General features: G+C 68.6%; 52 protein-coding genes, 2 pseudogenes and 1 riboswitch (2 of these 55 only partly in view). Of the genes and pseudogenes, 26 read left to right on the top strand and 28 right to left on the bottom strand.

Annotated elements, in window-relative coordinates:
• Positions 1-1,223, top strand: the 3' portion of a protein-coding gene (locus ASE28_RS13065; RefSeq protein WP_057266898.1) for a homoserine dehydrogenase. It extends 172 nt beyond the left edge of the window; the window shows 1,223 of its 1,395 coding nt (coding positions 173-1,395); its start codon lies beyond the left edge, outside the window; its stop codon occupies positions 1,221-1,223.
• Here ASE28_RS13065 and ASE28_RS13060 read toward each other — a convergent pair whose 3' ends face one another.
• A complete protein-coding gene (locus tag ASE28_RS13060) occupies positions 1,224-1,862 on the bottom strand; it encodes an FMN-binding negative transcriptional regulator (protein ID WP_057266897.1) in 639 nt (212 codons plus the stop codon). It lies immediately after the preceding gene.
• A 3-nt stretch (positions 1,863-1,865) separates the two neighbouring features.
• Complete coding sequence (locus tag ASE28_RS13055) at positions 1,866-2,348, bottom strand: OsmC family protein (protein WP_057266896.1); 483 nt, start codon at positions 2,346-2,348, stop codon at positions 1,866-1,868.
• Between the two features lie 81 nt (positions 2,349-2,429).
• On the opposite strand from ASE28_RS13055, the gene ASE28_RS13050 reads away from it, so the two are divergent.
• A complete protein-coding gene (locus ASE28_RS13050; RefSeq protein ID WP_057266895.1) occupies positions 2,430-3,884 on the top strand; it encodes a PLP-dependent aminotransferase family protein in 1,455 nt (484 codons plus the stop codon).
• Positions 3,885-3,889: 5 nt separating this feature from the next.
• On the opposite strand, the gene ASE28_RS13045 is transcribed toward ASE28_RS13050, so the two are convergent.
• Positions 3,890-4,975: an MBL fold metallo-hydrolase gene (locus ASE28_RS13045; RefSeq protein WP_157421959.1), complete on the bottom strand. Its 1,086-nt coding sequence runs from the start codon at positions 4,973-4,975 to the stop codon at positions 3,890-3,892.
• Positions 4,976-5,059: 84 nt separating this feature from the next.
• Here ASE28_RS13045 and ASE28_RS13040 point away from each other — a divergent pair, with 84 nt between their 5' ends.
• From ASE28_RS13040 to ASE28_RS13025, 4 genes are all read left to right on the top strand, one after another.
• Positions 5,060-5,704 carry a TetR/AcrR family transcriptional regulator gene (locus ASE28_RS13040; protein ID WP_057266894.1) on the top strand — a complete coding sequence of 215 codons (645 nt, stop codon included), beginning with the start codon at positions 5,060-5,062 and terminating at the stop codon, positions 5,702-5,704.
• A gap of 33 nt (positions 5,705-5,737) precedes the next feature.
• Positions 5,738-6,361, top strand: a complete 624-nt coding sequence (locus tag ASE28_RS13035) for an alpha/beta fold hydrolase (protein WP_057266893.1) — start codon at positions 5,738-5,740, stop codon at positions 6,359-6,361.
• 50 nt (positions 6,362-6,411) lie between these two features.
• Entirely contained in the window at positions 6,412-6,981 is a 570-nt protein-coding gene (locus tag ASE28_RS13030; protein ID WP_057200465.1) for a gamma carbonic anhydrase family protein, read from the top strand.
• 100 nt (positions 6,982-7,081) lie between these two features.
• Entirely contained in the window at positions 7,082-8,995 is a 1,914-nt protein-coding gene (locus tag ASE28_RS13025; RefSeq protein ID WP_200963941.1) for a radical SAM protein, read from the top strand.
• A 146-nt stretch (positions 8,996-9,141) separates the two neighbouring features.
• Here ASE28_RS13025 and ASE28_RS13020 read toward each other — a convergent pair whose 3' ends face one another.
• Positions 9,142-10,224: an ankyrin repeat domain-containing protein gene (locus tag ASE28_RS13020; protein ID WP_057266891.1), complete on the bottom strand. Its 1,083-nt coding sequence runs from the start codon at positions 10,222-10,224 to the stop codon at positions 9,142-9,144.
• 43 nt (positions 10,225-10,267) lie between these two features.
• Between ASE28_RS13020 and ASE28_RS13015 the strand changes: the two genes are divergently transcribed.
• Entirely contained in the window at positions 10,268-10,960 is a 693-nt protein-coding gene (locus tag ASE28_RS13015) for an HAD family phosphatase (RefSeq protein ID WP_057266890.1), read from the top strand.
• Between the two features lie 3 nt (positions 10,961-10,963).
• Here the strand turns inward: ASE28_RS13015 and ASE28_RS13010 are convergent, their stop codons facing one another.
• The 5 genes from ASE28_RS13010 to ASE28_RS12990 all read right to left on the bottom strand — a co-directional run bounded on the left by ASE28_RS13010 (position 10,964) and on the right by ASE28_RS12990 (position 14,077).
• Positions 10,964-11,326, bottom strand: a complete 363-nt coding sequence (locus ASE28_RS13010) for a hypothetical protein (RefSeq protein ID WP_057200462.1) — start codon at positions 11,324-11,326, stop codon at positions 10,964-10,966.
• 37 nt (positions 11,327-11,363) lie between these two features.
• Complete coding sequence (locus tag ASE28_RS13005; RefSeq protein ID WP_057266889.1) at positions 11,364-11,831, bottom strand: roadblock/LC7 domain-containing protein; 468 nt, start codon at positions 11,829-11,831, stop codon at positions 11,364-11,366.
• The gene (locus tag ASE28_RS13000) at positions 11,824-12,402 is read right to left on the bottom strand and encodes an ATP/GTP-binding protein (protein WP_057267294.1); all 579 of its coding nucleotides are present in this window, start codon (positions 12,400-12,402) and stop codon (positions 11,824-11,826) included. The genes ASE28_RS13005 and ASE28_RS13000 overlap by 8 nt, the downstream gene beginning before the upstream one ends.
• Entirely contained in the window at positions 12,402-13,376 is a 975-nt protein-coding gene (locus ASE28_RS12995; RefSeq protein WP_057266888.1) for a hypothetical protein, read from the bottom strand. The genes ASE28_RS13000 and ASE28_RS12995 overlap by 1 nt, the downstream gene beginning before the upstream one ends.
• 196 nt (positions 13,377-13,572) lie before the next feature.
• Positions 13,573-13,673: riboswitch (cyclic di-GMP riboswitch) on the bottom strand.
• A gap of 131 nt (positions 13,674-13,804) precedes the next feature.
• Positions 13,805-14,077, bottom strand: coding sequence for a hypothetical protein (locus ASE28_RS12990; protein WP_057200458.1), 273 nt, complete (start codon positions 14,075-14,077; stop codon positions 13,805-13,807).
• Positions 14,078-14,235: 158 nt separating this feature from the next.
• Here ASE28_RS12990 and dinG point away from each other — a divergent pair, with 158 nt between their 5' ends.
• From dinG to ASE28_RS12940, 10 genes are all read left to right on the top strand, one after another.
• Positions 14,236-16,398, top strand: a complete 2,163-nt coding sequence (gene dinG, locus ASE28_RS12985; RefSeq protein WP_057266886.1) for an ATP-dependent DNA helicase DinG — start codon at positions 14,236-14,238, stop codon at positions 16,396-16,398.
• Between the two features lie 64 nt (positions 16,399-16,462).
• Positions 16,463-16,822, top strand: coding sequence for a zinc ribbon domain-containing protein YjdM (locus ASE28_RS12980; protein WP_057266885.1), 360 nt, complete (start codon positions 16,463-16,465; stop codon positions 16,820-16,822).
• Between the two features lie 143 nt (positions 16,823-16,965).
• Positions 16,966-17,469: a pyridoxamine 5'-phosphate oxidase family protein gene (locus ASE28_RS12975; RefSeq protein WP_057266884.1), complete on the top strand. Its 504-nt coding sequence runs from the start codon at positions 16,966-16,968 to the stop codon at positions 17,467-17,469.
• A gap of 74 nt (positions 17,470-17,543) precedes the next feature.
• Complete coding sequence (locus ASE28_RS12970) at positions 17,544-17,780, top strand: hypothetical protein (protein WP_057266883.1); 237 nt, start codon at positions 17,544-17,546, stop codon at positions 17,778-17,780.
• Positions 17,781-17,910: 130 nt separating this feature from the next.
• Positions 17,911-18,339: a hypothetical protein gene (locus tag ASE28_RS12965; RefSeq protein WP_057266882.1), complete on the top strand. Its 429-nt coding sequence runs from the start codon at positions 17,911-17,913 to the stop codon at positions 18,337-18,339.
• A gap of 182 nt (positions 18,340-18,521) precedes the next feature.
• A complete protein-coding gene (locus ASE28_RS12960) occupies positions 18,522-19,757 on the top strand; it encodes a PHB depolymerase family esterase (RefSeq protein ID WP_057266881.1) in 1,236 nt (411 codons plus the stop codon).
• Positions 19,758-19,853: 96 nt separating this feature from the next.
• Positions 19,854-20,624, top strand: coding sequence for a hypothetical protein (locus ASE28_RS12955; protein ID WP_057266880.1), 771 nt, complete (start codon positions 19,854-19,856; stop codon positions 20,622-20,624).
• Between the two features lie 71 nt (positions 20,625-20,695).
• Positions 20,696-21,325, top strand: coding sequence for a PolC-type DNA polymerase III (locus ASE28_RS12950; protein ID WP_057200449.1), 630 nt, complete (start codon positions 20,696-20,698; stop codon positions 21,323-21,325).
• Between the two features lie 101 nt (positions 21,326-21,426).
• Complete coding sequence (locus ASE28_RS12945; protein WP_057200448.1) at positions 21,427-21,684, top strand: DUF3297 family protein; 258 nt, start codon at positions 21,427-21,429, stop codon at positions 21,682-21,684.
• Between the two features lie 19 nt (positions 21,685-21,703).
• The gene (locus tag ASE28_RS12940; protein ID WP_057266879.1) at positions 21,704-22,195 is read left to right on the top strand and encodes a ribonuclease HI family protein; all 492 of its coding nucleotides are present in this window, start codon (positions 21,704-21,706) and stop codon (positions 22,193-22,195) included.
• A gap of 13 nt (positions 22,196-22,208) precedes the next feature.
• Here the strand turns inward: ASE28_RS12940 and ASE28_RS12935 are convergent, their stop codons facing one another.
• The 6 genes from ASE28_RS12935 to ASE28_RS12910 all read right to left on the bottom strand — a co-directional run bounded on the left by ASE28_RS12935 (position 22,209) and on the right by ASE28_RS12910 (position 27,089).
• The gene (locus ASE28_RS12935) at positions 22,209-22,739 is read right to left on the bottom strand and encodes a GFA family protein (protein ID WP_057200806.1); all 531 of its coding nucleotides are present in this window, start codon (positions 22,737-22,739) and stop codon (positions 22,209-22,211) included.
• 63 nt (positions 22,740-22,802) lie between these two features.
• Positions 22,803-24,095 carry an RNA polymerase sigma factor gene (locus ASE28_RS12930; RefSeq protein WP_057266878.1) on the bottom strand — a complete coding sequence of 431 codons (1,293 nt, stop codon included), beginning with the start codon at positions 24,093-24,095 and terminating at the stop codon, positions 22,803-22,805.
• Positions 24,096-24,097: 2 nt separating this feature from the next.
• Positions 24,098-24,508: a VOC family protein gene (locus ASE28_RS12925; protein WP_057266877.1), complete on the bottom strand. Its 411-nt coding sequence runs from the start codon at positions 24,506-24,508 to the stop codon at positions 24,098-24,100.
• 77 nt (positions 24,509-24,585) lie between these two features.
• A complete protein-coding gene (locus ASE28_RS12920) occupies positions 24,586-25,116 on the bottom strand; it encodes an SRPBCC family protein (protein WP_057266876.1) in 531 nt (176 codons plus the stop codon).
• A 33-nt stretch (positions 25,117-25,149) separates the two neighbouring features.
• Positions 25,150-25,566 carry a YciI family protein gene (locus ASE28_RS12915; RefSeq protein ID WP_057266875.1) on the bottom strand — a complete coding sequence of 139 codons (417 nt, stop codon included), beginning with the start codon at positions 25,564-25,566 and terminating at the stop codon, positions 25,150-25,152.
• 197 nt (positions 25,567-25,763) lie between these two features.
• Positions 25,764-27,089: a M20 family metallopeptidase gene (locus ASE28_RS12910; RefSeq protein ID WP_057266874.1), complete on the bottom strand. Its 1,326-nt coding sequence runs from the start codon at positions 27,087-27,089 to the stop codon at positions 25,764-25,766.
• Positions 27,090-27,206: 117 nt separating this feature from the next.
• Here ASE28_RS12910 and ASE28_RS12905 point away from each other — a divergent pair, with 117 nt between their 5' ends.
• Together ASE28_RS12905 and ASE28_RS12900 are read left to right on the top strand one after the other, a co-directional pair.
• Positions 27,207-28,094 carry a LysR family transcriptional regulator gene (locus tag ASE28_RS12905; RefSeq protein WP_057266873.1) on the top strand — a complete coding sequence of 296 codons (888 nt, stop codon included), beginning with the start codon at positions 27,207-27,209 and terminating at the stop codon, positions 28,092-28,094.
• Positions 28,095-28,232: 138 nt separating this feature from the next.
• Positions 28,233-32,147, top strand: coding sequence for a WG repeat-containing protein (locus tag ASE28_RS12900; protein WP_057266872.1), 3,915 nt, complete (start codon positions 28,233-28,235; stop codon positions 32,145-32,147).
• A gap of 163 nt (positions 32,148-32,310) precedes the next feature.
• Here ASE28_RS12900 and ASE28_RS12895 read toward each other — a convergent pair whose 3' ends face one another.
• Complete coding sequence (locus ASE28_RS12895) at positions 32,311-32,676, bottom strand: YciI family protein (RefSeq protein WP_057266871.1); 366 nt, start codon at positions 32,674-32,676, stop codon at positions 32,311-32,313.
• A gap of 51 nt (positions 32,677-32,727) precedes the next feature.
• On the bottom strand, positions 32,728-34,038 hold the full coding sequence (locus ASE28_RS12890; RefSeq protein WP_057266870.1) for an aminotransferase class I/II-fold pyridoxal phosphate-dependent enzyme: 1,311 nt from the start codon (positions 34,036-34,038) through the stop codon (positions 32,728-32,730).
• A gap of 40 nt (positions 34,039-34,078) precedes the next feature.
• Here ASE28_RS12890 and ASE28_RS12885 point away from each other — a divergent pair, with 40 nt between their 5' ends.
• The 4 genes from ASE28_RS12885 to ASE28_RS12870 all read left to right on the top strand — a co-directional run bounded on the left by ASE28_RS12885 (position 34,079) and on the right by ASE28_RS12870 (position 38,066).
• The gene (locus ASE28_RS12885) at positions 34,079-34,795 is read left to right on the top strand and encodes a glutamine amidotransferase (protein WP_057266869.1); all 717 of its coding nucleotides are present in this window, start codon (positions 34,079-34,081) and stop codon (positions 34,793-34,795) included.
• The gene (locus ASE28_RS12880) at positions 34,792-35,487 is read left to right on the top strand and encodes an MOSC domain-containing protein (RefSeq protein ID WP_057266868.1); all 696 of its coding nucleotides are present in this window, start codon (positions 34,792-34,794) and stop codon (positions 35,485-35,487) included. Before ASE28_RS12885 ends, ASE28_RS12880 begins: the two co-directional genes overlap by 4 nt.
• 295 nt (positions 35,488-35,782) lie before the next feature.
• A complete protein-coding gene (gene leuA / locus ASE28_RS12875; protein ID WP_057266867.1) occupies positions 35,783-37,465 on the top strand; it encodes a 2-isopropylmalate synthase in 1,683 nt (560 codons plus the stop codon).
• 97 nt (positions 37,466-37,562) lie between these two features.
• Positions 37,563-38,066 carry a C40 family peptidase gene (locus ASE28_RS12870; RefSeq protein WP_057200436.1) on the top strand — a complete coding sequence of 168 codons (504 nt, stop codon included), beginning with the start codon at positions 37,563-37,565 and terminating at the stop codon, positions 38,064-38,066.
• Here the strand turns inward: ASE28_RS12870 and ASE28_RS12865 are convergent, their stop codons facing one another.
• Entirely contained in the window at positions 38,067-38,426 is a 360-nt protein-coding gene (locus ASE28_RS12865; protein WP_057266866.1) for a VOC family protein, read from the bottom strand.
• Between the two features lie 118 nt (positions 38,427-38,544).
• Here ASE28_RS12865 and ASE28_RS12860 point away from each other — a divergent pair, with 118 nt between their 5' ends.
• A complete protein-coding gene (locus ASE28_RS12860; RefSeq protein WP_057267293.1) occupies positions 38,545-39,657 on the top strand; it encodes a 3-deoxy-7-phosphoheptulonate synthase in 1,113 nt (370 codons plus the stop codon).
• Between the two features lies 1 nt (position 39,658).
• Here the strand turns inward: ASE28_RS12860 and ASE28_RS12855 are convergent, their stop codons facing one another.
• Together ASE28_RS12855 and ASE28_RS12850 are read right to left on the bottom strand one after the other, a co-directional pair.
• Complete coding sequence (locus ASE28_RS12855; protein WP_057200434.1) at positions 39,659-40,123, bottom strand: PaaI family thioesterase; 465 nt, start codon at positions 40,121-40,123, stop codon at positions 39,659-39,661.
• The gene (locus ASE28_RS12850) at positions 40,120-40,575 is read right to left on the bottom strand and encodes a MerR family transcriptional regulator (RefSeq protein ID WP_057266865.1); all 456 of its coding nucleotides are present in this window, start codon (positions 40,573-40,575) and stop codon (positions 40,120-40,122) included. Before ASE28_RS12850 ends, ASE28_RS12855 begins: the two co-directional genes overlap by 4 nt.
• A 331-nt stretch (positions 40,576-40,906) precedes the next feature.
• Here ASE28_RS12850 and ASE28_RS12845 point away from each other — a divergent pair, with 331 nt between their 5' ends.
• Entirely contained in the window at positions 40,907-45,784 is a 4,878-nt protein-coding gene (locus ASE28_RS12845; protein ID WP_057266864.1) for an EAL domain-containing protein, read from the top strand.
• A gap of 1,026 nt (positions 45,785-46,810) precedes the next feature.
• On the opposite strand, the gene ASE28_RS12840 is transcribed toward ASE28_RS12845, so the two are convergent.
• Entirely contained in the window at positions 46,811-47,407 is a 597-nt protein-coding gene (locus tag ASE28_RS12840; RefSeq protein ID WP_057266863.1) for an acyloxyacyl hydrolase, read from the bottom strand.
• Positions 47,408-47,588: 181 nt separating this feature from the next.
• A complete protein-coding gene (locus ASE28_RS12835) occupies positions 47,589-48,137 on the bottom strand; it encodes a Spy/CpxP family protein refolding chaperone (RefSeq protein WP_057266862.1) in 549 nt (182 codons plus the stop codon).
• A 312-nt stretch (positions 48,138-48,449) separates the two neighbouring features.
• On the opposite strand from ASE28_RS12835, the gene ASE28_RS12830 reads away from it, so the two are divergent.
• Positions 48,450-49,508 (top strand): recombination-associated protein RdgC, encoded by a 1,059-nt coding sequence (locus tag ASE28_RS12830; protein WP_057200429.1) that lies wholly within the window; start codon positions 48,450-48,452, stop codon positions 49,506-49,508.
• A gap of 42 nt (positions 49,509-49,550) precedes the next feature.
• Here the strand turns inward: ASE28_RS12830 and ASE28_RS12825 are convergent.
• The 6 genes and pseudogenes from ASE28_RS12825 to ASE28_RS12800 all read right to left on the bottom strand — a co-directional run.
• Positions 49,551-50,300 (bottom strand): annotated as a pseudogene (locus ASE28_RS12825) (acetyl-CoA C-acyltransferase); the annotation flags it as partial.
• A 269-nt stretch (positions 50,301-50,569) separates the two neighbouring features.
• A pseudogene (locus ASE28_RS12820) lies at positions 50,570-51,004 on the bottom strand (beta-ketoacyl synthase N-terminal-like domain-containing protein); the annotation flags it as partial.
• Positions 51,005-51,037: 33 nt separating this feature from the next.
• A complete protein-coding gene (locus tag ASE28_RS12815) occupies positions 51,038-51,835 on the bottom strand; it encodes an enoyl-CoA hydratase/isomerase family protein (RefSeq protein WP_057266861.1) in 798 nt (265 codons plus the stop codon).
• 9 nt (positions 51,836-51,844) lie between these two features.
• Complete coding sequence (locus tag ASE28_RS12810) at positions 51,845-53,644, bottom strand: long-chain fatty acid--CoA ligase (RefSeq protein ID WP_200963940.1); 1,800 nt, start codon at positions 53,642-53,644, stop codon at positions 51,845-51,847.
• Positions 53,641-54,462, bottom strand: a complete 822-nt coding sequence (locus ASE28_RS12805) for an ABC transporter ATP-binding protein (protein ID WP_057267292.1) — start codon at positions 54,460-54,462, stop codon at positions 53,641-53,643. The genes ASE28_RS12810 and ASE28_RS12805 overlap by 4 nt, the downstream gene beginning before the upstream one ends.
• 11 nt (positions 54,463-54,473) lie before the next feature.
• Positions 54,474-54,663, bottom strand: partial view of an ABC transporter substrate-binding protein gene (locus tag ASE28_RS12800; protein ID WP_057267291.1) — the end only. 1,001 nt of this gene lie beyond the right edge of the window; 190 of the gene's 1,191 nt are visible here — the last part of the coding sequence; its start codon lies off the right edge, out of view; its stop codon occupies positions 54,474-54,476.

Below are 54,663 nucleotides of genomic sequence, written 5' to 3'. Positions count from 1 at the left end.
CGGGGCGTGGCATCGAGGTGGTGGTGGTGGCGGCGCGCAACCTGGCGCGCGCGGCCGGCGTGGTGGGCACGGGCGTGGCACTGACCAACGACCCGATGCAGGTCGCCACCCACCCCGATGTGGACGTGGTGGTGGAGGCCGCGGGCGGCACCGGCCCGGCGCGCGAATGGCTGCTGGCGGCCATGGCGGCGGGCAAGCACGTGGTGACGGCCAACAAGGCGCTGCTGGCGGTGCATGGCAACGAGCTGTTTGCCGCCGCGCGCCAGCATGGCGTAGCGCTGGCCTATGAGGGGGCGGTGGCCGTGAGCATCCCCATCATCAAGGCGCTGCGCGAGGGCCTCACGGCCAACCGCATCGAGTGGGTGGCAGGCATCATCAACGGCACCACCAATTTCATCCTGAGCAAGATGCGCGACGAGGGCCTGGGCTTTGCGCAGGCGCTGGAGCAGGCACAGGCCCTGGGCTATGCCGAGGCGGACCCCGCCTTCGACATCGAGGGCGTGGACGCGGCGCACAAGATCACGCTGCTGGCGGCCAACGCCTTCGGCATGCCGGTGCGCTTTGCCGACGCGCAGGTGGAGGGCATCACCGCGCTGCAGGGGCTGGACGTGGCGTGCGCCGAGCAGTTGGGCTACCGCATCAAGCTGCTGGGTGTGGCGCGAAAGCGCAGCGACGGCGTGGAGCTGCGCGTGCAGCCCGCGCTGGTGCCGGCCACGCACCTGCTGGCACATGTGAACGGTTCGATGAACGGCATCATGGTCAAGGGCGATGCGGCCGGGGTGACGATGTACTACGGCGCGGGCGCCGGATCGGAGCAGACCGCATCAGCCGTGATTGCCGACCTGGTGGACGTGGCGCGGCTCGACGGCACGAACGCGGCGCAGCGCGTGCCGCACCTGGGCTTTCACGCCCATGCGGTGGACGAGCACCTGGCCGTGCTGCCAGGCGCCGCCGTGCACACGCGCCACTACCTGCGCGTGCCCGTGCACCTGGCGCAGGACATCGGGGCCGTGGGCGCCTGGCTGGCGGCGCAGCAGGTGCCGGTGGCGCAAGTGGTGCTGGCGGCAGACAAGGCCCTGCCCCCGGGCAGCGGCGCCCAGGTGCTGGTGCTGACCGACGCGGTGGCCCAGGCCACGGTGGACCTGGCCGTGCATGCGCTGGCAGCGCACCCGGCGGTGGCCGGGCCGGTGATCTCGCTGCGGGTGGAGATGCTCGACGCTTGATCAGGCTGATGCGCCCTGCCGCACCAGCGCGGCCATGGCCAGCGCCGCAGGCGTTCCCTCCGCCGTGAGGCCAGCCACCACGCCGGCGCGGTCGGCGTCGGTGCGGTTCTGGCTGACCTTCCACACGCCCTCCCACCGCTCCACCGCGAGCTCGATGCCAACGATGGCGCGCATCATCTGCTCGATGTAGGCGGGCGGTGCGTCGTCCAGGCGCCAGGGCTCGGGGCGGTGCGCTTCGTGCGCCTCGCTCAGGGTGTGCAATATGGCGCGCAGCGTGGCCGGGTCGTCCTTCAGGGCGGTGAGCTGGCCGTGGGCGTGCACCGTGGCGTAGTTCCAGGTAGGTACCTGCTTGCCGTCGATGGCCTTGGAAGGGTACCAGGTGGGCGAGATGTAGGCCTGCGGCCCGTGGAAGATGGCCACGGAGGTCTGCGGCAGCAGCGGCCATACGCTGTTGGCGCGCGCCACGTGACCGACCAGCGTGCCGTGCTCGCCGCGCGTGGGATCGAGGTACAGCGGCACATGGTTGGCGTGCAGCGCGCCTTCGCGCGTGATGACCAGCGTGGCCAGCGGCTGGGCACGCACCAGGGACTGCAGCACGGCGGCGTCGGCCACGCGGAACTGGCGGTTGGCATTGGCCATGGTTCAGCCCCCTTCGCTCAGTTGCAGCACGGGCGCGCAGTCGATCTGCGTCTTGACCGAGTTGGCCAGGAAGCACGAGGTGTGGGCCTTGTGGTGCAGGTCGTCGAGTTGCTCGGCGCTGGGTGCGTGGGCCGCATCGAAGCGGGTGACCGGCTTGAGCTGCACGTGGGTGACGACGAGCTGGCCGGCATCGTTCTTGGCCATGGTGCCCACGGCCGCATCGCTGTAGCTGTCCAGCCGGTAGCCCGCGCGGCTGGCGAAGTCCATGAACCACAGCATGTGGCAGCTCGACAGCGAGGCGACGTAGGCCTCCTCGGGGTCGACCGCCGCCGCATCGGAGTAGGGCAGGGGCACGACATGCGGCGAGGACGATGCGGCCACGGTGGCGCCGCCGTCGAACTGCCAGGTGTGGGCGCGGTGGTAGCGCTTGTCGAGGAAATCGTCGCTGCCGCGTTGCCAGGTGATGGTGGCGAAGTGCTCTGCCATGGTGGGAATGCTTTCGTGGGGGTGGTGCCTACAATGGTTCTTCAGTTTATGGCGATAGAGAGCCATTGAAGGGGCCAATTCGTGCCAACCGCCAGAGCCAATCCCACCGTGGCCACCGCCACGCTGCGCCAGCAGGTCTACGAGCGCCTGCGCGGCGCCATCGAGCAGGGCAGCCTGCGCGCGGGCACGCGGCTGCCGCCTTCGCGCGAGCATGCTGCGGCGCTGGGCGTGTCGCGCAACACGGTGCTGTGGGCCGTGCATCGCCTGCAGGCCGAGGGCTATGTGGAGGCGCGTGTGGGCGATGGCACCTATGTCTCGCAGGCGGCCGGGGGCGCCACCACCCGCACCCAGCAGCAGTTGGTGGCGCCGCCCAGGGGCCTGTCGCGCCGGGGCCAACTGATTGCCGACACAGCGGCGCGCTGGAACCCGCCGGTGGCAGTGGCGCGGGCCTTTCGCATGGGGGCGCCCGAGGTGGACACCTTTCCCTACGCCGTGTGGGACCGCCTGGCGCGCCAGGCCGGCCCCGGCCAGCGCGCGGCGCGCGCGCAGTACCTGGACCCGGCCGGCGACCCGCAGCTGCGCGAGGCGGTGGCGCAGTGGCTGTGGGCCTCGCGCGGCATCCGCTGCGATGCGGGCCAGGTGGTGGTGTGCTCGGGCTCGCAGCAGGCCATCGACCTGATCGCGCGGCTGCTGCTGGACGTGGGCGACGAAGTGCTGGTGGAAGACCCCGGCTACCCCGGCATACGCGCTGCGCTGCTGGGCCACGGCGTGCGGGCCCGGCCCATGGCCATGGACGGCGAGGGCGCCTGCATTGCCGAGGCCACGCAGCGCTGGCCCGGCGCGCACATGGCGGTGGTGACGCCCACGCACCAGTACCCCACGGGCGGGCGCATGGGCCTGGCGCGGCGCCAGGCGCTGCTGCAGTGGGCGCGCACGCACGATGCCTGGGTGGTGGAGGACGACTACGACGGCGAGTTCCAGTACGGCGCGCAGCGCGTGCCGGCGCTGTGCAGCCTGCCGGGGTCGGAGCGGGTGCTGTACGTGGGCACCTTTTCCAAGACGCTGCACCCGGGCCTGCGGCTGGGCTTCATCGTGGCGCCGCCGGCGCTGGTGCAGCCCTTTGCCATGGCCCGCGCCATCACCGACCGGCATGCGCCCGGCGATGCGCAGGCGGTGCTGGCGCAGTTCATTGCCGAGGGCCACCTGCTGCGCCACCTGCGCCAGATGCGCGAGCTGTACCAGGCACGCCAGCAGGCGCTGCGCGATGCGCTGGCCGATGCCAGCGACGGCGCGTTGCAACTGGCCGCCAGCGACCGGGGCATGCATCTGCTGCTGGAGCACGCGCCGGGCAGCGACGACGAGGCTCTGTGCCGCCAGGCCCAGGCGGCGGGGGTGATGCTGGCGCCGCTGTCGCGCTATGCGATGGAGTCCGAGCGGCGCGGCTGGCTGTTCGGCTACGCGGGCTTCGGCGTGGTCGAGATCACGGCTGCGGCGCGGATTGTGGGCCAATTGGCCAGGCGCCTGCCGGACGGCTGATCAGCTCACTGCACGCTGCGCCACCAGCTTTGCGACAGCGAGGGGTTGCGGATGTCCAGCCGCTCGCCCATCACCGGCGCCACCAGGGGCACCTGGCTCGCAGCGGCCAGCGTGGTGATGCGCTCGAAGGGCTCGTGCCAGGGGTGCAGGGCCAGGTCGAAGGTGCCGTTGTGGATGGGCATCATGTGGCGGCCCTTCACGTCGCGGTGGGCCTGCAGGCTTTCTTCGGGCTGCATGTGCACGTCGGGCCACTGGGCGTCGTAGGCCCCGGTCTCGACCATGGTCAGGTCGAACGGGCCATAGCGCTCGCCGATGGCCTTGAAGCCGTCGAAATAGCCGGTGTCGCCGCTGAAGAAGATGCGCGTGTCGCCGGCCATGATGACCCACGAGGCCCACAGCGTGCGGTTGCCGTCCGACAGGGTGCGGCCCGAGAAGTGCTGGGCCGGGGTGGCGACGAACTTCACGCCGCCCACGCTGGTGCCCTGCCACCAGTCGAACTGCTGCACCTTGGCGGCCGGCACGCCCCAGGCGATGAGGCGGTCGCCCACGCCCAGCGGGGTGAGGAAATGCTCGACCTTGGGCGCCAGCTTCTGGATGGCGTCGAAATCGAGGTGGTCGTAGTGGTCATGCGAGAGCACCACGCCGGTAATGGGCGGCAGCTCGTCGATGGTGAGCGGCGGCGCGTGGAAGCGCTTGGGCCCGAGGAGCTGAAAGGGCGAGGCGCGCTCGGAGAACACCGGGTCGGTGAGCCAGAACTTGCCGTCAAGCTTGAGCAGCATGGTCGAATGGCCCAGGCGCCACAGGCTCTGGTCGGGCGCTGCCAGCACGTCGGCCTGGGTGAGCGGCTTGACCTCGATGGGCTTGGCGGGCACGGTGTTGGCCGGCTTGTCGGTGGCAAAGCGCCAGAAGATGGCCACCGTCTTGAAGAAGCCGGGCGCCTGGCGCGGAGCAACGTTGCGGAACTTGCCGTCCACGTACTGGGGCGACTGCTCGTACGAGGCAGAGGGCAGGTTGGCACAGGAGAGGATGCTGTAGGCCATGGCGGTGATTGCGGTGAGGATGAGGAGGATGCGGGGCACGCGGCGGAACATGGGGGACTGCCTTTTCTGAAAAGTGCACTGCACAGTGTAGTGTTGTTTCTGAAAAAGTAAACTCCCCGGTGTAAAATTTCGGCTATGAGCCCCATAGCCCCGCCCACGACTCCTGCCACCCGCCTGACCGACCGCAAGCGCGAGGCCATCGTGCAGGCTGCCATTGCGGAGTTCCGCGAGCATGGCTTTGCCGGCACCAGCATGGACCGGGTGGCTGCGGCGGCCGATGTCTCCAAGCGCACGGTGTACAACCACTTTCCGAGCAAGGACGAGCTGTTCGAGGCCATCCTGGGCAAGCTGTGGGAGCGCGGCCATGCGCTGCACGAGATCCGCTACGACACCGCGCAGCCCCTGCGCGCACAGTTGCTGGCGCTGCTGGAGCAAAAGATGCAGTTGCTCAATGACGCAAGCTTCATCGACCTCTCGCGCGTGGCCATGGCCGAGCTGATGCACACGCCCGAGCGCGCCCGCGCCCTGGTGGAACGCCTGTCCGAAAAGGAGGAAGGCCTGCCGCAGTGGATGCGCGCCGCCCAGCAGGACGGCCGCCTGCGCACCGGGGTCGACGCCCACTACGCGGCCCACCAGCTGCATGGCATGGTCAAGTCCTTCGCCTTCTGGCCCCAGCTGGCCATGGGCCAGCCGCCGCTGGCGCCCGCCGTGCAGCAGCAGGTGCTGGCAGATGCGGTGGACATGTTCCTGGGCTTCTACGCGGTGGCCGCACCGGGCTGATCAATTGGCGCGCGCGGCGTATGCTGCCGGACCATGGAAGCGCAGCAACAACCCTCCCAGATCCTCTTCCTCCCGGGCGTCGGTGGCGACCCGCAGTTCTGGCAACCTGTGTCCAGCTTGCTGGACCACCCGGCCACCCGCCGGCTGATGGGCTGGCCGGGCTTCGGCCCGGTGCCGGCCGACCCCCGTGTGCGCGGGATGGAAGACCTGGTGGCGCGGGTGGTGGACGCCATCGACCGGCCCACGGCGCTGGTCGCGCAGTCCATGGGCGGCATCGTGGCCATCCAGGCGGCCCTCCAACGTCCTGACCAGGTCACGCACCTGGTGCTGGCGGCCACCTCGGGCGGCGTGGACATGGCCGCCCACGGCGCACAGGACTGGCGGCCGGCCTTCGCCCAGGCCCACCCCACGGTGCCGACCTGGTTCGCCGACTACCGCGAGGACCTGAGCGCCGCCCTGGCCACCTTGGCGCCGCCCACGCTGCTGCTGTGGGGCGATGCCGACGCCATCAGCCCCGTGGGCGTGGGCCGGCGCCTGCAGGCGCTGCTGCCGCACAGCTGGCTGCAGGTGGTGCCCGGTGGCGCACACGACCTGGCGAACCGGCATGCGGCGCAGGTGGCGCCCCTGATCGCAGTGCATCTGCGCGGCGGTCACTGACTTTGCACTACGCTCGGAGCATTGCTTTCAGCGTCGCACCAACAAACAACATGCCCATTGCTCCCTACCTCGATACCGCGCCCGTGCTCGGCACCGGCGTCTTCCTCCACGACTCGGCCCAGGTGATCGGCGACGTCACCCTTGGCAAAGACGCGTCCGTGTGGTGCAACGCCGTGCTACGCGGCGACGTGAACCGCATCGTGGTGGGCGAGGCCACGAACGTGCAGGACCTGACCATGGGCCATGTCTCACACCGCAATGCCGCCAAGCCCGAGGGCTCGCCGCTCATCATCGGCAGCCATGTCACCATCGGCCATGCGGTGATCCTGCACGGCTGCCGCATCGGCGACGAGTGTTTGATCGGCATGGGCTCGATCGTCATGGACGATGCCGTGATCGGCGATCGCGTGATGCTCGGCGCGGGCAGCCTGGTGTCGCCCGGCAAGGTGCTGGAGAGCGGCTACCTGTATATCGGCCGGCCCGCCGTGCGCCAGCGTGCGCTGACGGACCAGGAGATCGCCTACCTGCGTTATTCGGCCGAGCACTATGTGCGCGTGAAGAACAACTACCTGGCGGGCACGCCGGATGCAGCGGTGGAACCGCCGCCCCAGCCCCTGTAAGTCGCACGCCCCCGCTGGGTAAGGGTCACGCGGGATAATCGGGCACTTCTTCCACGATTCCCCACGAGGCGGCACTGCATCGCCCTGACCGCCCCCACCCATGTCTGCCCCACCGCTTCGCGTCCTGTCCGTCATCCCGCCGATGACGCAACTGAACACGCCCTACCCGTCGACGGCCTACCTCACGGGCTTTCTGCGCTCGCGCGAGATCACGGCGGTGCAGGAAGACCTGGCGCTAGCCCTGGTGCTGCAGCTGCTGTCGCCCGATGGCCTGCGCGCCGTGGCGGCCAAGGTGGCTGCGCTGCCGGCCAAGAAGCACAGCCCTGCCGTGCAGGCCTTTGCGGCGCAGCGCGACCGCTACCTGGCGACCATTGCGCCGACCATCGCCTTTTTGCAGGGGCGCGACACCACGTTGGCGCACCGCATCGTGGGGCGCAACTTCCTGCCCGAGGGGCCGCGCTTCGCCACGCTCGACGTGTACGTGGACGACGAGGGTGGCGACCCGCTGGGCTGGGCCTTCGGCGCCCTGGGCCTGCATGACCGCGCCAAGCACCTGGCCACCCTGTATTTGAACGACCTGGCCGACGTGCTGCGCGATGCGGTGGATCCGCGCTTCGAGTTCGTGCGCTATGCCGAGTCGCTGGCGGGCAGCCAGCCCACCTTCGAGCCGCTGGCTGCCGCCCTGGCCGGGCCGCTGAACCTGGTGGACGAGACCCTGCGCACGCTGGCCCTGGCCGCAGTGGAGCGCCATGCACCCACGGTGGTGCTGCTGTCGGTGCCGTTCCCTGGCGCGGTGTACGCGGCGTTTCGCATTGCGCAGGCGATCAAGGCGACGCACCCGCACATCGTCACCGTGCTGGGCGGCGGCTTCGTGAACACCGAGCTGCGCGACCTGACCGAGCCGCGCGTGTTCGACTACTTCGACTACGTGTCGCTGGACGCGGGTGAGCGCCCGCTGCTGGCGCTGCTGGAGCATGTGCAAGGCCAGCGCGGGCGCCAGCGCCTGGTGCGCACCTTCGTGCGCGATGCGGACACGCAGGCCGTGCGTTACATCAACATGCAAGAGGCGGACATCGCCTTTGCCGAGGTGGGTACGCCCACCTGGGACGGGCTGCCGCTGGACAAGTATTTGTCGCTCTTGGACATGCTCAACCCCATGCACCGCCTGTGGAGCGACGGGCGCTGGAACAAGCTCACCGTGGCGCACGGCTGCTACTGGAAGAAGTGCAGCTTCTGCGACGTGAGCCTCGATTACATCAGCCGCTACGAGGGTGCCTCGGCCAGCGTGCTGGCAGACCGCATCGAGGCCATCGTGCGCGAAACAGGGCAGACGGGTTTTCACTTCGTGGACGAGGCGGCGCCGCCCAAGGCGCTCAAGACCCTGGCCACCGAGCTGATCGAGCGCAACGCGGGCATCTCGTGGTGGGGCAACATCCGCTTCGAGAAAACCTTCACGCCCGAACTGGCAGAGCTGCTGGCCGACAGCGGCTGCATCGCCGTCTCGGGCGGGCTCGAAGTGGCGTCGGACCGGCTGCTGGACCTGATGAAGAAGGGCGTCTCGGTGGACCAGGTGGCGCGCGTGACGCGGGCCTTCACCGACGCGGGCATCCTCGTGCACGCCTACCTGATGTACGGCTTTCCCACGCAGACCGCGCAGGACACGGTGGACGCGCTCGAGTACGTGCGCCAGCTGTTCGCCAACGGCTGCATCCAGAGCGGCTTCTTCCACCGCTTTGCCTGCACCGTGCACTCGCCCGTGGGCAAGGCGCCCGAAGAGTACGGCGTGACGCTGGAGCCCCTGCCGCCGGTGAGCTTTGCCAAGAACGACATCGGCTTTCACGACCCCACGGGCGTGGACCACGATGCCCTGGGCGGTGCGCTCAAGAAAGCGATCTACAACTACATGCACGGCATCGGCCTCGAAGAGGACGTGCGCAGCTGGTTCCCCTTCAAGGTGCCCAAGACCACGGTGCAGCGCAACCGCATCGAGAAAGCGCTGCAGCAGCGGGGTTGATGCCCCGGGGGATATTTCAGTGATCCATTGCGCCATGCACCGCCCACGGTGCATGAAACTGGCGCGGCCAAGGCCAGTGCCCCCGCGCAAGGGCCGCCCCGCCGCGCTGGGGGCGTCCCCCTTCCAGGGGGAAGGCGTGAAGCGACTCAGGGGGTAGCCATAAACGCGAGGATGTCGTTGAAGTCCTTGCGGTCCTTGGGCGTCTGGTACTTGTACGCAGCGAACGACTCCTGGAGCATGCCGGTCAGCCGGTCGCGGTTCTCCCGCAGTTCAGCCTTCCAGGCCGGGTCCCGCACCAGCAGCTTGAAGATGGCGAGCTTGCCGTCCAGGTTCTCGTGCATGGCGTCGAACGAGGTGACCGTGAACTCCAGCAGATTGGCCAGTTTAGGCAGACCGCGGGTGCTCGCACCCTTGTCCAGCAGCGATTGCACGATCTTGGCCTGGTGGTAGTAGATGGCGATCTCGATGGGGTAGCTGGTCTTCGAAGATCCCTTCTCGCGCACGTCAGGATCGGCACCGTGCTGTAGCAGCAGGTCCACGATCTTGGGCGCCGAGAACCGGCAAGCCTCGTACAGGTTCGGGTAACCCTTGTGCGGCAGGTTGGGGTCGGCGCCATGTTCCAGCATGAGCTGCACGACCTTCACGCGCTTGTCGGTGATGGCCTTGTTCAAGCAGGAATAGCCGGAGGAGAACTTGCTGTTCGGGTCAGCCCCTTTCTCCAGCAGGGCCTGCACGGTGGCCTGGTTCTTGGAGAAGCCGATGGCGCGGATGAAGGCATAGGTCGGGTCGTTCTGCTCGCGCTCGGCGGCTTCGATGGCCCTGCCCACGCGGCCCAGCTGGGCGGTCGGGGCCAGGGTCTTCATCAGCGCCACCACGTCGGCGGGCGGCTTCTTTTTGCCGTCGATGAAGCCGTATTCGAGCTTGCGCGCCACTTCGTCATCGACCAGTTCCGCATGCAGGGTGTGGCAGACCTTGGACAGGGGGCCGATGAAGTCCCCGACATCGGTGGAGCCTGAGGTGAAGGCTGCATCGATCACCCGGCCCGAGCGCTCGCAGTGGTCGAAGCCCAAGTGGTCCGTGGGGTGGATGGTGATCTTGCGGGCGGCGCAGAAGGCCTTGATGGCGGCTTCGAGCGCGGCGCCATCGGGCGTGGTGCTGAAGACGGCGTGCAGGGCATCGGCATCGGTGTCGTTCTTGCAGACCAGCGTGAATCGTGTCGTGTATTCCATAGACCTTGAAGGTGGCGCGGTGTTCTGAAGGCATCATATTTCGATGCAGACACCTCACCCGCCTTTCACCGCCGCCATCTTCGACATGGATGGCCTGCTCATCGATTCCGAGCGCGCCACCCTGCGCGCCTGGACCGCGGCGGCCCTCGCCCAGGGAGTGGTGCTGCGGGAAAGCGACTACCTGCAGGTGGTGGGCAAGGCGGCGCAGGATTCGCACGCCATCCTGCAGGCGCACCTGGGCGGGGTGGTGCCATTCGAGCAGGCCATGGTGGCGGTGCGGGCTGCGCTGGAGGAAGGGGAGAGCGAAGAACTGCGGTTCCCGCTCAAACCCGGCGCGGCGGCGCTGCTGGCGCGCCTGCAGGCTGCGGGCATACCGTGCGCGGTGGCCTCGTCGTCGCGCACCGACGAAATCGCGCACCGCCTCGCGCGCGTGGGCGTGCTGCAGCACTTCGCGGCCGTAGCCGGTGGCAATGAGGTGCTGCGCGGCAAGCCCGACCCGGCCCTGTATGCACTGGCTGCCGCGCGCCTGGGCGTGGAGCCGGCGCAGTGCCTGGCCTTCGAGGACAGCCACAACGGTGCCTGTGCAGCCCTGGCTGCGGGCATGGGGCTGGTGGTGGTGCCGGACCTGCTGCAGCCAGCGCCCGAGGTGGCGCAGGCCTGCGTGGCCGTGCTGGGTTCGCTGGAAGAAGCCCTGCCGCTGTTGCCGCGCTGGTTCGCGCCTGGCGCCAGCAGCTGACCGTCAGATGTTGGTCTGCGCCTCGGCTTCGAGCACCTTGCGGCGGGCCATGGCCAGGTTGGCGCGGCTGCGGTCGAGCACGTAGTAGATGAACAGGCCGTCGTGCTTTTCCACCGGGCGGATGATGTGGTACTGCTGGGTCAGCGTGATCAGGATGTCCTCGATGCTGCCCGCCAGACCCAGCGACTTCATGGTCTTCATCTTGGCGCGCACGACCTCGGTGTTGCCGGCGGCGGCCAGCTCCAGGTCGAGGCCCGTGCCCACGGATTCGAGCAGCATGCCGCTGTTGTAGTCCACCAGCGCGGCGCACATGGCGCCCTCGGTCTGCATGAGCTGGTTCAGGAGTTCTTTGGGGGTGAATGCCATGGCGTGGTCTCCGGTGTTAGTGGAACAGGGAACGGAACTACAAAGACGGGGCGCTGCCCGGTTGCGGCGTGGCAACGCAAGCGGCAACCACCTGGTCCGCCGTGTTGCGGCAGCTCCAAAGCAGCTTGCCCAGCAGCGACGATTCGTTGGTGACCACGGTGAGCACCAGGTCGCCCGAGGGCACGGGCACATTCATCGAGACGATGTGGCCACTGCCCGATTCAAGGATCAGCCGCTCGGGCGCACTGTGCCCGGCCTCGCGCGTCATGGCGCCGGCCAGCGCACTGAGCGAGCCGGACATGGCCGAGAGCCGGTCGGCGTCCTGGCTGTCAGAGAGGGTGGAGGCCACCGTGAAGCCGTCGGCACTGGCCAGGGTGGCGCTCAGGATGCCGGGCGTGCCGCGCTGCAGTTCGCCCAACAGTTCGGCCAGCTGGGCAATGGTGACCAGGCGCAGCGCCGTGCCGGCAGACGAAAAGCCCGGGGTGCTGCCAATGCTGCTACTCATGTTCGATCTCCGCCATGCTCACCAGGACCGACAGCAAGAGGCGCACGTCGGCATCGCGCCGCACGTCCACCTCGAGCACGGGGGGGTTGTATCCGAGGGCGCCCAGCTGCTCGCAGTAGTCCACGATGCCGGGCGAGGGGTGCGTGTCGAGCCGGCCCACGCCGACCACGGTGCGCCGCGCCGGCACGTGGGGGGCGAAGGCCTTGAGGTAGCGCGCCACCTCGCCCACCGGGTCGGGCTGCGAGTTGTCGGCCAGCACGATCAGGCCAAAGGCGCCCGCGCCCAGGATGTCCCACATGAAGCGAAAGCGCTCCTGCCCGGGCGTGCCGAAGAGCTTGAGCACCCACTGGTCGCCCAGGCGGCATTCGCCGTAGTCGAGCCCTACGGTGGTCATGGTCTTGCCGGGCATGGAGAGCTCGGCGCCGCCGGTGATGGGTACGTCGGTGGAGAGAACCTCGCCATCGCTGATGGCGCGGATCGCGGTGGTCTTGCCGGCGCCCATGGGCCCCGTGAAGACGATCTTGAGATCGCGGGAGGTGCCTGCGGACACAGCAGGTGCAGGGGAGGGCATCACCATAGCTTGAGCCGTTCACGCAGGTTGCCGAGCCAGCCCGGTGGGCCGGCTGCGGTCGGTGGATTGGGAGGCTTCGCGGCGCCTACGGCGGCTGGCGCCGCCGCGGACTGGGTGGGGGCAGATGCGGCCCCGGCGCTGCCTTCGTCCACCGCCAGCCCCAGCGCCAGGCAGGCTTCGAGGAACCAGCGCACGGTGGCTTCGGGCACGCCGCTCTTGGCGCAGGCCTGCTCGTAGCTCAGCGCCTGGCTGGTCAGCAGCGCCGCCAGGCGGGGATGGCCTGCGGCGGTGAGGCCCACTGCATCGGGCCAGCGCGAAAGCCGGTAGTGGCCGGTGCGCTCGGGGGCGCTGGCACCCGTCTGCGCCAACCGCATGGCCAGGCCCCACAGCAGGTGGCGCAGGCTGTGGGCGGGCACGGATCGGATGAGCTCTTCCTCCACCGGGCTGACGCGGTGCGGCTCGCCCAGCGCATAGGCGCCCGATAGCAGCACGTCCATGGGCATGGAGGTATGCACCAGCTGCTGCACGAAGTCGAACACGATCTGCTGGCCGGCGCTCATGGGCACCACGGCGCGGCGGCGCTCGGCCATGCGGGTGCGCTCGCCCAGCAGCTCGAACAGGGCGCGCTGGCCCTTGACCGGATCAAACTGCGATGCGCCATGCACGCGCTGGGTGGCCGACTGCAGGACGGCGATGACATTGGTCATGCGCAAGGGAGTGGCCACCGTGAGATCGGCTGTGGCTTCCAGCGCCGCCCCCACGTCCTCGGGGTCCATCACGCGCACGGTGATACACGGGGCATGGAAGCGGTAGGGCCAGTGGCCGGGAACGAAGACCACGTTGCACTCGGCAAGTTGCTCACTGAACCGCGCCCGGATGTTCACCCCGCCTTCGAGCAGCCGAACCAGTGCGCGCAACACCAGCTGGTCCTTCTGCGCAATGTCCTGGGTACCGATGACAAGCCCCTCGCCCATACCAGTCAAGCCCCCTGTGCAGGATGGCGCCCGTGAAGGCGGCCATGGATGGCCAGGCCCGCGCTCGAAGCAGGAAGATCAGGAGCAGAAACGGCGAGTGCGGGACCTGGGCGGTGTTGCATCGCTGGGGCGGCCTCTCGGTTGTTGTATGCGGCGGCAACTGAGACGGCAGCTCCCCTGAGCAACCTGGATCCAACGTGGCAGTTCCGCTGTCGTGAGCCCCGGAACAGGTTCCATGGGCCGGTAGACCGGTGACTTTGCGGACCCGTCTTTCGCACGGGGGTGCCGTTTCAGTATTTTTTCAGTATAGGGGAATGGGTTGCGCTGGCAAACCATTGATTGCCACACCGCAACGCTCGCTCGTGGCGGGCGATTCGCAGGTGTTGCGCCGATGCACCGCTTGGCGGCACCGCTGGCGCAATGCCTGGCTACTTCTGCTTCTGGTAGGCCTTGTCGGCTGGGGGGCCGCGGTCCGTGTCCTGCAGGCCACGCTGCACGTCGCGGTAGGCCTGCTGCACCTGTGCGTCGGGCTTGCCATGGGTCATGTCCACCGACTGGTCGCGCTCATGGGGCAGCTTGGGGCTTTCTTCCTGGGGGACGTTCTGCGCATCGGCATCGCCGCTGGTCGGGGTGCTGGCTGTCTGGCGTTTGGTGGTGTCCACCGAGGGTTCGTTCTTCTGGCGGTCGGCGGTGGTGGGCATGGGATTCTCCTGGGCGCCCCGGGGGCGCATTGGGTGTCGTACACCATCGTAGACATGCCCCGCAGCCTGCGGTGTAGGCCCATACCCCATGCGCGCGACAGGCCGCACCACCCCCCAAAAACACTGTATGCCCAACCATATGCCACACTCTCGTCCTTATGTCTTCAACAGAGTGGGCCCAGGCGGCCCTGCAGTCGTTCGATGCGGTGGTGCAGGCCACCCCGGGGTTCCGCAGCCGGGGTGGGCAGCGGCGCATGGCCGAGCAGGTGGCACAGACCTTCAGCCAGGCCACGCTGGGCAAGGTGGACGAGGAAGCGGGCGAGGCTGCGCCCACCCGTTCCATCGCCGTGATCCAGGCCGGCACGGGTGTGGGCAAGTCGCTGGCCTACTGCGCGCCGGCCATCGCCATGGCGCTCTCGCGCGGCACCCGGGTGCTGATATCCACCGCCACAGTGGCACTGCAGGAGCAATTGGTCAACAAGGACCTGCCCGCACTGGCACTGCTGCTGCCCCAGCCCTTCAAGTTTGCGCTGGCCAAGGGACGTGGGCGCTATGTCTGCAAGCTCAAGCTCGACCGCCTGGCCGGCACCGGCGAGGCCGAGGAGGTGATGGACGACGACCTGTTTGCCGAGGAAGAGGCTGCGGCCCGGGCCAAGCGCCCGCGCCAGGAGACCGAGGCACGCATCCAGTTCTACTCGGCCATGTCGCAGACCCTGGGCAAGGGCGGTTGGGACGGCGACCGTGACAGCCTGGACACGCCACCCGAGCCCGAGGTGTGGAGCGCCGTGGCGGCCGAGGGGGCCTCCTGCACCGGCAAGCACTGCCCGGCGTTCAGCCAGTGCACCTACTATGACAAGCGCAAGGAGCTGATCGGCGCCCAGGTGATCGTGGCCAACCATGACCTGCTGCTGTCCTCGCTGGGCGCGCGCGTGCTGCCCGAGCTGGACAACTGCCTGCTGGTGCTGGACGAGGCCCACCACCTGCCCGCAACGGCCCTCGACCAGTTCGCCTGCAGCATGGACCTGAGCCGCGTGACCTGGATCGAGCGCCTGGCCAGCCGCGGCCTGCGCATCGGCGCGCTGCTGGAGGTGGAAGAAATCGCCGACATCCCCAAGCACTCGGGCCAGCTGCGCCAGACGCTGCAGGACCTGGCGCGCATCGTGATGGACGTCTACGGTCCGGCGCTCAAGAGCCAGAAGGACGCCTGGGGACCGGCGCGCGTGCGCGTGCCGCGCGGTGAGTTGCCCGAGCCACTGATCGCCCCGCTGGGCCTGCTGGCCGCGAGCGCCGACGGTTTTCTCGAAGCGCTGCGCGCCATCTCCAAATCCCTGCGTGCCGAGATGCGCGACAAGCCCGACGAGGCGCGCCGCCTGTCCACCCTGTACGCGCAGATCGGCATGCTGGCGCCGCGCCTGGAAGAGCTGCACGCCACCGCCCAGCTGCTGCTGCAAGATGCACCCGAGGGCGCGGTGCCGGCGGCCAAGTGGTTCACGCTGGAGGTGGAGGGCGACTTCATCGTGGTCAAGGCGCATGCCAGCCCCATCCTGCCGGGCACCACCTTGCGCAACCACCTGTGGAGCGCGGTGCGCGGCGCGGTGCTGACCTCGGCCACCCTCACGAGCTGCGGGCACTTCGAGTTCTTCATGCGCGAGTCGGGCCTGCACGGCGACGCGGCGGCCACCACGCTGGAGGTACCGAGCCCATTCGACTACGCCGCCCAGGGCACGCTGATTGCCGCCGAGACCCGGGCCGACCCCAAGAACGCGGCCCAGTTCACGGCCGAGATGGTGGATGCGCTGCTCTACGACATCGCCAATGTGGAATACGGCGCGCTGGTGCTGTTCACCTCGCGCGAGCAGATGCGCCAGGCCGTGGAGGCCCTGCCCACCGCCATGCGCAGCGTGGTGCTGGTGCAGAACGCGCTGCCGCGCACGCAACTGCTCAAGCGCCATCGAGAGCGCGTGGCCGAGGGGCAGCCCTCGGTCATCTTCGGCATGCAGTCCTTTGGCGAGGGGCTGGACCTGCCGGGCCGGCTGTGCGAGTCGGTGTTTATCACCAAGCTGCCCTTCGCCCCGCCCGACGATCCCGTGGGCGAAGCCCGCGCTGAATGGCTGCGCGCCGTGGGGCGCGACCCCTTCAGCGAGCTAGTGGTGCCCGCCACCGCGATCCGCCTGGCCCAGTGGGTGGGCCGCGCCATCCGCACCGAAGAGGACCAGGCCCACGTGTACTGCTACGACAAGCGGCTCATGAACACCTCGTACGGGCAGCGCCTGCTCAAGGGCCTGCCGCCGTTTGCGCTGGAGCAGCGCAAGCCGCGCTGAGCAGCGCGCACCTTTGCCGCCATGCGGCACCGACCCTCTCCCCGGAAAAGAAAGAAAGCCTTCCATGACCCGCGCCATCCCCGCCTGCCCCCAATGTGGCCTGGAGAACACCTACCCCGACGGCAGCGGCAGCTATGTCTGCCCGGACTGCAGCTTCGAATGGCCCATGGTGGCCGAGGCGGCAGAGGCCGACGAGGCCAGGAGCGACGGCACCGTGCGCGATGCCCATGGCAACCCGCTGGCCGACGGCGACGCGGTCATCCTGGTAAAGGACCTCAAGGTCAAGGGCTCGTCATCCACCCTCAAGAAGGGCACCAAGATCAAGGGCATCCGCCTGGTCGACGGTGCCGATGGCCACAACGTGGACTGCAAGACGGACCTGGGGAGCATGTTGCTGAAGTCGGAGTTCCTGAAGAAGGCGTGATCGATTCCGGCTGAGGCGGAGCACTGCGAGGCGCTGCTGTCAGACAATGCCCTCCCCAAGCCGGGCCGGGGGACGACGCCCGCCAAGCGCCATGCCGCCTACAGTGAATTTTTACCGATTCACCATCTGCCGGAGGCACCCCCATGCAACACGACACCCCCGCCCGCGAGACGCTGTGGAAGCTGATCAAGGACATCAAATTCGGCATGCTCACACACCGCCATGCCAATGGCATGCTGCACGCACACCCGCTGACCACGCAGAACCGCAGCATCGATGAACAGTCGCTGCTGTACTTCTTCATCCCCCGCAATGGCGAGCTCTATGGCCGCCTGCTGACCGACGGCCAGGTGAACGTGTCGTACGCCGACTCCGGTGACGACAGCTACGTGTCCCTGTCGGGCCAGGCCAGCTTCGTGGAAGACTTGTCGCAGAAGGAAGCCCTGTGGTCGCCCATGGCCAAGGCCTGGTTCCCTGCGGGCCACACCGACCCCAACCTGGCCCTGCTGGCCGTGCGCGTCGGCCATGCCGAGTACTGGGACGTCAAGGAAAGCAAGATGGTGCAGCTGTACAAGATGGCCAAGGCCGCCATCACCGGCGAGCAGCCACGTGACCTGGGCGAGCACAAGGAATTGACGCTGTCCTGAGGCAGCGCCTCCCGCTGGTGCGCCCCGCTTCCCGTCGGGCGCACCGTTCATCCCCGGACTACAGGAGATTTGGCATGAGCAGCAAGGAAAACCAGACCGACGACGACCTGAATGCCAGCAGCGACGGCAGCGGCAAGGTGGCCAACGCCCACAACAGCGCAAGCGACAAGACCACGCAGATCAACCAGGGCCGCCGCACGCCCGAGAGCCGTGGCGACCGCGACACCCACCTTGGCAGCGGCAACCAGGGGCAATCGCGCCAGGGCGGGGTCGGCAGCAGCAGCGGTGGCGGAAGCCGCGGCGCGGGCTGATGCCGCGCACGGCTGCCACGCACCAGAAAGGGCCCTTGGGCTCTTTCTTTTTGATGGCAGGCCCTTGAAAACGCCGATTCACCATCCAATTACCATCCATATGGATGGCACAAGACGGCCAGAATGCACTATGAACCCCACTTCCTCCACCCCCCTGGCCTTGCGCAGCAAGGTCCCCGATTCGGAAAAGATCACCATCAACCTCGGCTATGTGGACCTGGGGCACATCGATCTGCTGGTATCGGAGGGCTTCTACGCCAACCGCACGGATTTCATCCGCACCGCCATCCGCAACCAGTTGAGCACCCAGAACGAGGAGGTGCGCCAGGTGGTGGCACGCAAGATGCTCGTGCTGGGACTGCAGCGCTTTGGCCGCACCGACCTGGAGGCCGTGCAGGCCGCGGGCCAGACGCTGGAGATCCGCGTGCTGGGCCTGGCCAGCATCGAGGACGACGTGCCGCCCGCGCTGGCGCAGGCGACGATCGCCTCGGTCACCGTGCTGGGGGCGTTCCACGCCAGCCCGGCAGTGAAGGCGGCACTGGCGGGCCGCATCGGCTGAGACAAGCGCCTACCGTGGCGGGGTGCCCAGCGCACCACAACGGCGATTTCTTTCCTTTTCCATTCCAGACCGGCCCTTTCGAGCGGCGGCATTCCGAGACAAAAACCGACGGCACCAGCCGCCCAGGGGCGGCCGTGCCATGAACGGCGCACGCCCTACCAGCTCACCCCAAGGACCTTCCCATGGACTGGAACCACAATCTCAAGCAACTCCTCGGCAACGCCACCGACCTGGTGCGCAAAGGCCAGTTGGCCGATGCCACCCGCGCCATCCAGCAGGCCCTGGGCGGAATACCCGCCACTGCGGGTGCGGCAAGCGCCACAGCGCCCCAGGCCGGTGCCACCGGCACCTTGCGCGAAGGCCGGGCAGGAATGCCCGCGTCCAGCCCAGCCGGTACAGGCTGGCGCAATGGCTTTGCGCAGGCCGATGTCGAAGACGCCGTGGTGATCGACCTGCCGGAGGACACGCCTGCCCGCGCCCAGCCTTCCCCGACCACGGGCCCTGCGAGCGCCCGGCGCCCTGCCACGCAGGCGCCCGACAGCTTCACAAGGGTGGCCTTCGCACTGGCCGGCGCCCCGCAGGACCATTACTACCTGTATGTGCCGCCCGCGGCAGACACCGGTACCCACATGCCCCTGGTGCTCATGCTGCATGGCTGCACCCAGAACCCCGAGGACTTCGCCACCGGCACGGGCATGAACGGCGCGGCGGCGCGGGCGAATGCCCTGGTGCTCTACCCGGCCCAGGCGGGCAGCGCCAACCCCAAGGCCTGCTGGAACTGGTTCCGGCCACAGGACCAGCGGCGCGGCGGCGGCGAGCCGGCCACGCTGGTGGCCATGGTGCGCGAGGTGATGGCACGCCACCCGGTGGACAGCAACCGCGTCTATGTGGCGGGCCTCTCGGCCGGTGGTGCCATGGCGGCTCTGCTGGCGCGCGAATACCCCGACCTGTTTGCCGCCGTGGGCGTGCATTCGGGCCTGTCGGCCGGCGCGGCGCAGAACGTGATGGCGGCGCTCTCGGCGATGAAGACCGGCGCCAAGGCGGCCAGCACCAGCCCGTTCGCGACGACCACGCCCCCCGTCATTCAGCTGGGCACGGCGCTGCCCCTGATCGTCTTCCATGGCGACGCCGATGCCACCGTGCATGCCCGCAATGGCGAGCAACTGGTGGAGGCCGCGCTGGCCGCCGCCGATGGCGAGGTACGCCCTGCGGTGACCACCGGCCGGTCGGCCCACGGCCAGGGCTATACGCGCACCCTGTACCAGAGCGGCGGCGCCACGCTGGCAGAGCACTGGGTGCTGCACGGTGGCGGCCACGCCTGGGCCGGCGGCGATGCGCGCGGCAGCCATACCGATCCCCGGGCCGTGTCGGCCACCGAGGAGATGCTGCGCTTCTTCCTGGCACACCCCCGCTGTTGATCCCCGGCCACGCGCCACCATAATTTGCCCCCGGGGCACCACGCACCGCCTCATCCATACCTACAGCAAGGTGCGGTACCTGGGGGGAAATTCACCGTGGAAAACGTCTACATTTCCATCGCGGGACTGGTGGCCATCGGACTTGTCGTCTACTTTGTGCGGCGCGCCAGGCGCCAGGACAACACCCGCACCGACCTGAAGATCACCGGCGTGCGCATCGACCCGCCCTCGGGCAGTGTGCTGCAGGCCAACACCCCCATCACCGTGGCGCTGGACTACCGCTACTCGGCACCCCGCGAGCCGCTGTATGTCTGGGTGAAGATCCTCGACACCACCTACGACTCGGTCTACGAGGGTTCGCACGACCGCATGGAGCCCGGCACGGGCCGGATCGGCCGTTCGGTGCATCTGACGCAGGCCGGTACGGTGCGCGAGCTGTTCATCGTGGCCAAGAACCAGGACTTCGTGGAAGTCTTCAACCAGGCGCTGGCGGTGGACTTCACCTACAAACAGGCCGAGGTCGACGAAGAGTGGATGAACGACGGCAAGGGGTCGGAGATCACCGGCATCACCCTGTCCATCCCCTCGCCGGCCGTGGTGAAGGCCGGCACACGCATCGGCGTGGACATCGCCTATGCGATCAACACCGAGGAAGGCCTGGACATCTGGGCCATTCCCGAAACACAGACCAACATGACCTATGAAGGCACCACGGGCAGGCAGGTGGGCACGGGCGTCGTATCCAAGCACTTCACCGTCATCGACCCCGGCAAGCTCACCAGCGTCCGGCTGCTGATGAAGAACGCCGCCAGCCAGACGGTCTACGAGCGCGTCGTGCCGGTGGACTACACCTATACGCTGGCGTGAAGCCCGCCTGGCAGGGCCGCAAACCCTGGGCCGGGGCCGGGGCAAGGGCTTCGGTTTATCCTCCAGGCCACATGTCCCGTATCGCCGTCATCGACTTTGAAACCACCGGCATTTCGCCCGGTCAGGGCGCCCGCGCGACCGAGGTGGCCATCGTGCTGCTGGAAAACGGCCGCGTGGTCGACCGGTTCCAGAGCCTGATGAAAACCGGCGCCTGGATCCCTGCCTTCATCACCCAGCTCACAGGCATCACCAATGCCATGGTGAACGCCGCGCCCGAGGCCGCCGGCGTGATGCAGGACGCCGCCCGCTTCGTGGGCAATGCGCCCATGGTGGCACACAACGCCGCGTTCGACAGCAAGTTCTGGCAGGCCGAGCTGGCGCTGGCGGGCGTGGCCGCGCCGCACGCGTTCGCCTGCACGGTGCTGCTCTCGCGCAGGCTGTACCCCGATGCGCCGAGCCACAAACTGGGTACGCTGGTGGACTACCACGGCCTGCCGCGCACGGGCCAGGCCCACCGGGCCCTGGCCGATGCCGAGATGGCCGCCGAGTTGCTGGCGCGCATGCAGCACGACCTGCGCCAGCGCTGGGGCGTAGCCGAGCCCGGCCATGCGCTGCTGATGGCGCTTCAGCGCTGTGCCAAGCCCGGTATCGGCAAGCTGCTCGCACAGCATGGCAAGCCTGTGATCCCGGTGACCTGCTGACCGATCTCCCTGCCCGCAACCCTTGTTTGCTGGCGCGGGCATACGGCGAATCGCCGAAAATGCGCGGTTGCCTTCTTGAACCGATTCACACCATTTTTCCCATGACCGATACCACCCAAGCCCCACCGCTGCCCGACCACCTGTCCGTCGACCCGCGCAGCCCGCACCATGTCGCGGCCGTGTTCGAGCACGACATCGGCATCCGCTTCAACGGCAAGGACCGCTCTGACGTGCAGGAGTACTGCGTCAGCGAAGGCTGGGTGAAGGTGCCCGCCGGCAAGACGCTGGACCGCAAGGGCCAGCCGCTGATGATCAAGCTCAAGGGCACGGTGGAAGCCTTCTACCGCCAGCCTGAATAAGCCCTTTTCCGCCGATTCCATGGACGGGTTGGCCCCGGCGGCCTGGGTTATCCACTGCGATGGCAGCGCCATACCCAACCCCGGCCGCATGGGCCTGGGCGCCGTGCTGGTCGCGCCCGACGGCACGCGCCACGCCCTGTCGCAGGCCACGCACACCACCGGCTGCAACAACGAGGCCGAACTGGGTGCGCTGGTGATGGCCTTGAACGAAGCCCGGGCCCGCGGCGCCACCACATTGCAGGTCTACAGCGACAGCAGCATCCTGGTGGAGCAGCTAGGCGGCCTTGCCAAGCCATGCGTTGAACGGCTGGAGTCGCTGTACGCCGCTGCACGCGTCCTGCTCGAAAGCTTCGGCGAAGTACAGCTGCAGTGGATTCCCCGCCACCGCAATGGCGAGGCCGATGCCCTGGCGCGCGCGGCACTGGGTGCGCTGCCCAAACCTTCCGTGCACCCCTCCCTGCGGGGCCTGCCGCGCAAGAAGCGCAGGAGCCCGCCGCCGCTGCCGGGCTGACCCCGGCCGGCGTTCACGACGGCTCGAAGCCCATCGCGGCCCGGTAGGCCGCGATCTTGGGCAACAGCACCTGGCGGCGCGCCAGGCTCTCGGGCGGCCAATGCGCTTCGCGTTCATAGTATTCAGTAACCACAGCCGCGCCTTGCGGCAGCACCACCCAGGGCTGCTTGGCGAGGGTGAAGATGTGGATGTCCGGCGGCAGGTGGTCGGGCGCATCGAGCGTGCCCACGCGCACGAAGGACACCAGCGGGCCCGCGCCCGCATAGTGGCTCCACACGGCCACATGGCAGTGCGGGCAGCGCGCGATCTTCTGGCCCAGGCCGCTTTCCGAAGGGGTGTCGACCAGCACAGGCGGGCCGCCCAGCAGGCGGATGCGGTCGGCCTCGATCATGGCGTTCAGCGCGAAGGAAGCCCCGCTCTCGCGCTGGCACCAGCGGCAGTGGCAGCAGTGCACGAACAGGGGTGCCGTTTCCATGCGGTAGCGCACGTGGTGGCAGTCGCAACCGCCTTCGAGCGGGAATGGGGGCGTGGACGGGAACTGCATGGCGATCACTCCGTGGAGTGCCGCACGTTACGGCAAAAGCCACACCCTGTCACTCCCGTCCTGTCACGCGCCGCAGTCTGCCGCGCGGGCCCGCAGCAGGGACTGTTCCTGCGCATTGTGCGTAAGCGTGGCGGCCAGTTCGAACTGGGCACGCGCTTCTGCACTGCGGCCCAGCTTGGCCAGCAGGTCGCCACGCACGCTGGGCAGCCAGTGGTAGTCGCGCAGGGCGGGGTCGGCGCCCAGTGCATCGACCAGCACCAGTGCGGCGGCGGGCCCGTCGGCCATGCCCACGGCCACGGCGCGGTTGAGCGCCACGACGGGTGAGGGCGCAACCTGCAGCAGCGCGTCGTACAGTGCCACGATGTGGTTCCAGTCGGTGTCCGCAGCACGGCGTGCGCGCGCATGGCAGGCCGCGATGGCGCCCTGCAGCGCGTAGGGCCCCCAGGGGTGGCCGGCGCGGGCCAGTTGCTCGGCCCGGTCGAGCGCGGCCAGGCCGCGGCGCACCAGCAGGTGGTCCCAGCGTGCGCGGTCTTGGTCCATGAGCAGCACGGGGCGACCCTCGGCATCGGTGCGTGCGGGCAGGCGCGAGGCCTGTATCTCCAGCAGCGCCACCAGACCCTGCACCTCGGGTTCGTCGGGCGTGAGGCCGGCCAGCACGCGCACCAGGCGCAATGCCTCATCGCACAGGGCCGGGCGCATCCAGTCGTCGCCCGCCGTGGCGGCATAACCTTCGTTGAAGACCAAATAGATCACTTCGAGCACCGAGGCCAGGCGCGGCGCACGCTCGGCCGCGCCGGGCACCTCGAAGGGCACATGCGCGGCCGTGAGGCTGCGCTTGGCGCGCACGATGCGCTGGGCCACGGTGGCCTCGGGCACCAGGAAGGCGCGCGCGATCTCCACGGTGGACAGGCCGCCCAGCAGCCGCAGGGTGAGGGCCACGCGCGCCTCGGTCGACAGCACGGGGTGGCAGGCGGTGAAGATCAGGCGCAGCAGGTCGTCGCCGATGTCGTCCTGGCGTGCGGCATCGAGCGCATCGACGAAGTCCGGCGTGTACTGGGCTTCGAGTGCTTCCATGTCATGGCCCAGGGCCTCGTGCTCGCGCGCCTGCATGGCCTGCTGGCGCAGGTGGTCCAGGGCACGGTTGCGGGCGGTGGTCATGAGCCAGGCGGCGGGGTTGTCAGGCAGGCCGCTGGAGGGCCAGTGCTCCAGGGCAGCCACCAGCGCATCCTGCGCCAGCTCTTCGGCCCGGCCCACGTCGCGCGTCATGCGCGCCACGCGGGCAATGATGCGGGCCGCCTCGATGCGCCATACCGATTCGATGGTGCGGTGCAGGGCATCGGGGCTGGGCGCAGCCATTGTCAGCCGAGTGCCTTGCTGGCGTCGACCATGTAGGCGAACTCCCAGGTGTGGCCATCGAGGTCGTCGAAGCCATGGGCGTACATGAAGCCATGGTCCTGCGGTGCGCGCGGTGACGTGGCGCCGGCGGCCACGGCCTTGGCCACCAGGGTGTCGATCTCCTCGCGGCTCTGGGCCGACAGGCAGACCAGCACCTCGGAGGTCTTGCGCGCATCGGCCACCGCCTTGTCGGTGAAGGTCTTGTAGAACTCCTCGACGAGCAGCATCACGAAGAGGTTCTCGCCGAGCACCAGGCAGGCACCCTGCTCGTTGGTGAACTGCGGGTTGAAGTCATACCCCAGCGCGCGGAAGAAGGCTTTGGAGCGGCCCATGTCCTTGATGGGCAGGTTGACGAAGATCATCTGGTGTTGCATGGCGGTCTCCTGACTGGATGAAACGATAAGGGATAACGGACGTGGAAAACAGGGGGTGATGCGAAAGCCGGACAGGATCACTTGGCGGCCTCGGCCGCGAGGAAGCCCAGGCCGTCCTCGAAGTCCTTGCCGACCATGTGGTCCATGTTGAAGAACAGGTGCATGAGCTTGGCCAGGTAGGGCACGGGGCCGTGCATGGCCCAGGTGACGCGGGTGGCCTTGCCGCCACCATCGGGCTCCAGCGTGAAGTCCACGCGGTTGTGGGCCTCGAACGGTGCGACGAAGTCGAGCTTCATGCCCACATGGGCGGGCGCCGTGGCCTCGGTGATCTCCATGCTGCCTGTGCCCACCTTGTCGCCCTGCCAGGCATAGCGCGCGCCGGGGCCGGCGGTGGCGGTGCTGTACTCGCCCTTGGCACCGGGGTCCTTGCGCTCGTAGGGGTTCCAGGTGTTGAAGCGGCGCAGGTCCTGGACCAGGCCGAACACGCGCTCGGGCGGGGCCTCGATCACGCGGCTGCGCTCCACACGGAAGGTATCAGGGCGGGTGGCCGCATAGGCCAGCAGCAGGGCCAGGGCGGCCAGCACGACGAAAGCAATGGTCTTGATCATGGTGAATCCTGGGGTGGTCGTGGGAAATCGGGGTCAGCCGCGCGCGGCTTCAATGTCGCGAAAGCGCTGCACGCCTTCGCCCGGTGCGAAGTCATCGAGTTCGAACACCGGCCGCACCTCGATCTCGGCTGCGAGCCCCTCGCCGCGCGGGTTGGGAAAGCGCCGTGCCCACTCCATGGCCTCATCGCGCGAGCGCACCTGGATCAGCGTGTAGCCGGCGATCAGCTCCTTGGTCTCGGTGAAGGGCCCGTCGACCACCGTGCGCTGGCCACCGCTGCCGTAGCGCACACGCCAGCCCTGGGCGCTGGCCTTGAGGCCCATGCCATCGAGCAGCACGCCCGCCCGTGACAGCTCCTCGTGGTAGGCGCCCATGGTGGCAAGCATGTCCTCGCCGGGCAGCACGCCGGCTTCGCTCTCGGGGCTGGCTTTCACCAGAATCATGAATCGCATGGCACATCTCCTGTGTGTGGAAGTCGCTGTGCAGGGGGATGGAAATTCCCTGCGCTCATCCTCCACGACGAACAGGCGCCCGCAGAATCGACACGGATGTCGAAAAACAAGGGTTTGTACTTAGATAATTTCCATCCCCCAATGAAAACAGCCCATGCCGGGGCCGGCATGGGCTGCTTGCGGGGGGACCGCAGCGGTCAGCGCTTGGCCGCGGGGTTCTGCGCCATATAGGCGAGGGTGGCGCTGGTGAGCGCACGCACGCCGATACGCAGGGCCTTCTCGTCGATCACGAATTCGGACGAGTGGTTGGGTGCGCCGGACTTGTCGCCGAAGGGCGAGGCATAGAGGTTCCAGAACACCACGGGCACGCCGCTGCCGCCAAACGAGCCGAAGTCTTCGGACCCCATGGAGGGCAGCACCTCCCTGGCCTTGTCGGCGCCGCCTGCAGCCACAGCGAAGGCCGGGGCCAGGACAGCGGTGATCTTCGGATCGCTGACCACCACCTCGTAGCCGGTGTCGATGGTGACCTCGGCCGTGAGGCCCGCGCTCTCGGCGATCTTCTGGGCCTTGAGGCGGATGCTGTCGTGCGCGACCTTCTGGTTGCGCGCCGAGAGCGAACGCACGGTGCCGCCGATCTCGGCCGTGTCGGGCAGGATGTTCACGCGGTTGCCGCTTTGCAGCAGGCCGACGGTGACCACGGTGGGGCCGTCCAGCGGGTCGATCTGCTGGCTGATGATGCCCTGCAGGGCGAGCACGATCTCGGCCGCGGCCAGCGTCGGGTCCTTGGCCGTCCAGGGCGAGGAGCCGTGGCCGCCCTTGCCCTGGAGCTTGATGTTGAACACATCGCCGCTGGCCATGAAGCTGCCGGCGCGGTAGGCCAGGGTGTTGCCCGGTGCGCGGGCGCTGATGTGCTGGCCCATGACGACGTCGACCTTGGGGTTGTCGAGCACCTTGGCCTCCATCATGGCCTTGGCACCGCTGGGCACGGGGCCGGGGCCCAGTTCTTCGGCGGGCTGGAACAGGAAGACCACGGTGCCTGCCAATTCGCTGCGCACGCTGGACAGGGCCTGCGCCGCGCCCAGCAGCATGGCCACGTGCGTGTCGTGCCCGCAGGCATGGGACACCGGAGTCTCGTTGCCGCGCCATTGCGCGCGCGCCGTGGACTTGAAGGGCAGGTCGTTGCGCTCCTGCACGGGCAGGGCGTCCATGTCGGCGCGCAGGGCCACCACGGGGCCCGGCTTGCCGCCGCGCAGCACCGCCTTGATGCCGGTCTTGGCGATGCCGGTCTGCACCTCGATGCCGGGCATCCTGGCCAATGCCGCTGCCACATAGGCAGCGGTCTGCACCTCTTCGTAGGACAGCTCGGGGTGCTGGTGGATGTGGCGGCGCCAGGCGATCACCTGGGGTTCGGCCGCATCGGACAGGGCCAGCACGCGCTGGGCCAGGGGCGACGTGGTCTGGGCGGATGCGGACATCGCCAGGCTGGCAAGCATAGCGGCCAGCGGCAGGAGCCGGTGTTTCATGGAAAGGACCTTCGGGTTGGACGACGGGCAACTCTAGTACCAAGCCCATACCGCGAACAGTCACAATTTCATTCACGTGAAAACCAAAATGCATCACCCTGCGTACCGGAGACTTCGATGAAACCGCACCAGCTCAAGGCCTTTCTCGCAGTGGTGGAGCTGCACAGCATCCGCCGGGCGGCGAATGCGCTGCACATCACCCAGCCGGCAATCTCGCGCGCGATCCGTGAGCTGGAAGAACACCTGGCGGTGCCGCTGTTCGTGCGCAGCGCGCATGGCGTCACGCCCACCGAATACGGCCTGGCCTTCGAGCGCCGCGCGCGCCTGCTGGAACAAGAGGCCGAGCGCGCACGCGACGAACTGCGCCAGATGCGCGACGGCCAGCTCGGCTGCGTGCGCGTGGCCGTGTCGTCGGTGCCGGCCATGGCGCTGCTGCCGCAGGCGCTGGCACTGTTCCGTGCGCAGCTGCCGTCCACCGCGCTGGAGTTCAGCGAGGGCCTGGCGCCCCTGGTGCTGCCCGCCCTGCGCGAGGGTCTGCTGGACCTGGCCCTGGTGCAGCACCGCCTGGAGCGCGTGGGCCCCGACGTGGATTGTGAGGAGCTTCTCACCACGCCGCTGGCCATCTGCGCGCGGGTGGGCCACCCCCGCGCACGCGCCCGCAGCCTCGCGGCACTGCAGCACGAGGAGTGGGTGGGCTGGGACCGCGCCATGGTTGAAGACCTGTTCGCCGGCAGCGGCGTGCCCGCGCCCGAGCGCATCGTGGTCAGCCGCTCGATGGAGATCACGCGCGCGCTGGTGGGCCGGGGCGATCTGATCAGCGTGTTCGCACGTCCGGCGCTCGACCGGGAGCTGGCGCGCCACGGTATCCGCGCGATTCCCGTGCAGACCCGCCTGCCCGAGCTCACCATCAGCGCCGTCACGCGGCGCGGCCACATCCCGACGCCGGCGGCACAGAAGTTTCTCGAAGCGGTGCGCACGGCAGCCCGGGGCATCGCAACTCCATAGCCTGGCCATGCAGGGCAGCGGCGAATGGGGCGACCGTGAAAAATTGCCCACATTGCGGTCTTTGTGCCCGCCAGGACCGCCGCGAGCCCGGCCACGGCGCAGGCGGCCCTTACGATCATGCGAAGGACCCACCACCGCATGAACAAGCACACCCCTCCCATCGCAGCACCCTGGATCGCCAGCATTCCCCTGTCGGCCGATGGCGCGGCATTCGCGCTGCTCATCGTGCACCCGGGCCGGGCCATTGCTCCACCCGAGGGCCTGCGCGCCGTCATGCGTTTCAACGCCGATGGCGAGGGTGGCTTTGTCGCCGCAGCCATGGCGGGGGACGGCTGCTGGGGCTACATCGACGCCGAAGGCCATTGGCGCGTGCCCCCCACGCTGGAGAACGCCCGCGACTATTCCGAAGACGGCCTGGCACGCTTTTGCCAGGGCGGGCGCTGGGGCTTCGTGAACCTGGCGGGCGAGGTGGTGATCGCACCGGCCTTTGAGGACGCGCGGCCGTTTCGCGGCGGGCTGTGTGCGGTGATGGTGGGCAAGAACGCCTGGCGCATCATCGACCGCGAAGGGAAGTTCACCTGCGAGGAGAGCTTTCGCGAACTGAGCACCTTCGGCGCGGGCGCACTGGCGCGCGCAGTGAGCAAAGCCAAGGGCACGAACCAGCTCGCCTATGGCTATGTCGACGGCCAGGGCCGCTGGGTGATCGAGCCGCGCTTTCAGCGCGCGTTGCCGTTCGGCGAGCAGCCCGCCACCGCCGCATCGCTGGATGGGGAGACGTATGGCCTGATCGATGCACGCGGGCAGTGGGTGCTGGAGCCCCGCTACCCGGACATCCGGGCCTTCAACAAGCAGGGGCTGGCCTACTTCGACGAACCCGACTCGTGGGACAACGGCCACGGCTACCTGGACGCCAAGGGGCGCGTGGTGATCAAGGGCGAGCGGCACCTGTCCAGACACATGGTGCACGGCATGGTGTGCAGCGACTACAACGGCGCCGGCTATCTGCGCGCGGATGGCAAGGCGCTGGACACGCCGTCGCTGGTCTACGGCAGCCACTTCCGCTCGGAAGGCGGCTTTGCGGTGGTGCGCACCGCCGCATCGGCAGCGCACAAGGGCCACGCAGGCCGGCCCGCCGCCTGGGCCCTGCTGCACCCCGATGGCCGCGTGGCAAGCCTGGCAGAGCCCCTGCTGGAGCCCCTGACGAACGGCGATGGATGGCTGGTGGAGGAGATGAACGACACGCCGCTGGTGCCGTTTCTCACGCGCGATGGGCAGGTGGCGTACCTCGACCGCTATGGCGCCGTTGTCTGGCGCGCGCAGTACGACGGACAGCACGCCACGCTGCTCGATGCGCAGGGCCAGGCGCTGTGGCGCAGCGACGCGCAAGAGGGCGACTGCCGGGCGCCCCACCCCTTCTTCCTGCCACCCATCACCGACCACCTGGAGGGCATCGACACGCTGGGCGGCATCGTTCCCCTGGCCGAGACCTTGCTGGCCGAAGCCGAGGCCCGGCTGCACCGCCTGGCTGCGGGCCAGACGCTGGAGCGCGAGCCCTCGCCAGATGGCGACGACGACGATGATGAGGACGGGGACGACGATGAGGACACCGTGCAGGCGAATCGCGCAGTGGTGCTGCGGCGGGTGATGCGCACCTACATCAGCGAGGAGCACAACGGCCCCTACGAGTTCCTGTGCTCGGAATTGAGCGACGCGGTGAACCAGGCCCGCGAGGCGATGCTGCAGGCGCTGGAGGCCCGCTACGGCCCGGCCGACCCGGACCCCGAACACGCCGCACCCTGGCACGGCGCTGAACGTACCCAGGCCTGGGCGGTGCCGATGGCCCAGGCCCTGCCGGGCGATACCGGTGTGCTGCACGAGTCGCGCGAGCAATGGGTCACGCTGTACAAGAGCTCCGACTCTGGCGATGGCGATGCCTGGTGGGAGCTGTGGCTGATGGTGGCCCCGAGCCTCGACGCCCTGGAAACCGCACAGCGTGCGCGACTCAGCCTGGCAGCGCAGGACAGCGATGGCGCCGATGAGGAGGGCGATGTGGGTGGGGACGACAGCTCGCCCGTGGAGCGCCTCCAACCCCAGACGCGCGAGGAATGGTTGCAGGCCGTAGCCAGCGACCGCTATGCCATTGCCCAAGTGCCCGCAGCGTGGCTCGACGATGCGATGGTGGACGCGGCACTGGCCAGCGATGTGGAGGCGCTGGCCTGGGTGCCTGGCCGGCTCCAGACGCCCGAGCGGCTGCAGGCCCTGATCCGCCGGGGCGTGGACGAAGCCGCGAGCATCCCCCCCGAGTGCATGACCGCCGAGGGCCTGGCGCTGGCACGCGGGCTCTATGCCGACAGCCACGAATGGGACTGGCGCGACGAGCGCAACAGCCGCATCCCCACCAGTTGGGACCACAACAGCCTGTGCGATGTGTGGGGTTGCCTGCTCACGCCGGAACTGGCGCTCAAGGCCGTGCGCGCCAAGGCGCCCTTGCGCGACCTGGCGCACTGGCTGCGCACCGATGAGGTGGAGAAGGCGGCGCTCAAGGCCGACATCTACAACATCAGCTACATCGACAAAAGCAAGATTACACCGGAGCTGGCCGCACGCGCCGTGCGCCACGACTATGGCACCCTGATCGAGGTGATTCCGCCCGAAATGATCACGCCCGCGCTGTGCCTGGTGTCGGCGCGCACCAACGGCCTGTCGCTCGAAAAGATGCCCGAGCCGCTGCGCAGCGTGCCGGTGTGCGTGGCCGCGCTCAAGGACCGCTCGGACGTGTTCCCGCACGTGCCCGAGGCCCTGCGAATGGCTGTCATCACGCAGCTGATCGAGGACGATCTGGCCGAGGCGCGCAGGGATGGCGAGCCGCGCGAGGGCAGCCATTGGCACGGCTACCGCGCCTGGGTGAAGCTCTGGGCCGAGGACTACGAGGGCGCCATCGCCGACGCGAAGCTGGGGTTGCCGGAGATGCGCTACGAGCAGCATGCGAACTATGTGCTGGCCAGCGCCTACATGCAGCTCGGCCGTGAAGCGGAGGCAGCGCTGGAGGCATCGACCGTGCTGTCCCTGCAGTCACCGTACAGCGCGCAGTGGAACGACGACGAAGACACCCGTTGGCTGCAGGCGCTGGTGCAGGAGCATGCAGGCGCCGCCGATGACGACGCGCTGGTGGAGCAACTGCTGTTGCACCCGCGCACGCTGGCGGACATTCCGCGCGAGCGCATCACCCGTGACATGGTGAACGCAGCCCTGGAATCCGACGAGGACACCGTGCGCTTCGTGCCACGCCGGCTGATGACACCGTCGCTCTACACCTTGGCACTGCGCCAGGGCGTCAAGCAGTTCGAGCAGATACCGCCGGACATGCTGGGCGAGGAGGCGTGCATCGAACATGTGAAGGGCGGCGGCTGGCGGCTGGAATACGTGCCCGAAGCCTGGCGCACGCTCACCGTCTGCGCCCATGCCGTGCGGCGCAGCAGCAGTGCCATCGAGCATGTGCCCGAGGCCCTGCGCAAGCAGGTGCCGGATGCCATCAAGCAACTGCCTCCCGAAGAGGACGAGGAGGGCTCCGGCAGCGGTTCGTCATCGGCCGGCGACTGGCTGACGCGCAAGCTCGTCGATTCGGTGGTGAGCAGCCAGCAGACGGCTTCGGGCCGGCTGCAGCAAAAGGGCCTCTTCACGGCCTTCATCCTGAAGACCATGCTGGGCGCCAAGTCCGACGACACCCCCACACTCAAGGGCCTGGCAGGCTGGTTCGAGGTGCGGCCCTTCCTGGCCATGGTGACCAACCTGGCGATGGGGCTGGCCGCGCTGGTCGGCCATGCCTTCGTGTCCGTGGGCGCGTGGCGCGCCGAAGGGCCCTGGGTGGGGCTGGGCACCTTCGCGCTGATGGGCTTCTCCGAACTCTACTGGGCCTGGCGCTTTGTGTTCTCCACGCCGTTCAGGCCGGGCCTGGGCGTGGCCTGCCTCGTGGTGATGCTCTACGTGTTCGCCTGGCGCTGGATGTACCGGCGCATCGGCCTGGTGTACGCAGGGAAAGAGGGCACCCCCTGAGTCGCGTCGCGCCTTCCCCCTCTCTCATATTGCTTCGCAATCTGGGAGGGGGACGGCCCTTGCGCGGGGGCACTGGTGTCGGCCGCGCGCGATCTACGGCCGCCAACAAGAATCGATACCTTTGGCGTGCTATCGATTCATTCCGGGGCCCGCCTGCGGCAGCTCAGGAGGTCGCGCCGTCGTAGCAGGGGGCGATGGCGCGCACTTCGATGGTGGCCCATTCCGCGGCGGGGCATTCGCGCGCGATGGCCAGGGCCTCTTCGCGCGTGGCGCAGTCCACGAGGAAGAAGCCGCCGATCATTTCCTTGGTCTCGGCGAAGGGGCCGTCGACCAGGCGCGGCTGGCCTTCGCGTACCTGCAGGCGCACGCCCTCGGTGTCGTTGGCCAGGGATTCACCACCCAGCAGCAGGCCGCGTGCCTGCAGCCCGGCGCCGAAGCGCTGCATGCGCGCATAGACCTCCTGCCCTTTGGCCAGGCCGCGCTCGGCGCGCTGGCCTGGGGGTTCCATGATGAGCAGCATGTAGGGCATGGGGGTCTCCGGCAGTGAATGGTGGGGATGGGCGCGATTCTAGAAGTGTCTTCAGAACACGGCCCGGCCCGGCGTGCGCAGCGCCTGCACCAGGTCGGCGGCCAGGCGCGGCATGTCCGTGGGCCTACATTCGCCCAGGCTCACGCGCACGGCCGGGGCACTGGCCAGGCGCAGCGGCGTGCCGGCCTGCACGGCCCAGCCGCGCGAGGCCATGGACTGCACCACGGCCGCCTCGTCGGCCACGGGCAGCCACAGGTGCAGGCCCTCGCCGGGCGCCAGCACGACCTGCTGCGCGGCCAGCGCCTGCACCAGGGCCTGGCGCCGCGCGGCGTAGGAGCCGCCGGCCTGCGCCAGCGCGCTGCCCTCGCGCATCTGCCGCCACAGGCCTGCCGCCAGGCCTTGCAGGATGCGGCTGACCCAGCGCGGCCCCAGGGCCTGCTGGGCGCGCAGGGCCTGCAGCAGGGCCGGCGTGCCCGTGGCCAGCGCCACGCGCAGATCCGGCCCGAGGAACTTGCTGACCGACACCACATGCAGCCACAGCGGGGGCAGCGACGCCGCCATGGCCAGCGGTGTGGCCGAGAGCGGGCCCCAGTGGTCGTCGAGCACCACGAGCAGGCGGGGCAGGGCCTGCAGCTGGTGGCGCAGCGCCTTCCAGCGCGCGGGGCTGATGGCCGCACCCGTGGGGTTGTGCGCGCGCGGCGTGAGCACCAGGGCGGCGCAGCCCTGCAGCACACCGGCGTCGGGCACGCACAGGCCCTCGCCATCCACCGGCAGCGGCACGGGTTTGAGGCGCAGGCTGTGCAGCAGGGCCACCAGCGGCGGCCAGCACGGGTCCTCGACCGCCACGCGGTCGCCGGGGTGCGCATGCACGCGCAGGGCGCGCTCCACCGCATCGAGCGTGCCGGAAAACACCCCGATCTCGCCACAGGGCAGGCCCTGCGCCGTGAGCCATTGCCGCGCCTCGGACTGCAGCGCGGGCAGGTCGGCCGGGGCGTCGTAGCTGGCTGAGGAGGCCAGCGCGGCCCAGGCCGCGGCACCGCCCTGCAACTGGGGCAGCAGCGACGCGTCGACATTGCCGCTGGCCAGGTCACGCAGGCCAGTGGGCACCGCATAGGCCTGGGCCATGCGTGCCGGGGTACCCACCACGCGGGTGCCGCGGCGCCCGTCGGTCACCACGCGGCCTGCGTAGCGCAGCCGGGCATAGGCTGCGGCCACGGTGTTGGGGTTCACCGCGAGCTGCTGCGCCAGCGTGCGCACGGCGGGCAGGGCGTCACCGGGCTGCAGGGCGCCGCTGCGCAGGGCATCGAGCAGGCTATCGGCGATGTTGGCGGCGGTTTTTCCGTGGGCGTACAATAAACTCATACATTCATTTTAATGTACTAGTACAAAAAAGGGAAATGCCATGAAGACCGCGTTGGCACTGCGGCATGTGCCGTTCGAAGACCTGGGTCTGCTCGCCCCCTTGCTGCAACAGCGCGGCTATTCCGTGCGCACCCACGATGCGGGGGTGGGGCCGCTGGAGGACAGCCTGCACCCGGAACCTGACCTGTTGGTGGTGCTGGGCGGGCCCATCGGTGCCTTCGACGAAACGGCCTACCCGTTCCTCGCCGACACGCTGGCGCTGTTGCGCGAGCGGCTGGCGCGCCGGCTACCGGTGCTCGGCATCTGTCTGGGTGCACAGCTCATGGCGCGGGCACTGGGTGCCGGCGTGGCGCCCATGGGGCACAAGGAGATCGGCTTTGCGCCGCTGGCCCTCACCCTGGACGGCGAGCGGTCGGTGCTGGCCCCCTTGGCCAATGGCACGCCGGTGCTGCACTGGCATGGCGACAGGTTCGAGATACCGCCCGGGGCCGAGAGCCTGGCGGCCACGCCCCTGTGCCCGCACCAGGCCTTTGCGCTGGGCACGCATGCGCTCGCACTGCAGTTCCACCTGGAGGCGGACCTCTCGCGCATCGAGCAGTGGCTGGTGGGCCATGCCTGCGAGTTGGCCGCGGCCGGCGTGGACCTGCAGGCGCTGCGCAGCGGGGCCCGGGAGCACGGCGCCGCACTCGCCCAGGCGGCCCAGGCGGTGTTCGGCGCCTGGCTGGACGGGCTCGACAAGGGCTTGCCGTCGCCATGAAGGAGCCCGTGCTCGGCCAGGTCACCGCCGTGCTGCGCGGCAGCGCCGTGCCCTTCTCCAGCCGCCCGGGCAGCCGCAGCGCCATTGCCAAGCAGGCGGTGACCGGACCGGTGTGCGTGGATGCGGCCGGCGTGCAGGGGGACGAGCAGGGCGACCCGCGCATCCACGGCGGCCCCGACAAGGCCGTGCACCAGTACCCGCTGGACCACTATGCCCTGTGGCGCAGCGAACTGGGGCACCTGCCCGTGCTGGAGCGCCCCGGCGCCTTCGGCGAGAACATCGCCAGCACCGGCATGGCCGAGACCGACCTGTGCTGGGGCGACCGCGTGCGCATGGGCGGCGTGCTGCTGGAGGTCACGCAGACACGCCAGCCCTGCTGGAAGCTCAACACCTGTTTCGGCCTGCCCGACATGGCGCTGCGCCTGCAGCGCACGGGCCGCACCGGCTGGTACTACCGCGTGCTGGAACCCGGCACGGTGCAGGCGGGCGATGCCATCGCGCTGGTGGCGCGGCCGCACCCGGCCTGGCCGCTGGCGCGCGTGATCGAGGTGCTCTACCACCGCGCGCTCGATGCCGCGCAACTGCGCGAACTGGCGGCGTTGCCCCTGCCGCCCTCATGGCAGAAGCTGGTGGCACGGCGACTGGAGCAGGGGACGGTCGAGGACTGGAGCCGGCGCACTGATGGGGTCTGAAGACCAGGGGCTTGGCAGCGCGGCCAGGCCTGTGCTAGGATTTGCCGCTATGCAACGCAGCATGTCCCTGTCCACCCTATCGCTAGGCCTAGTGCCTGGCCGGGGTCTGCCTGCGTTCGCCATCGTTGCCGCCACATCGCGCAACACCTGATTTCCCCCTGACCCCGGCCCGCGAACCAGCCTTTGCTTCCACGCAAAGGGCTGCAGGGGATGTCACTCGTTTTTTCATTCGTTTGACCTGCTGTGCAGGCTGCGCCTTTCGATGGCGCGCCGCACAGCGTTCGTGGAGCCTCTCATGATCGCCAAGCCCGCCACCAAGTACCAGCCCATCGCCCCCATCGCGCTCACCGACCGCACCTGGCCCTCACGGTCCATCACCCAGGCGCCGATCTGGTTGTCCACCGACCTGCGCGATGGCAACCAGGCCCTCTTCGAGCCGATGAACGGCGAGCGCAAGATGCGCCTGTTCCAGGAGCTTGTGCGCATCGGCTTCAAGGAGATCGAGGTGGGCTTTCCGGCCGCCTCGCAGACCGACTTCGACTTCGTGCGCCGCCTCATCGACGAGGACCTGGTGCCCCAGGACGTGACCCTCATGGTCATGACCCAGTCGCGCGCCGACCTGATCGAGCGCACCGTGGAAGCCGTGCGCGGCGCACCGCGCGCCATCGTGCACCTGTACAACGCCACGGCACCGGCCTGGCGGCGCATCGTCTTCGGCATGAACGTGACGCAGGTCATGGAGTTCATCGACCAGCATGTGTCGCACCTCAAGCGCCTGACCGATGCCCAGCCGGAAACGCAGTGGACGCTGCAGTACTCGCCCGAGACCTTCAGCGCCACCGAGCTCGAAGTCTCGCTGCGCGCCTGCCAGACGGCCATCCACGCCTGGGGCGTGGGCCCAGAGCGGCGCATCATCATCAACCTGCCGACCACGGTGGAGAACGCCTCGCCCAACGTGTTCGCCGACCAGATCGAGTGGATGCACCGGCGCCTGGCGCCGCGCGAGCACGTGGTGCTCTCGGTGCACCCGCACAACGACCGCGGCACGGGCGTGGCCGCGGCCGAGCTGGCCATGATGGCCGGCGCCGACCGCGTAGAGGGCTGCCTCTTTGGCAACGGCGAGCGCTGCGGCAACGTGGACATCGTGACCCTGGCGCTCAACATGTACACCCAGGGCGTGCACCCAGGGCTGGATTTTTCGGACATCACCGCCGTGGCGCGCGTGGCCGAGGAATGCACGGCACTGCCCGTGCACCCGCGCCACCCCTATGCGGGCGACCTGGTGTTCACCGCGTTCTCGGGCTCGCACCAGGACGCGATCAAGAAGGGCTTTGCCGCGCAGGACCCCAACGGCCTGTGGGAAGTGCCCTACCTGCCCATCGACCCGGCAGACCTCGGCCGCACCTACGACAGCGTGATCCGCGTGAACAGCCAGTCGGGCAAGGGCGGCATCGCCTTTTTGCTGGATCGCGAGCATGGTGTGGTGATGCCGCGGCGCATGCAGGTCGAGTTCAGCGCCGTGGTGCAGCGCCAGACCGATGCCAGCGAAGGCGAGATGACCGGCGATGCGCTGTGGAATCTGTTCCAGTCCACCTACCTGGCCAGCGGCCCCGATGCGGCCATCGTCTGCCATGGCCACCGGCTGGCCGATGACGGCCAAGGCATCGAGCTCGACGTGACCATCGCCGGCGCGCGCCAGACCCTGCAGGGCCAGGGCAACGGCCCGATTGCTGCCACGGTGGATGCGCTGGGCCTGCCGCTGCGCGTGGACCACTACGAGGAACGCGCCACGGGCACGGGTGCCAACGCGCAGGCCCTGGCCATCGTGGAGGCGGCACTCGAAGGCGTGGCCGGCTCCACCTTCGGCGCGGGCACCAGCCACAACATCGTGACTGCCTCGGTGCAGGCCATCGTGAGCGTGGCCAACCGGCTCGCCGAACGCCGCGAAGGCGCCCGGGCAGCGACCGCATCGGTGTAAGGGAAGACAGGGACCACGGTGGCGATGCCTTCACAAAAGGCGGTTGCCACGGCGGGGCATTCACCCCCGCGTACAGGGTGCGGTACGCTTGCGATCCATGCGTGTTCTCTCCTGTCTGGCCCTGGTGTCCGCTGCGCTGCTGATCGCAGGCTGCGGCACCTCCCGGCCCCCCTCGTCGTCGTCCTCCTCTTTTCCGTCCGCCCCGGTCCGCACGACGCCGCCGCTGAGCCCGGACCAGGCGCACGGCATTGCCATCCATGCGCTGGGCCTGGTGGGCACGCCCTACCGCTACGGCGGCAATACGCCGGATTCAGGCTTCGACTGCAGCGGGCTGATCGGCTATGTCTACCGCAACCAGGTCGGCACGCCGCCGCCGCGCACCGTGGCCGCGCTCAATTCTTGGGGTTACCCGCTCGAGTCCGGTGAGCTGCGCGCGGGTGACCTGGTGGTGTTCGGCACCGGACGCCAACCCAACCATGCCGGCATCTATGTGGGAGAGGGGCGCTTCGTGCATGCGCCTTCGAGCGGCGGCACGGTGCGGCTGGATTACCTCAGTGCCAAGCACTGGGCCGGGCAAAGGCCCGCCTTCCGCCGGCCTTGATCAACTCGCCAGGCGCTGACCGCCAAGGGCCTGGGCAAAGGCCAGGTGGTTGCCGTCCGGGTCCGTCACCAGGATGGCGCGCACCTTCTTGCTGTTCGAGCGCTGGGCGGTGTCCACCCCCATGCGCTCCAGTTGCTCGCCCTGTTCGTCGATGTCGTCCACCGCCAGCGTGACCGAGCAGCGGCCGGCGCGCCTGGGCAGTTCGTAGATCTGCAGCCAGCCGCCCTGCGGCAGGGTCCATTCCGCCAGTTCGGGCATGGGCTGCGAATCGGGTCCGCGCTCGAACAAGGCTCCATACCATTGCACCGCGTCGGGCAGGCTGCTGACAGCGACACTGGCAAGGGCATTCTGGATGGCCATGGAAACTCCTGGGGACGGGGGTGGGACTGGCTATAGGTATATCTGCGGCGTGGGTGAAACGCTGTAGGACAGCACCCTGGCGCAAATCCCTCCGGCATCCAAGGCGAAAATGGCGCGCATGACCCTCCACGTACACACCGCCCCCTCGACCACCGCGCTGTCCACCCACGACACGACCCGCATCGACGACACCCGTATCAAGGCCGTGCGCCCGCTGATCACGCCGGCCCTGCTGCAGGAGTGGCAGCCCGCGCCCGAGGCGGCGCAGACGCTGGTGGAAACCAGCCGCGCCGCGATCTCGCGCGTGCTGCACGGGCACGACGACCGCCTCGTCGTGGTGGTGGGGCCGTGCTCCATCCACGACCACGGCCAGGCCATGGAATACGCACGGGCGCTCAAGGCACAGGCCGATGTGCTCGCGGACGACCTGCTGGTGGTGATGCGCGTGTACTTCGAGAAGCCACGCACCACCGTGGGCTGGAAGGGCTACATCAACGACCCGCACCTGGACGGCAGCTTCGCCATCAACGAGGGGCTGGAGATGGCGCGTGCGCTGCTGCTCGACGTGCTGGCACTGGGCCTGCCGGTGGGCACGGAGTTCCTGGACCTCTTGAGCCCGCAGTTCATCAGCGACCTGGTGAGCTGGGGCGCAATCGGCGCCCGCACCACGGAAAGCCAGAGCCACCGGCAGCTGGCCAGCGGGCTGTCGTGCCCGGTGGGCTTCAAGAACGGTACCGACGGCGGCGTGAAGGTGGCCAGCGATGCCATCCAGGCGGCCAGCGCGCCCCACGCCTTCATGGGCATGACCAAGATGGGCCAGGCGGCGATCTTCGAGACGCGCGGCAACAACGACTGCCACGTGATACTGCGCGGCGGCAAGGCGCCCAACTACAGCGCGGCCGATGTGGATGCCGCCTGCGCCATGCTGCAATCGGCCGGGCTGCGCCCGCAGGTGATGGTCGACGTCTCGCACGCCAACAGCAGCAAGCAGCACCAGCGCCAGGTCACCGTGGCCGAGGACGTGGCGCGCCAGATCGCCGCGGGCGATGCGCGCATCACCGGCCTGATGGTCGAAAGCCATTTGCAGGAAGGCCGCCAGGACATCGTGCCCGGCCAGCCGCTGGCGCACGGCGTCTCGGTGACGGACGCCTGCATCAGCCTCGTGCAGACCGTGCCGGTGCTCGAAGGCCTGGCACAGGCCGTGCGCGCACGCCGCGCACGGAAGGGCTGATTCAGGACAGGACTTCACGTGGAGGGCGCGCCGCCGCACCCTCCACATTGCGCGCCGTGGCCAGCAACGTGGCGCACAGCGTTTCATCACCTGACTCTGCGACGGCATAGACATCCGCCGCGCAGACGGTGAGCGTGCGGCCCGCGTCCACCACACGGCCCCGGGCGCGCAGGCAGGTGCCACGGGCCGGGGCCAGCAGCTTCACGTGCGCATCCACGGTGGCATTCGTCCAGCCGGCCGGCAGGGTGCTGCCGGCAGCCGCCACCGCGGCAAAGTCGGCCAGCGCGAAGATCGCCGTGGCCTGCAGCTGGCCTGGGCGGAAACACAGGGATTCCTGCACCGGCATCTCCAGGTCCACCTGGCCATGGGCCACCCGGGTGAAGCGCAGGCCCAGGGTTTGCGCAATCGGCATGGCCAGCACATGGGCCTGGAGCAGCGCGGAGGAATCGGGGGCGTGTGGGGTCATGGTTTTCTCCTGGAGACACGGGGGATGGGGGAACTGGCCGGGGCCAGCGGGCGCTTGCGCACGCGCGGCCAGGGGGGCGGCGCCGGGTTGGGGGTCTTGGCGGCAGGTTCCCTGGCCTGCAGCCAGGCGATGTGGTCCAGCACCGTCTGGCGCTGGGCCTGCAGCAGGGCCGCCTGGTCCGCCAGTTCCTGCGCCCGCTGGTGCAGGGCCTGCACCATGGCGGCGATGGTGAGCCGGCCGCTGCGAAAGTCCGCCAGGTGCTCGGCAATGCGCGGCAGCGCAAAGCCCAGCTGGCGCGACATGGCGATGAAGACCACCTCGCGCTCGGTACCCTCGGTATAGTCACGGTAGCCGTTGGCCCGGCGCCCGGGCTGCAACAGGCCCTGGCTTTCGTAGTGCCGCAGGGCGTGCACCGAGACCGAGGTGCGGCGGGCGAGTTCGGAGATCTGCATGCCGGCAAGGCTAGCAAGCCTCGCGCTGCACGAAGGTTGCATCCGCGACTGCCACACCGCCCACAGTGCGGGTTAGGGCCGACATGGGGCAAGCGCTTCCCGGTGTAGGATTGCCTTTTTAAGTTGCAGCGACCACGGTTTGCGTCTAGAAACGGTCATCTGGCACCCCAGGACAGACGGGGGGTGTTTCGCTGCGACTTTTGCCACCCCTTTTTTCATCATCGACTCCGGTCCGGGCTCCTCTTTCCATGCTGGCTACACCGCTCCCCGCAAGAACGTGTCACCGACGCCCGGACACGCACGGCCCGAGCGGCACCTTGCGCGACTGACCATGCAGCATCCAGAGCACGCCACCGCTGAGGCTGCGCGGCTCCATGCACTGCAGTCCTACGCCATCCTGGACACGCCCTCCGAGGACGCCTTCAACAAGCTGGCCGTTCTGGCGTCACGCATCTGCCGGACACCGATGGCGGTGGTCAATTTCGTGGACAGCGAGCGCCAGTGGTTCAAGGCCGCCGTGGGCATCCCGTTCCAGGAGACCGACCGCGCGGTTGCCTTCTGCGCCCACGCACTGAACGGCAGCAAGGACCCGGTGGTGGTGGACGATGCCAGCGCGCACCCGGTGTTCTCCCACAACCCGCTGGTCACCGGCAGCCCGCACATCCGCTTTTACGCCTGTGTTCCGCTGGTCAATGGCGACGGCTTTGCCCTGGGCACGCTGGCGGTGCTGGACACCCGTGCCCGCCGCCTGGAGGCCGAGCAGCTCGACGGCCTCAAGGTGCTGGCCGAGCAGGCCATGGTGCAGCTGGAGCTGCGCCGCCAGCAGCGCCTGCTGGCACAGCTGGTGGAGCAGCGCGACCGCATGCACGACGAGCTGGTGGAGCAGGCAGAAACGCTGCGCGTGGCTGGCCGCATCGCCCAGGTGGGCGGCTGGATCGTGGAGCTGCCCAGCATGCGGCTGAGCTGGTCGCAGGAAATCGCCGCCACTTACGGGCTGACCCGGCGGGTGGGTGCCGTGGGCCAGATCCTGGACCTCTACACGCCGCCGTACCGCAGCGCCTTGCGCAACGCATTCAGGGCCTGCCTGCGGCACGGTACCCCCTTCGACCTGGAGGCCGAAGTCGTCATGCCGGGGGACCGGCATTTCTGGGTGCGCACCGCCGGCCAGGCGGTGCGGGATGCGCAGGGCCGGGTCATCCGCATCCAGGGGGCCTTCCAGGACATCTCGGCACGCCACCAGGCCGACCTGGCGCTGCAGCGCAGCGAAGAGCGCTTCCAGCTCGTCTCGCGCGCCACGGCCGATGCGATCTGGGACTGGAACCTTACCACCGACGCCATGTGGTGGAACGAGGGCATGCAGACCCTGTTCGGCGTGCCGCTCGACCAGTTGCCGCCGGACAGCACCTCCTGGACGCTGCGGCTGCATCCCGAGGACAGCGAAGCGGTGCTCAAGGGCATCCACGCGGCCATCGACGGAACCGACAGCCACTGGTCGGACGCCTACCGCTTTCGGCGCCAGGACGGCAGCTATGCCTGGGTGCTCGACCGCGGCTTCCTGATCCGCGACAGCAGCGGGCGCGCCGTGCGCATGGTCGGCGGCATGGCCGACCACAGTGCACAGAAGGCGGTAGAACTGGAAGCCCAGCGCGACACGCGCAACCATGCCGAGCTCTTGCACCTGCAGCAGCGCATCTCCTCGCTGGACATGCCGCTCGCCGACGTGCTGCACATGGTGGCCGAGGCGGTGAAGCGCCAGACCGGCGCCCGCGGCGCCATGGTGGAATTGATCGAGGGCCGGCACCTGGCGGCCAAGGCCTCGGCCGGCGACATGGTGCGGCCCGAGGGCGACCTGCTGGCGGTGGATGAATGCATCCTCTGGCCCTCGCTCCAGCAGGGCCGCACGGTGCTTTGCAACGACACCGAGGGCGAGGGCTGGGACATGCAGTCCATGGTCCACCGCCATGGCGTGCGCTCGGTGATGGCCGCGCCGCTGCGCGCAGGGGACGTGGTGGTGGGCTCGCTCACGGTCACCTCGGACCGGGTCAATGCCTTTTCGCGGCGCGACGTGGCGCACCTGGAGATCCTGGCCGAATCGCTCGGCGCCATGGTGCAGCTGCGCCACGTGGCCGGGCAGCTGCATGCCTCGGAGCTGCAGTACCGCATGCTGTTCGACGAACACCCGCAGCCCATGTGGGTGTATGACCGGGGCAGCCTGCGCCTGCTGGCCGTGAACCACGCCATGGTGCACCACTACGGCTACAGCGAAAAGGAACTGCTGCGCATGCACATGCAGGACCTGTGGCCCGCGCAGCACCGCGCAACTGCCGAGCGCCGGCTGCGCGCCATCGACCCGCAGCAGCGCAGCCTGCCCAAGGTGCGCCGCCATGTGCGCAAGGACGGCAGCCTGATCGACATGGAGATCACGGCGGGCAACATCGATTTCAACGGCGTGGGGGCGCGCCAGGTCTTGGCCTCCGATGTGACCGAGCGCGTGCGCAACGAGGCCGAACTGGCCCGCATGGGCCGGGCCCAGCGCCTGCTGAGTGCCTGCAACGAAACCCTGGTGCGCGCCACCTCCGAGGCCGCCTTGCTGCAGGCCATCTGCCAGATCGCGGTGGACATTGGTGGCTACCGCATGGGCTGGGTGGGTTTTGCGCGCGACGATGAGCGCAAGTCCATCGAACCGGTGGCCCATGCGGGCTACAACAACCAGTACCTGGAAGCGCTGCACCTGAGCTGGTCGGAAGACGACGCCTACGGGCGCGGCCCGGCGGGCCGAGCCGTGCGCTCGGGCAAGCCTGTGATCGTGCAGGACATACGCCAGGAAAACCACTTCGTGGACTGGACCGAGCGCATGCTGGAGCACGGTTTCCACGCCGTGATCTGCCTGCCGCTGCGCGACCGCGACCGCACCTTCGGCCTGCTCTACCTGTACGCACCCGATATCCTGCAGATCAGCACCGAAGAGACCGGGTTGCTGCAGGAACTGGCCAATGACCTGGCCTTTGGCATCAACAGCCTGCGCACCCAGAAGGCGCAGCAGCGGCTGCAGGCCTCGGTGCTCAAGGTGGCGGCGGCCGTGTCGGCCAGCACGGGCACGGAATTCTTCGAGCAGCTGGTGCGCAACATGGCCGAGGCCCTGGATGCCCAGGGCGGCTGCGTGGTGCGCCTGCTGCCGCAGTACCATGACCAGCCACCGCGCGTGAGCACGCTGGCGGCGGTGCTCGACGGCCAGTTCCTTGCGCCCACCGACTACGCTCTTGAAGGCACGCCCAGCCTGCAGCTGCTGGACCAGCGCCAGTTCGTGGTGGCCGACGGGGTGCAGCAGCTGTACCCGGATGCGCCCGTGCTGCGCATGGTGCAGGCCCGTGGCTACGCCGGGCAGCAGCTGTGCAACGCCGATGGCGAGGTGGTGGGCCTGGTGTTCGTGCTGTTTCGCCATGCCATCGCCGACCCGAATTTCGTCATCTCCACCCTGCAGATCTTTGCGGCGCGCGCCTCGGCCGAGATCGAGCGCCAGGTGGCGGACGCACGCATCCGCCACCAGGCCTCGCTGCTGGACAAGGCGCAGGACGCGATCATCGTGCGCGACCTGGAACACCGCATCATCTTCTGGAACCTGAGTGCCGAGCGCCTGTATGGCTGGTCTAAGCTGCAGGTGCTGGGCCAGTCGATCGAGACCCTGCTGTACGAGGACCCCACGCAGTTCCGCCGGGCCACCCAGGCCACGCTGGAGCATGGGGAGTGGACCGGCGAGATCGTGCAGCAGCACCGCGATGGCAGTTCCATCGATGTGGAGGGCCGCTGGACCCTGGTGCGCGGCGACAACGGCCAGCCCCATTCCATCCTGGCCATCAACACCGACATCCGCCAGCGCAAGGCCACCGAACGCGAGATCCAGCGCCTGGCGTTCTACGACCCGCTGACCGGGCTGCCCAACCGCATGCTGCTGATGGACCGCATGCACCAGGCGCTGGCCAGTGCCCGGCGGCACCAGCAGGGCGGGGCGCTGCTGTTCATCGACCTCGACAACTTCAAGACCCTGAACGACACCCTGGGCCATGACCAGGGCGACATGCTGCTGCAGCAGGTGGCGCAGCGCCTGAACACCTGCGTGCGCGCCGTGGACACCGTGGCCCGCCTGGGCGGCGACGAGTTCGTGGTGATGCTCGAGGAGCTGAGCGTCCGGCCCGACGAACTGGTGCTGCATGCGCGCTCGGTGGGCGAGAAGATCCTGGCCACGCTGGCCATGCCCTATGCCCTGGCGGGCTACCAGTACCGCAGCACGCCGAGCATCGGCGTGGCCCCCTTCACGAGCGAGCAGACCAGCGTGGGCGAGCTGCTCAAGCAGGCCGACCTGGCCATGTACCAGGCCAAGACGGCGGGCCGCAACACGCTGCGCTTTTTCGACCCGCAGATGCAGGCCGTGGTGACCGAGCGCGCCACGCTCGAGACCGACCTGCGCTCGGCCCTGGCGCAGGATGAGTTTCTGCTGCACTTCCAGCCCCAGGTGCGCCAGTCGGGCCTGGTGGTGGGGGTGGAGGCGCTGCTGCGCTGGGCCCACCCGCAGCGCGGCATGGTCTCACCGGCGCAGTTCATTCCGCTGGCCGAGGAAACCGGCCTGATACTGCCGCTGGGCCGCTGGGTGCTGCACACCGCGTGCAAGCTCCTGGCCAGCTGGCAGGACGACCCCGCCCTGAGCCACCTGACCGTGGCCGTCAACGTGAGCTCGCGACAGTTCCGGCATGCAAGCTTCGTGGACGACGTGGCCCGGGTGCTGGCCATCACGGGCGCCCCCTCGGGCCTGCTCAAGCTGGAGCTGACCGAGAGCCTGCTGGTGGAGGACATGGAAACCACCATCGCCACCATGGCGGCGCTGCGCTCCTACGGGGTGGGCTTCTCGCTGGACGACTTCGGCACCGGCTACTCGAGCCTGAGCTACCTGAAGCGCATGCCGCTGGACCAGCTCAAGATCGACCAGAGCTTCGTGCGCGACCTGCTCACCGACCCGAACGACGCCGCCATCGTGGACACCATCATCGGCCTGTCGCGCAGCCTGGGCCTGGAAGTCATCGCCGAAGGCGTCGAAACCGCCGAGCAACGCGAGCTGCTGGCCCGCGCAGGGTGCCAGCTCTACCAGGGCTACCTCTTCAGCCGCCCCCTGCCTGTGGACGCGCTGGAGGCCTTCCTGCGCAGTCCGCCCCCGTAGAGGGCAGCGTGGTGGCGCTCCGGCGGCCCCATTGGCGCAGAACACGGCGCATTTCTCATGAACACGGCCGCAGCACCCCCTGCGGTTTTTTTTCGCCAGTGCAGCGTGTTGTCCCTGCCTGGAAGGCCCGTGCCTGGGCAGAAAGGCGCATGCGGGGCGAAGGATGTTGTTCTCTGTCTTCTTCTTATAGTCTTTATAAATACATAGTCGTAGTAGTAGAGCGCGTCATTTTGTGTGGACAAGTGCATTTTCCCCTGTCCTGGCAAGCACTTGCGTGGCGATGAACCCTGTGTGCCGCACGCGGTTCCTGCTGTCGCGCCAACGGGGACAACAACCGGGAACCGCACTTCGCTGTGGACAACCGGGCAGTTGTGCCAGCAATTCCCCCAAAGTTATGCACAAGGACAGGCCGATACGTGGAAAAGTCACTGCACAGGCGCGGCTTCTCTCCCGGTGAGCGGCTCCTTGCACCCTTCAGGGTCGCCTGCAGCCTGGCAATGGCTTGTCGGACCCTGCGCGGCCTCCTGTTCAGCCAGGCGTGGCTCCGTAAGCCAGCCTGACCCTCGGCCTGCCGTGTGCAAAGAAGGGGCCTTCTGCGGCCTGTGAAGGGCACGGGCAGCTCTTTCTTCCCTGTAGGGTGCCAGCGCGTTGCCCTGTGGGTACAACAAGCTCCAGGTCGGTCGACGCGCCCTGCATCAGGTTTTGCTTGTTATTCTTTAATAGCTCTATAAATCAATAGCAGTAGTAGTAGAGCAGGGGCTTTTTTGTGGACAAGCCCGTTTTTCCCAATGCTGGCGCGCACTTGCGTGGCTTCAAACCCTGTGGCACGACGGGGCTGAACTTTGCGGTTGGATGACAACAACTTTCGGCTGCGCCGCAGTTCTGTGGATAACCAATGGGTTGTTCGGCAACCATACCCATGGTTATCCACAGATGGATCGGAGCCTGGGCACAAAAAAGCCCGCCGAAGAGGCGGGCTGTGGGGCCAGGTGCCGGGTAGGCCGGTCGCCGGGGCTGGTGGCCGGCTCAGAAGTGGTACCCGTAGCGCAGTTGCGCGAAGTTCTCGCCCGGGTTGGGCTTCTTCACGCCGGCATTGGAGACATGCTGTACACGCAGCACGATGTCGTGCCGGCGCTGCTCGCCCAGGCTGACCCCCAGTCCCAGGTGGGAGGCGAAGTTGGCACGGGTGCTGAAGGTGCGTTCGGGCGTGACGTAGCGCTTGTCGGCCACCGTGAGGCCGATGCCGCCCTCCCAGAACCAGGCCGAGCGGCCTTCGTCCATGCGCAGGCGCAGGGTGGGGGTGACGCCGAGCACTGTGGTGTGCGAGCGCCCGCCCTGCGCACCGTCAAAGGTCCAGCGGCTGGCGTAGAGATCCCAGTAGCCCGTGAGCTGGCCACCCCACAGCGGGCGTTGCCAGTCCTTCCAGGGCAAGGTGCCGCCGAGGGTGATGGCATCGGTATCCCGGCGGGCCTGGGAGCCCTGGATGTAGATGGAGGGTGAGGCCTGTGCGCTCTGTTGTGCCATGGCGGTCTGCGGCACAGCGGCCAGGGCGCCCAGCGCCACGGCGGCTGCCAGCGCAACGGAGAGTGGGGAAGAAGCCGGGCGGAAGGGTTTGGTGTTCATGGTTTTGTTCCGTGGTTTGACATACACAGCTGTATGTAAATGAGTGTAGGAACGCCCCCACCAGTGGTTTTGTAGGCCGCAACCGCAGCTTGATGGCGGAAAAAGGAAAAGGGCTCCGAATGGAGCCCTTCTGATGGTTGCGACACCGCTGCCGCGCAGGCGGGTGTCGCACGCCCGGCGCTTACTTCTGCGCTGCCGGTGCTGCTGCTGCACCGGCGGGCTTGTCGCCATGGCCGCGGTGGCCATGGGGGCCGTGCTTGCCATGTTCGCCCCGCGGGCCCATGCGCTGGGCGCGGGCATCGAAGGTCTTTTGCTGCTCGGGCGTCAGCACGGCATAGAAGGCCTTGGTGGCTTCACCGCGGCGGTCGGCCTCGGCGGCGTGCTGTGCACGCATGGCGCGCATGCGGTCGATGCGCTCGGGGGTGGTGAGCTTGTCCATGTCCTTGTGGTCCAGGCGGGCCTGGCGTTCGCCCGGTTGCATGGAGGCGGTGAAGGTGTTCCAGGCGGGTTCCTGCGCCGGGGTCAGCTTGAGCTGTGCCTTGAGCGCGGCGGCGCGCTGGGCCATGTGGGCCTGGTGGCGTTCGCGGTGTTCGCCTGGGCCCTTGCGGGCATCGGGGGCGGCTGCCGCACCCACGGCGGGCGGGTTGGCAGGGGTGGGCTGTGCCAGCACCGGCAGGGCCAGGGCGGCGAGGACGGCGGCGGCAACGGTGTGGCGGGACAGGAAAGCCATGGTGAGAGTCCTTTCAGAGGGAGGAAGGGGCCCCGGAACGGTAGTTCCAGCGGTTGACTGCAGTGTCTGCCCGCCATGTATCGCCCGCATGCACGTTGTTTGTCCCAGTGTAAAGTTGTGACAAGAAGATCGTCTTTACCTGCGGGCCCTTGCAGCTATCAAAAGCGGAGCAGGCGTATGGATTTTCCCTGTGTTGCACTGCGGCCCGGTACGCAAGGGGCGCCGACCACCGACAATGGAGGGTTCCGTGCCAGCGCCGCAGGCGTGCATGGCACCGGTGGACAGCTTCGTCCGGTAACCAGAGGGTTTTTCGTGTTCAAGAACATGATCGTGTACCGCATTGCTCCGCAATGGCAGGTGGAATTGACGCAGGTGGAAGAGGCGCTGGCCAAGGCCCCCTTCATGGAGTGCGGTGCCACGCAGGAAAAGTCGCTGGGCTGGGTGCCGCCGCGCGGCGATGAGCATGGCGCCATGGTCGAGTCGGTGGGAGGGCAGTGGATCCTGCGCTTCATGGTCGAGTCCAAGGTGCTGCCAGGCTCGGTGCTCAACCGCCGCGTGAAGGAAAAGGCCGAGCGCATCGAGAAGGAAACCGGGCGCAAGCCCGGCAAGAAGGAGAGCAAGGAGCTCAAGGAAGAGGCCAAGCTCGACCTGCTGCCCATGGCCTTCACCAAGCAGGGCTCGATGTGGGTGTGGATCGACAGGGAAGCACGCACCATCGTGTTCGACACGTCCAGCCAGGGCCGTGCCGACGAGGTCGTTTCGCTGCTGGTCGAATACCTGCCGGGCCTGTCCGTCTCGCTGCTGTACACCGAGACCAGCCCGCAGGTGGCCATGTCGCACTGGTTGAGCACGCAGGAGCCGCCCGTGGGCTTTACCGTGGACCGCGAATGCGAGTTGAAGAGCGCCGACGAGTCCAAGGCCGTGGTGCGCTATTCGCGCCACCCGCTGGACATCGAGGAGGTGCAGGCGCACATCGCCGCCGGCAAGCTGCCCACCAAGCTGGCGCTGACCTGGGACGACCGCGTCTCGCTGATGCTGACCGAGGGCCTGCAGATCAAGAAGGTGTCCTTCCTGGACACCGTGTTCGAAGGCACCAAGGCCGATGACGGCGGTTTCGACACCGACGTGGCCATCGCCACGGGGGAGCTGTCCAAGCTGATCCCCGACCTGATCGAGGCGCTGGGTGGTGAATCCGATGGCATTGGGGCCAGCGCTGTTGCGCAAGCCATCCCCGCGGGCAGCGGCCCCTCGGGCCCGGGCCTGGCGGCCGCTGCACCCGTGCCGCCGCGCGGCAAGGATGTGGCGGGGCGCGCGATCACCGGGCCGGCGACGGCACCGGCGGACACCGACCCGGATTCGGCACCGTTCTGAACCAGGCGACGCGCGGCGCAGTGGCCTGCGCCTGCGCGCCGTTCACACCCGTTCGAAGATCGCCGCAATCCCCTGACCGCCGCCGATGCACATGGTCACCAGCGCATAGCGCCCGCCCGTGCGGTGCAGCTCGGCGATGGCCTTGGTGGTGATGATGGCGCCCGTGGCGCCCACGGGGTGGCCGAGCGAAATGCCCGAGCCGTTGGGGTTGACCTTGGCCGGATCGAGGCCCAGCTCCTGGATCACGGCGCAGGCCTGGGCGGCGAAGGCCTCGTTGGCCTCGATCACGTCCATGTCCTGCACCGTGAGGCCGGTGCGCTGCAGGACCTTCTGTGTGGCGGGCACCGGGCCGATGCCCATGTAGGCCGGCTCCACGCCCGCATGCGCGTAGCCCACCAGGCGGGCCAGGGGTTTCAGGCCCAGGGCCGAGGCGCGCGCGCCCGATGCCAGCACCACGGCGGCGGCGCCGTCATTGATGCCTGAGGCATTGCCGGCGGTGACCAGGCCGTCCTTCTTGAACGCGGGCTTCATGCCGGCCAGCACTTCCAGGGTGGTATTGGCGCGCACGTGCTCGTCCGTGTCGAAGACCACCGCGCCTTTGCGCGTGGTGATCTCCACCGGCACGATCTGCTCGCGGAAGTAGCCCGCAGCGATGGCGTGCGCTGCGCGCTGCTGGCTTTGCACGGCCAACTGATCCTGTGCCTCGCGGCCGATGCGGTAGCGCTCGGCCACGTTCTCGGCGGTGATGCCCATGTGCATCTTCTGCCACGGGTCGTGCAGGATGCCGAGCATAGGGCCTGTTCACCCCAATTTCGGGGATCGCGTTGCCCGGCCTGGGGGCTGGATGCTAGGCGCCCGTGTGCAGCAAGGTGTGCACCTTGCAAGCGCGGGCAACGCTGCAGACGGCCCCCAGGCCGGGCAACCCGAAGGGAAGGCCCTTGCCGGCGCGCCACTCGTCGTTGCGTTCCTTGCGTGTGCAAGGGCACACGCTGTGTCGCGCGCCTAGATTGGCGCGCCGGCAAGGGCCTTCGCGACCCCGAAATTGGGGTGAACAGGCCCTAGTCGATGCTTTTCGCGTCGCCCATGCGCGCGCCGTAGCGCGCTGCGGTGTCGAAGTAGGGGCCGCGGCTCATCGATTCACTACCGCCGCCGATGGCGATGTCGCAGTCGCCATAGCCGATGGCCTGGGCCGCCGAGATGATGGCCTGCAGGCCCGAGCCGCACAGGCGGTTGACGTTGAAGGCCGGTGTCTCGATGGGGCAGCCCGCATCGATGGCGGCCACGCGCGCGAGGTAGGCGTCCTTGGTGTCGGTGGGGATCACGTTGCCCATCACCACGTGGCCGATGGCATCGGCCGGCAGGCCGCTGCGCGCGATGGCGGCCTTGACGGCGGTGGTGGCGAGGTCGGTGTTGGGTACGTCCTTGAGGCTGCCGCCGAAGGTGCCGATGGCGGTGCGCGCGGTGGAAAGGACGTAGACGTCTTGAAGGCTGCTCATGGGGGGAATGTGTCGAAAGAGAAGAAAGGGAATTCAGCGCCCATTGAACTGGGCGGGCCGGCGTGCGTAGAAGGCCGCTATGCCTTCGCGGAAGTCTGCGGTGGCGGCGCAGTGCGCAAAGGCCTGCTGCTCGGCCGCCAGCTGCTCGGGCAGGCTGCGTTCCAGCGACTGGCGCATGAGGCGTTTCATTGCGCCGTAGGCCACGGTGGGGCCGGCGGCCAGGCGCTCGGCCACGGCGGTGGTGGCGGCGTCGAGTTCGGCCATGGGTACCACGCGGTTGACCAGGCCCAGGCGCAGCGCGTCGTCGGCCGTGAAGGAATCGCCGAGCAGCGCGATCTCCAGCGCCTGGCGCAGGCCCACCATGCGCGGCAGCGCCCAGGAGGCGCCCACGTCGCAACTGGTGCCCAGGTTGATGTAGGCCAAGTTCAGGCGCGTGCCCTCGGCCATGAGCACGTAGTCGGCCTGCAGCAGCATCGACAGGCCGGCGCCTGCGGCCACGCCGTGTACCTGGGCGATCACGGGCGCATCGATCTGCGCCAGCAGGGCCAGGCCCGCGTGCAACGGCCCGAGCAGTTCCATCGCGCCCTGCACGGGGTTGGCGCGCAGGGTGGCCAGATCGCCGCCGGCCATGAAGCCCTTGCCGTTGCCGCGCAGCACCACGGCGCGCACGCTGGCGTCTGCCGCAATGGCCTGCACGGCGGCCAGGAAGGCCTGGGCCATGGGCACGTCGATGGCGTTGAGCGCGGCGGGGCGGTTGAAGCGCAAGGTGGCGATGGCGCCCTGGCGCTCGTGCAGCAGGGCGGGAGGCGCAGCCTCGGTGTCGTCGGTCATGTCGGTTCCTCAGCGGTACAGCGCCTCGATCTCGGCAGCGTAGGTCTTGTAGATGCTGGAGCGGCGCACCTTCATGGTGGCGGTGACCTCGCCGTCGTCGTGGTCCAGCTCCTTGGTGAGAAGGTGGAACTGGCGGATCTGCGAGACCTGGGCCAGGCGCTCGTTGCCGCGGCGGATCTCGGTGTCGATGAGTTCGCGCACCTCGGGTGCCTCGACCAGCGAACGGAAATGCGTGAACGCCAGGCGCCGGGCCTCGGCCCACTTGCCCACGGTCTCGTAGTCGATCATCACCAGCGCGCCGACGAACTTGCGTCCCTCGGCGACGATGATGCATTCCTTGATGAAGGGGCTGCCCTTCATGGTGTTCTCGATCTCCGAGGGCGTGAGGTTCTTGCCGCCGGCCGTGATCATGATGTCCTTGAGCCGGTCCACGATCTTCAGTTGGCCCTGCTCTTCGCGCACCACGTCGCCGGTGTGCAGCCAGCCGTCGATGATGCTGGTGGCCGTGGCCTCGGGGTTCTTGTAGTAGCCCGCGAACACCATGTTGCCGCGCAGCTGCAGCTCGCCATTCTGTGCAATGCGGTGCTCCACGCCCAGCGTGGGCACGCCCACGGTGCCGACCACCACCTGGTCCAGCCGGTGGCCCGTGACCATGCCGGTGGATTCGGTCAGGCCATAGACCTCCACCAGCGGCAGGCCTAGCACGCGAAAGAAGCGCACCACGTCGGGGGGGATGGGCGCGGCCCCGGTGAGCGCCACGCGCGCATCGCGCAGGCCGATGAAGTTCTGCAGCGCGCGGAACACCAGCCAGTAGCTGGCGGCGAAGGCCAGGCGCTCGCCCAGGCTCCAGGCGCTGCGTGGCTTCTCGGCCAGGGGCTGGCAGGCGGCCATGGCGCGGTGGAACAGCCGGCGGCGCAGGCCCCCGGTCTCCTGCAGCTTGATGTGGATGGCGGCGTGCATCTTCTCCCAGATGCGCGGCACGCCGAGGAACATGGTGGGCGCCACCTCGCGCAGGTCTTCCTGCACAGTGCGGATGGACTCGCCGAAGTTCACCTGTGAGCCGATGTACACCGGCACGAAGCTGGTGAGCATCTGCTCGGCCACGTGGCACAGCGGCAGGTAGGACAGGTGGGTGGTGGCCGCGTCGAGCTGCAGCCGGTCGACGATGCCGGGCACCACGCCGCGGATGTTGCGGTAGCTGATCATCGCGCCCTTGGGCTTGCCGGTGGAGCCCGAGGTGTAGATCATCAGGCCCACGTCGTCGAGCGTCTGGCGCGCGAGTGCCTCGTCCACCAGCGCCTGCGATCCCGATGCGGCGCCCAGCGCCTCGACCTCGGTGAAGGTGGCGATCAGCGCGCGCACCTCGGGCGCGAAGCTGCGCAGGCCCTTGGTCTCCATGACGATGATCTTTTTGAGGCGCGGCAACTCGGGCAGCGCCGCGAGCAGCTTGTCGGTCTGCTCCTGGTCCTCGCAGACCATGATCTCGATGTCGGCATGGCCGACCACATAGGCCACCTCGTTGGTGGGGCTGGTGGGGTAGACGCCCACGGTGACCGCACCGACCAGGCCGGCGCCCATCTGCGCCAGGACCCACTCCGTGCGGTTCTCCGAGATCACGCCCACATGGCCGCCGGCCGGCAGCCCGAGCGCGCGCAACCCCAGGCCGAAGTGGCTGGCCCGCTCGTGGTAGCTGGCCCAGGTGAAGGGCTTCCAGATGCCGAAGTCCTTTTGCCGGATGGCCACGCGGCCGGGCTCGGTGCGCGCGCGCTCGCGCAGCATCTGGGGCAGGGTGAGTTCGGGGAGGGTCATGACAGCCATCTTTTGCGGCGCTTGTAGTGCTTGATGTCCTTGAAGCTTTTCGCTTCGCCACCGCCGCCCATGCCGAGGTAGAACTCGCGCACGTCGGGGTCGCTGGCCAGGCGCTCGGCCGTGCCGTCGATCACGATCTTGCCGTTCTCCATGATGTAGCCCTGGTGGGCGACGGCCAGCGCCACGGTGGCGTTCTGTTCGACCAGCAGCATGGAGGTGCCGCGCTCGGCGTTGATGCGCGCGATGATGGTGAAGATGTCTTCCACGAGCTTGGGGGACAGGCCCAGCGAGGGCTCGTCGAGAAGGATCAGCTGGGGCTGGGCGATCAGCGCGCGGCCGATGGCCAGCATCTGCTGCTCGCCGCCCGAGAGGTAGCCGGCCAGGCCCTTGCGGCGCTCGTGCAGGCGCGGGAAGTAGCTGTAGACGCTGTCGAAATCGGGCTTTGCATCCTTGCGGCCCGTGAGTGCATAGGTGGCGGCTACGAGGTTCTCCTCCACCGTGAGGTCCTCGAACACGCGGCGGCCTTCCATCACGTGCGACAGGCCGTTGCGCACCAACTGCTGAGGTGCGAGCGCCGCAGTGGGCTGGCCGTTGAAGCGGATGCTGCCGCCCTGCACTTCACCATCCTCCAGCGCCAGCAGGCCCGACACCGCCTTGAGCGTGGTGGACTTGCCCGCCCCGTTGCTGCCCAGCAGCGCCACGATCTGCCCGCGCGGCACGGACAGCGACAGGCCGCGCAGGGCCTGCACCACCTTGTTGTAGATGACCTCGATGTTGTTGACTTCGAGGACGTGGTCCGGCGTGGCGTGCGGGGTCATGGCGGGCAAGGTCAGAGCTTGATCCAGTCAGAGGCGGCGACCATCTTCTGGGCCTTCATGTCCGCGCGGTACACGCGGCCCACAGGGATGGAGTTGCCGCTGATGGTGATCGGCACGCCGATCAGGCCGCCGGTGTCGAAGTCCTTGATGCTGTTGAGCGCGGCCTTGAGGTTCTTGCCATTGAGCGGCTTGCCGGCATCC

The sequence above is a fragment of the Acidovorax sp. Root219 genome (genome assembly GCF_001428665.1).
Taxonomy (GTDB): domain Bacteria; phylum Pseudomonadota; class Gammaproteobacteria; order Burkholderiales; family Burkholderiaceae_C; genus Acidovorax.
This window is presented reverse-complemented; position numbering and strand designations above follow the sequence as displayed.

What these genes read in the sequence shown, in the direction of transcription:
- ASE28_RS12845 (WP_057266864.1), top strand. Translation starts at nt 40,907, where the DNA reads ATGCAGCATCCAGAGCACGCCACCGCTGAGGCTGCGCGGCTCCATGCA.
- ASE28_RS13010 (WP_057200462.1), bottom strand. Translation starts at nt 11,326, where the DNA reads ATGGCATTCACCCCCAAAGAACTCCTGAACCAGCTCATGCAGACCGAG.
- ASE28_RS13020 (WP_057266891.1), bottom strand. Translation starts at nt 10,224, where the DNA reads ATGGAATACACGACACGATTCACGCTGGTCTGCAAGAACGACACCGAT.
- ASE28_RS12835 (WP_057266862.1), bottom strand. Translation starts at nt 48,137, where the DNA reads ATGGCTTTCCTGTCCCGCCACACCGTTGCCGCCGCCGTCCTCGCCGCC.
- ASE28_RS13000 (WP_057267294.1), bottom strand. Translation starts at nt 12,402, where the DNA reads ATGCCCTCCCCTGCACCTGCTGTGTCCGCAGGCACCTCCCGCGATCTC.
- ASE28_RS12925 (WP_057266877.1), bottom strand. Translation starts at nt 24,508, where the DNA reads ATGCAACACCAGATGATCTTCGTCAACCTGCCCATCAAGGACATGGGC.
- ASE28_RS12860 (WP_057267293.1), top strand. Translation starts at nt 38,545, where the DNA reads ATGACCCTCCACGTACACACCGCCCCCTCGACCACCGCGCTGTCCACC.
- ASE28_RS12865 (WP_057266866.1), bottom strand. Translation starts at nt 38,426, where the DNA reads ATGGCCATCCAGAATGCCCTTGCCAGTGTCGCTGTCAGCAGCCTGCCC.
- ASE28_RS12805 (WP_057267292.1), bottom strand. Translation starts at nt 54,462, where the DNA reads ATGACCCCGCACGCCACGCCGGACCACGTCCTCGAAGTCAACAACATC.
- ASE28_RS12920 (WP_057266876.1), bottom strand. Translation starts at nt 25,116, where the DNA reads ATGATCAAGACCATTGCTTTCGTCGTGCTGGCCGCCCTGGCCCTGCTG.
- ASE28_RS12980 (WP_057266885.1), top strand. Translation starts at nt 16,463, where the DNA reads ATGACCCGCGCCATCCCCGCCTGCCCCCAATGTGGCCTGGAGAACACC.
- ASE28_RS12855 (WP_057200434.1), bottom strand. Translation starts at nt 40,123, where the DNA reads ATGACCCCACACGCCCCCGATTCCTCCGCGCTGCTCCAGGCCCATGTG.
- ASE28_RS12915 (WP_057266875.1), bottom strand. Translation starts at nt 25,566, where the DNA reads ATGCGATTCATGATTCTGGTGAAAGCCAGCCCCGAGAGCGAAGCCGGC.
- ASE28_RS12965 (WP_057266882.1), top strand. Translation starts at nt 17,911, where the DNA reads ATGAACCCCACTTCCTCCACCCCCCTGGCCTTGCGCAGCAAGGTCCCC.
- ASE28_RS12975 (WP_057266884.1), top strand. Translation starts at nt 16,966, where the DNA reads ATGCAACACGACACCCCCGCCCGCGAGACGCTGTGGAAGCTGATCAAG.
- ASE28_RS12905 (WP_057266873.1), top strand. Translation starts at nt 27,207, where the DNA reads ATGAAACCGCACCAGCTCAAGGCCTTTCTCGCAGTGGTGGAGCTGCAC.
- ASE28_RS12935 (WP_057200806.1), bottom strand. Translation starts at nt 22,739, where the DNA reads ATGCAGTTCCCGTCCACGCCCCCATTCCCGCTCGAAGGCGGTTGCGAC.
- ASE28_RS12945 (WP_057200448.1), top strand. Translation starts at nt 21,427, where the DNA reads ATGACCGATACCACCCAAGCCCCACCGCTGCCCGACCACCTGTCCGTC.
- ASE28_RS12960 (WP_057266881.1), top strand. Translation starts at nt 18,522, where the DNA reads ATGGACTGGAACCACAATCTCAAGCAACTCCTCGGCAACGCCACCGAC.
- leuA (WP_057266867.1), top strand. Translation starts at nt 35,783, where the DNA reads ATGATCGCCAAGCCCGCCACCAAGTACCAGCCCATCGCCCCCATCGCG.
- ASE28_RS12950 (WP_057200449.1), top strand. Translation starts at nt 20,696, where the DNA reads ATGTCCCGTATCGCCGTCATCGACTTTGAAACCACCGGCATTTCGCCC.
- ASE28_RS12995 (WP_057266888.1), bottom strand. Translation starts at nt 13,376, where the DNA reads ATGGGCGAGGGGCTTGTCATCGGTACCCAGGACATTGCGCAGAAGGAC.
- dinG (WP_057266886.1), top strand. Translation starts at nt 14,236, where the DNA reads ATGTCTTCAACAGAGTGGGCCCAGGCGGCCCTGCAGTCGTTCGATGCG.
- ASE28_RS12890 (WP_057266870.1), bottom strand. Translation starts at nt 34,038, where the DNA reads ATGAGTTTATTGTACGCCCACGGAAAAACCGCCGCCAACATCGCCGAT.
- ASE28_RS13035 (WP_057266893.1), top strand. Translation starts at nt 5,738, where the DNA reads ATGGAAGCGCAGCAACAACCCTCCCAGATCCTCTTCCTCCCGGGCGTC.
- ASE28_RS13015 (WP_057266890.1), top strand. Translation starts at nt 10,268, where the DNA reads ATGCAGACACCTCACCCGCCTTTCACCGCCGCCATCTTCGACATGGAT.
- ASE28_RS13040 (WP_057266894.1), top strand. Translation starts at nt 5,060, where the DNA reads ATGAGCCCCATAGCCCCGCCCACGACTCCTGCCACCCGCCTGACCGAC.
- ASE28_RS13045 (WP_157421959.1), bottom strand. Translation starts at nt 4,975, where the DNA reads ATGTTCCGCCGCGTGCCCCGCATCCTCCTCATCCTCACCGCAATCACC.
- ASE28_RS12870 (WP_057200436.1), top strand. Translation starts at nt 37,563, where the DNA reads ATGCGTGTTCTCTCCTGTCTGGCCCTGGTGTCCGCTGCGCTGCTGATC.
- ASE28_RS12900 (WP_057266872.1), top strand. Translation starts at nt 28,233, where the DNA reads ATGAACAAGCACACCCCTCCCATCGCAGCACCCTGGATCGCCAGCATT.
- ASE28_RS12815 (WP_057266861.1), bottom strand. Translation starts at nt 51,835, where the DNA reads ATGACCGACGACACCGAGGCTGCGCCTCCCGCCCTGCTGCACGAGCGC.
- ASE28_RS12970 (WP_057266883.1), top strand. Translation starts at nt 17,544, where the DNA reads ATGAGCAGCAAGGAAAACCAGACCGACGACGACCTGAATGCCAGCAGC.
- ASE28_RS12880 (WP_057266868.1), top strand. Translation starts at nt 34,792, where the DNA reads ATGAAGGAGCCCGTGCTCGGCCAGGTCACCGCCGTGCTGCGCGGCAGC.
- ASE28_RS13005 (WP_057266889.1), bottom strand. Translation starts at nt 11,831, where the DNA reads ATGAGTAGCAGCATTGGCAGCACCCCGGGCTTTTCGTCTGCCGGCACG.
- ASE28_RS13055 (WP_057266896.1), bottom strand. Translation starts at nt 2,348, where the DNA reads ATGGCAGAGCACTTCGCCACCATCACCTGGCAACGCGGCAGCGACGAT.
- ASE28_RS12990 (WP_057200458.1), bottom strand. Translation starts at nt 14,077, where the DNA reads ATGCCCACCACCGCCGACCGCCAGAAGAACGAACCCTCGGTGGACACC.
- ASE28_RS12895 (WP_057266871.1), bottom strand. Translation starts at nt 32,676, where the DNA reads ATGCCCTACATGCTGCTCATCATGGAACCCCCAGGCCAGCGCGCCGAG.
- ASE28_RS13030 (WP_057200465.1), top strand. Translation starts at nt 6,412, where the DNA reads ATGCCCATTGCTCCCTACCTCGATACCGCGCCCGTGCTCGGCACCGGC.
- ASE28_RS12940 (WP_057266879.1), top strand. Translation starts at nt 21,704, where the DNA reads ATGGACGGGTTGGCCCCGGCGGCCTGGGTTATCCACTGCGATGGCAGC.
- ASE28_RS12885 (WP_057266869.1), top strand. Translation starts at nt 34,079, where the DNA reads ATGAAGACCGCGTTGGCACTGCGGCATGTGCCGTTCGAAGACCTGGGT.
- ASE28_RS12850 (WP_057266865.1), bottom strand. Translation starts at nt 40,575, where the DNA reads ATGCAGATCTCCGAACTCGCCCGCCGCACCTCGGTCTCGGTGCACGCC.
- ASE28_RS13060 (WP_057266897.1), bottom strand. Translation starts at nt 1,862, where the DNA reads ATGGCCAATGCCAACCGCCAGTTCCGCGTGGCCGACGCCGCCGTGCTG.
- ASE28_RS12910 (WP_057266874.1), bottom strand. Translation starts at nt 27,089, where the DNA reads ATGAAACACCGGCTCCTGCCGCTGGCCGCTATGCTTGCCAGCCTGGCG.
- ASE28_RS12810 (WP_200963940.1), bottom strand. Translation starts at nt 53,644, where the DNA reads ATGACCCTCCCCGAACTCACCCTGCCCCAGATGCTGCGCGAGCGCGCG.
- ASE28_RS12840 (WP_057266863.1), bottom strand. Translation starts at nt 47,407, where the DNA reads ATGAACACCAAACCCTTCCGCCCGGCTTCTTCCCCACTCTCCGTTGCG.
- ASE28_RS13025 (WP_200963941.1), top strand. Translation starts at nt 7,082, where the DNA reads ATGTCTGCCCCACCGCTTCGCGTCCTGTCCGTCATCCCGCCGATGACG.
- ASE28_RS12930 (WP_057266878.1), bottom strand. Translation starts at nt 24,095, where the DNA reads ATGGCTGCGCCCAGCCCCGATGCCCTGCACCGCACCATCGAATCGGTA.